Here is a 55,667-nt window from a genome sequence, read left to right on the forward strand (position 1 = left end):
GCAGTGGGCTGGCGGGCAGTGGGCTGGCCGCACGGTGGCCTGGCCGCGCGGAGGGCTGGCCGCGCGGAGGGCTGGCCCGGCGAGGTGGCCTCGCGGCGCGGTGGGCTGGCGGGGTTGGAGATCGGGGAGACGACGTGGCCCGCAAGCGGTCGGATTCGGTTGGCCGATGGACGCTGGGTGAGGCTTGTTGATTGACGCGCCAGATGAAAACCACCGGCGGGCGCGGCTTTGCAACGGGCGTGCCCACGGACGCGGAGGACGAGGCTTGCCAGCGCGTGGGCGGAGCTTGCCCGTGCGCTCCGGGTGGGACTGAGCGGTGGGCGCCGGCTTGGTGTGGGCGGTGGGCGCGCCGGGTGAGAGTGCTAGGCCGAAAGGGTGGTGAGACGATCCTTCTTGCCAGGGCGTGCGTTCGCTGAGCAAAGATGCGCCGATGACCGTGCGGGGTGATCTGCCTGCCCAATCCACGACGTTCATCGGCCGGCCCGCGGTGCTGGCCGAAACCAGGGCGCTGCTCGGCCGGTCGCGCCTGGTGACGCTGGCCGGTGCCGGTGGGGTGGGCAAGACGCGGGTCGCGGTCGAGACGTGCCGTGCGGCGGTACGGGAGAGCGCTTTCCAACACGATGTCCGGGTGGTGCCGCTGGCGGGGATCGAGGACCCGGCGTTGCTGGCGAGGACGGTCGCGGCGGGACTGCGGGTAGTGGACAACGCGCCGGAGCCGGGGGTGAACCGGCTGGTGGAGTCGTTGTACGACAAGCACCTGCTGCTCGTGCTGGACGGCTGCGAGCACCTGCTCGACGCCGTCCGGGACCTGGTGCACCGCCTGTTGCGGGACTGCAAGGGGCTCACGGTCCTCACGACCTCGCGGGAGCCGTTGAACGTCTACGGCGAACACGTGGTGCAGGTGCCGCCGCTCGCGGTGGGCGAGGCGGTGCGGCTGTTCCTCGACCGGGCGGAGGCGGCCGGGGCGGCGCTCAGCGACGTGGACCTGCCCGAGGTCGCGGCGTTGTGCGAGGCGGTGGGCGGGGTGCCGCTGGCGGTCGAGCTGGTGGCGGCGCGGGTGGCGGAGCTGCCGTTGCGGGACGTGCTGGAGCAGTGGGGCGGGGCGGACCAGGCGGCTGTGTTCGAGTGGTCGGCGCGGCACTGTTCGGAGGAGGAACGGGCGCTGTGGGCGGCGTTGACGGTGTTCCCGGCGGACTTCGACCGGGCGGCGGCCGAAGCGGTGGGCGGCGGCGAGGTGCGGGCGTTGGTGCGCAGGGCGCTCGTGGTGGCGGCGACGAGCCCGGTGACGGGACAGCCGCGGTACCGGCTGCCGAACGCCGTGGCGCGGTTCGGGTCGAGCTTGGTGCGGGACAACGACTCCGTGCGGCGCAGGCACGTGCGGCACTACAGCGAGTTCCTGGCGGAGGCGGCGAGGTCGTGGTTCTCGCGGGACGACTCGCTGTGGATGGCGCGCCTGCACGAGGAGTGGCCGAACGTCAGGGCCGCGATCGGGTACGCGCTGCGGACACCGGACCTGGCGGCGACCGGCGCGGCGATGACAATCGATGTCGAACGGACCCGGTTCCCGGCGTTCGCGGGTCTGCTCGGTCAGGTGCGGGACCTGCTGGCCGTCGCGTGCGAGGCCGTCACCGAGCCGTCGTTGCGGACGTCGCTGCTGGCGCACCGGGCGTGGATCGCCCAGGTGCAGGGCGATGTGGCGACGGCGGTCCCGCTGGTCGGCGAGGCACGTGAGGTGGCGCGGCAGGCCGGGTCCGGCGCGGACCTGATGTGGGTCGAGGCGACGCACCTCTTCCTGGCGGAGGGCTCGGCGGACTGCCTGCCGTTGTACGGGCGGCTCGTCGAGCTGCGCCAGGAGCACTCGACGCCGGGTGACACGTACGTCGCCGAGCTGTTCCTCGCGATGGCGTCGTGCTTCCTGCTCGACGCCGAGGCCGCGGACAAGGCCACCACGGCGCTGGCCGCGCAGGCCGAGGACAACGGCGTGGCCTGGTCGAGCGCGTGGGGCCGGTGGCACCGCGGCCTCTACGAGCTGCTGCACGGCGACCCGGCGCAGGCGCACCAGCGGGCCGTGGAGGCGCTGCGCGTCCAGCTGACCCTCGGCGACGCCTGGGGTCCCGCCTTCAGCCTGTGGCTGCTCGCCTGCGCGTGCGCCGAGCTGGGCGCGCACGACCGGGCGGCCCGGCTGCTGGGCGCGCTGCGGTCGCAGGAACGCGGCGCGCGGATCTCGTTCGCCGGCCTGGCGCCGTTCCGCACGCTGCTGGAACGGGCGGACCGCAGCGTCCGGCGGGCGCTGGGCGACGACTACCCGGTGATCGCGACGCTGGGTGCGGACCTGCGCCACGAGCAGGCGATGGAGTTCGCGCTGGAGCCGGTGCCCGACTCCGAGCGACGGCCGCCCAGGCCGACCCTGCCGGGCGGGCTGACCAGGCAGGAGTTCACGATCGCCGGCCTGGTGGCCGACGGCTTCAGCTCGAAGCAGATCGCCACGCGGCTGTTCATCTCGCCGCGGACCGCGGACCGGCAGGTGGTCAACATCCGCACGAAGCTCGGCCTGCCGAACCGGGTGGCGCTCGCGGCCTGGCACCGCTCGGCGACGAACGACGAGAGCGCGGGCCGCTGGTAGCCGTGCCGTCGACCCAGGTGTGGAGCTCGTCCAACGAGCTCAGCAAGCGCGCGTCCTGATCGCCCCCCACCTTTGTCACCCATTCGTGTGATAGAGGTGGGGCTGGCGAGCGGGAGGCGTACTTGGACGACCAGGAGTACCTGCAGCGCACGATGGCGTTGCTGAGCCCTAAGCGCGTGGTCACGCGGAACGAGGCGGTGGGCCGGGACTCGGTCGTTCCGGCGGCGGCCGGTGTCTACGCGTGGTACTTCGACGAGCTTCCACCCGGAGTGCCTGCGGAAGGGTGCCGCACCGGCGAGTTCGGCACCCTGCTCTACGTGGGCATCGCGCCCAGGGAAGCCCCGGCCGGCGGGCGGCCGAGTCGCGAGCACCTGCGGCGGCGGATCAGGTACCACTTCCGCGGCAACGCCGAGGGCTCCACGCTGCGGCTCACGCTGGGGTGTCACCTGGCCGATGTGCTGGGCATCGAGCTCCGCCGGGTGGGCAGCGGAACCAGGCTGACGTTCACGAAACGCGGCGAGGACCTGTTATCGGAATGGATGGCCGCGCACGCACGTGTGGCATACGTTCTCGACGACACACCGGAACTGGTGGAACAGCGGATCATCCAGACGGAAACGTTGCCGCTCAACATCGCCCACAACAAGCACAACCCGTACTACCTACCGCTGAAGGCGTTGCGCGCGGAACACAGGCTGCGGGCGCGCGGACTGCCGGTGGTGTGATTAACCGCTGTTTAACCGCCCTGCGCGAGCGTGGGGACCATGACACGTTTCGCGAAGGTCCTCGCCACGGTGCTCGCGGCGGGCGCCGTCAGCGTGGTGGCTCCGACGGCCGCCCACGCGGCGGAGTACGGGTGTGCCGGCAACCTCATCGACACCTACGCGGTGAAGAGTGAGACCGGCAACGTCACGCTGAGCACCATCCGGCTCTACTACAACGCCGACACGGGGCGGAACTGTGCGGTGAACCTCAAGGCGGCCGCCTACCAGGCGTCGCGGAGCCAGATCGACATCTCCATCTACACCAACGACTTCCGCGAGGACGACAACAACCGTCCGGGCATCAACAACGACTTCGACTCCGGCAACTTCTACGAGTACGCGGGTCCGGCGTCGGTGATCGGCAAGGGCAAGTGCATCTCGTTGCACGCGCGCACGTGGGCGGGTGGCAAGAGGGGGTCCCGCTCGGTCGGCGGCGTGCACTGCGGCTGACGGGGGGTTCGGCTCACCGCGTCTCGGCGGCCAGTTTCAGGCCCAGTGCGATCAGCACGGACGCGGTGAGCCGGTCCAGCAGAAGGCGTTGGCGCAGCAGGAAAGCGCGGGCCCGGCCGGCCAGTGCGATCAGGACCGGGAACCACAGCAGGCCGATGCCGAGGTGGATGGCGACGAGCAGCACGCCCCACGACGGCGCGGACGCGGGCAGGAACTGCGGCAGCAGCGAGAGGTAGAAGACGCCGGGTTTGGGGTTGAGCAGGTTCGTCAGCAGGCCCACCCGCACGGCCGCGCGGATGGACGGGGCCGGCGCCGGTTCGTCCAGGGCGGCGGGTTTGCGCGCTGTCCACAACGCCTTGACACCCAGGTGGACCAGGTAGGCGGCGCCGAGGACGCGGACCAGGTCGTAGGCGAGTTCGGACGCGGTCAGCAGTGCCGTCAGGCCGACCAGGCCCGCCGTGGCCCACACCAGGCAGCCCAGCGTGCTGCCGACCACGACGCCCATCGCCGCGCGCCGGCTGACGAGCAGGGCCGTGCGCAGCACCAGCAGCGTTTCCAGGCCCGGTGTGATGACGGTCAGCAGCGCGACGAGCGTGAAGCTCAGCAGGGCGGCGGTCGACATGAGCCCATCAGAACACGGGAACCAAGCGCCGCCCGAAGTGTTAACACGGTGGTCACGAGTGGACGGTTCCGCGCACGGGTGCCCTCGTCACCGGTACCAGGCGCGCACGCCGACGCGGCCGGTGTTGCCCAGGTCGATGTTGATGTCGCGTGCCGGGGACACCGGGACCAGCGACTGCCAGGCGCCGCCGGGTGCGGCCGCGATGTCGACGTGGCTGCCGACCTGCGGCGGGCCGGTCGTGGTGTGGGTGTTGCGCCACAGGAACGCCGACCGCGCGCGCTCCCCCGGCCGCACGGTGATCGGCTGTGGCGGGTCGTCGAAGCCGCCGACCTGCGCGATGCCGCCGGAGCCGGGCAGGACCGACACGTCCAGCGGCTGCCAGCGCTCGTCGAGCAGGCGCACCTGCGGATGACCGTTGAGCTGCACCGGTTCCGTGCCGCAGTTGACCACCTCGACCGACATCACGCGCAGGCCGGAGGCCGCGTCACCGCCTTCCGTGGTGAAGCGCAGGCCGTCCGCGCAGGCCGGTTCCGGTTGCGTCGGCGCGGACCGCGCCACCGGTGGTGGCAGGACCGGGTCCTGCCGGATCGCCGCGTGCCTTCCGCACGACGTCAGGGTGGCGAGCAACGCCACCACCACGAGAAGTCCGCCCCCAGGTCTCATGCGCGCGATCATGCCCGTTGCCCGTTCCCGATGTCATTGATTTGGCACCAGCCAACCGTGCGCTCCGGCGATACCCTCGATCGCGGGGAGGGAAACGATGAACGCGGCGCATCCCGGGTTCGTCCGGTGGATCAACGAGGAGTGGGGCGGTGACGAGCTCTTCGCGGCCGCCATGTGCCTGGACGAGCTGGCCGAGGCGTGCGGCGGGCCGTACGGCGAGTGGGGCACGCTGTCCGAACAGGACCAGTCGCTGCTGTTGCGGCACTTCAGTTCGCTGCACCCCGGCAAGATCTCGCTGCGCGCGGTGGCGTTCGAGTACCGGGAGTGCGTCGGCGACGGCAACCTGCGCGAGCTCGCCCGGCGGTTGCGCGACGACCCGTCCGTGCCCGCGCACGACTTCGCCCCGGTCTGGTGGCGGCGCAGGCGGGAGAACCGGGTCAGCACCCACCGCTGCACCTACACCGTCGAGCTCCGGCTGGACGACTACGACCGGCTGATCGCCCTGGTGGGCACGCTGGCCGGCACCCTGCGGGCCGAGGCGGACCGCGAGCACGTGCTGGACCTGAAGATGATCCACCGCGAGCTGGAACGGGGGCGCCACCGCGCCGTTCCCGCGATGACAGGGCAGAACCGGTGGGAGTTCTTCGTGATCCTCACCGCCGAGCACATGGACCTCCTGCGCGCACAGGGCGAGGAGTACCGCCGGTCGGGCACGGCACCCGGCGACTTCCGCGCCTACTGGCGGGACGTGGACAAGGCGTTGCGCTCGGCGCGGTCCATCCCGTTCTCCTGACCGGACTTGACTCGGCACCGTGGTGCAGGGTTCAGGGTGGCCGGGTGATCGAGACCACGAACCGCACCGCGGTGGCCGGGTGGGGCCGGGCGGGCGCGTTGTACGACCTGGTGGCGAGTGCCGCCTTCCTCACCCCGTGGACCGCGACGGCGGCACTGGACCTGTTCGGCGTGGCAGACGGCACGCTCGGGCTGCCCGGTGACCCACCGCCCGCACCGACCACCATGACGTTGTTGTTCGCCACGCTGTTCGGCACGGTCGTGGTGATGTGGTCGGTCGTCCGGTGGCTGCGGCCCGAACCGGCGCTGATCGCCGCGGACACCGTGGGCAGGGCGGTGTTCTGCTGCTGGTTCACGTGGGCGCTGTGGCAGGGTGAGACGACGGTGCTGGTGCTGTTCCTGGCGCTGGAGCTGTTCTGGGGCGCGGCACAGCTGCGCGCGCTGCTCGCCGACCGCAGGGCCGGGTAGGTTCCGGTGGTGCGCATCTCCGAACTGGCCAGGTCCGCCGGCGTGGGCATCAGCACGGTGCGGTTCTACGAACGGCGCGGGCTCGTCGTCCCGTCGGCGCGCACCAGCGGCGGCTACCGCGAGTACGAGCCGGAGGCGGTGAAGCGGCTGAAGTTCATCCGCCGCGCGCAGCTGCTGGGGTTCACGCTCACCGAGATCGACCAGATCCTCGCGCTGTCCGCCGGTCCGATCGACGTGGCCGGGCTGGACGGGGTGATCGAGGAGAAGGTCGGCGAGATCGAGGAGCGCATGCGCGACCTCGACCGGGTGCGGCTCGCGTTGCTCGACGTCGCCGCGAACGGGCCGCGGGAGACGTGCCCGGTGGTCGCGGCGTTGAGCTGACGCGCCGGGCCCTTTCTGCCGACAGCAGAATGCCCGTTGGAGCACGTCCGGGTGCTGTCACGATGACCGCATGGCGGACATCTTCGACTTCAAGGGCAAGCGCGAGCCGCAGCCGCTGTGGCGGGAGGCGCTCGGCCGGAAGCTGCGCGAGATCAGGGAGCGCCAGGGTGCCCGCCTGGTCGACGTCGCCGAACGGGCGGGCATCTCGACGCAGTACCTGTCCGAGATCGAACGTGGCCGCAAGGAACCGTCGAGCGAGATGATCGCCGCGGTCACCGGCGCGCTGGGCGTGGACCTGGCCGACCTGCTCGTCGGCATCGCGGGCCAGGTCCGGCACTTCCAGACCGCCAGGACGGTCAACCGCCCCGGCGGCCCGGTGCTGACCAGGCGGCCGGTCAGCCGTCCGGACGGCCCGGTGCTGATGGCCGCCTAACGCTGCTCCAGCACCCGGTCGGCGAGCCCGTACGCCACGGCACCCTCCGCGTCGAACACCCGGTCGCGGTCGGTGTCGTGGCGCAGCTGGGCCACGTCACGCCCGGTGTGCCTGGACAGCACCGCCTCCAGCTGGGACCGCACCCGGACGACCTCGTCCGCCGCGAGGATCAGGTCCGGGATCGTGCCGCGGCCCTGCGCCGCCGGCTGGTGCAGCACGACCCTGGCGTGCGGCAGCAGCGAACGCCGCCCCTCCGCTCCCGCCGCCAGCAGCACCGCGCCCGCCGCGACCGCCTGGCCCACGCACGTCGTGGCCACCGGCGCCTTGATGTAGCGCATGGTGTCGTACAGCGCGAGCATCGCCGACGGGTCGCCGCCCTCACAGTTGATGTAGAGGTTGATTTCCATGTCCGGGTTGTCGGACTCCAGGTGCAGCAACTGCGCGATCAGCGCGTTGGCCACGCCCGAGTCGATGCCGGTGCCGAGGTAGACGATCCGCGAGCTCAGCAGGTGCGAGTAGACGTCCATGATCCGCTCGCCGCGGGCGTCGCGGGTGATGACGTTGGGGATCGTGTAGGTGCTCATGCGACGGCTCCCGCGTGCAGGCCGAGCTGGTGGGTGCGGACGGGGACGACCTGGCCGAGGTCGCTGACGACGTGGTCGATGAACCCGTACTCGCGGGCCTGGTCCGTGGTGAACCACCGGTCGTGCAGCGAGTCCGTGAAGATCCGGTCGAACGGCTGCCCGGTGTCCTCCGCGATCAGCCCGAGCACCGTGTCCCTGGTGTGGCGCAGGTCGTCGGCCTGCACCTCGACCTCCACCGCGGAACCGCCGATGCCCGCGGAACCCTGGTGCATCAGGATCCTGGCGTGCGGCAGGGCGAACCGCTTCCCCTTGGTACCGGCGGAGAGCAGGAACTGGCCCGCGCTGCACGCCAGGCCCAGCGCCAGGGTCGCCACGTCGCACGGCACCAGCCGCATCACGTCGCGGATCGCGAGCATCGCCGGCACCGAACCGCCGGGCGAGTGGATCCACAGCGCGATGTCCTGGCGCGGGTCCTCACTGGCCAGTGACAGCATCTGGGTCGCGAGCACCGTGCCGTTGTCGTCGTCGAGGGCGCCGTCGAGGATCAGCACCCGCTGGGCGAAGAACCGCTCCCGCAGGCCGGGACTGAACATCTTCTCGTTCGTCATGGTCCCGACGATGCCGGTGCCGCCGCCGGACGCGCTTCCGTTGCTGCTGTGGGCAGATCAGCTCACGGCAGGCACGTGCCGGGACGCCGTCCTACCGGCGTGAGGCCTCCACGGTGAGCCGCCAGCGCACGATCCCGTCGGCAGGCACGACCGCGACCCGGTCCTCCCGGTCGGTCCGCTCGAAGCTCGCGCCGACCATGGGCTCCACCCCGACGCTGCGGTACGGCTCCGGTTCCGGCCAGCCCTTCAGGTTCCGCCACAACGCGATCGACACCGGCTGGTCAGCGCACTCGACCCGCAGGTCCAGCCGGTGCTCACCGTCCACGACGCCGATCCGGTCGTGGCGCAGCACCGCGCCCGTCGCCGTGCCGTCGTCCGGTCCCAGTGCGGCGAGCCCGGCGGGCCACTCGCCCAGCACCGGCGCGGGATCGGCGATCAGCACCTCGGCGCCGTCCGGTGCTTCCAGACGGGCGTCCTGACCGACTTCGAGCAACGCGTGTGCCGCCCACACGAACCGGTATCCGGCTTCCGCGGTCAGTTCGTAGTCCGCGACGACCGCGTCACCCTCGGAACCGATGCGCCGGCGTAACGCGAACTCCGGCGTCTCCACGACCCACCAGCCGTCCACCTCGTGCCACGGCCGGCTCCACACGTCACCGTGGTCGGGCAGGCCGCGCAACGTCGGCACGCACTCCTCCAGGCCGCCCGCGTCCACCCACGCGTCGCCGGGCACCACGGTCGCACGGGCCGGATCCTCCCTGTGCCACAACCATTCGCGGTCCCCGGCGCGCAACGACGTCCAGCGCCCGCCGAGCGCGTGGTCCACCTCGACGTGCAACGACATCGCGGTCACCGGTCCTCCCAAGATCGCAGCAAGGTTAATTACTAATTAACCCTCCCACGGTGGGGTCCCAGGGCGCAACGGGGCGTGCTTCGTGCTGATGAGAGGCCGATATCATCGGGTCCTCCGAGTGAGTGCCTGCCTTCGACGGATGGATCCGCACGTGCGTATCGCCATTGCCTACGACTCCCTCTTTCCCTGGTCAAAGGGGGGTGGCGAGCGGCAGTACCGCCGGTTCGCGGAGGAGTTCGTCGCGGCCGGCCACGAGGTGACCTACCTGACCCGGCTGCAGTGGGACGAGCCGCCGGTCGTCGAGGGCGTCGAGATCATCGCGGTGAGCACCGACCGCGAGCTGTACGACGCGAACGGCGTGCGCACGCTCGGACCGGCCCTCCGGTACGCGAAGGGCCTGGCGCAGCACCTGCGCGCGCACCGCGGCCGTTACGACGCGGTGCTGGTGGCCGCGCTGCCCACCACGAACGTCCTGGCCGTGCGAGCGGCGTTGCTCGGTACCAAGACCGCCCTGGGCGTGGACTGGCTGGAGGTCTGGCGCCCCAGCCAGTTCCGCGAGTACTCCGGGTTCGCGATCGGCACCGTGGCGAGCGTGCTGCAGTGGACCGCGGCCAAGCTCAGCCCGGTGGCGTCGTGCCACTCGCAGATGAACGGCCGCCGCCTCAAGCGCTCCGGCCTGCGCAGCGAGCCGGTCGTGAGCCCCGGCCTGATCGACCCGAAGGGCGACATCGAGCCGCAGCTGGCCGTGACCACCCCGCCGAACGTCGTCTACGTCGGCAGGCACATCCAGGACAAGCGGGTCGAGGCGCTGCCCGCCGCCATCGCGCACGCCCGCAAGCAGATCCCGGACCTGACCGCGACCATCTTCGGCGAGGGCCCGTCACGCGCGGCCGTCGAGGCCGAGATCGACCGGCTCGGCCTGCGCGACGTCGTCCGCACGCCGGGGTTCGTGAGCCAGGAGGAGCTCGACCAGGGCATCCGCACCGCGGCGGTGCTGGTGAACCCGTCGCAGCGCGAGGGCTACGGCCTGGTCGTGGTCGAGGCCGCGGCCGTCGGCACGCCGGTCGTGCTGGCCGACGCCGAGGACAACGCGTCGGTGGAGCTCGTCGAGAACGGGGTCAACGGCCAGGTCGCACCGTCGGCCGGTGCCGCCGACCTGGGCGAGGCGATCGTGTCCGTGGTGAGCGCGGGCGAGCCGCTGCGCAAGTCCACGCACGACTGGTACCTGCGCGTCAGCAAGACCAACACGATCCAGGCGGCCGCGCGGCAGGTCCTGGACCGCCTGGTGCAGGCCGCCACCCGATGAGCGCCCCGTTGCGAGTCGCCGTCGACCTGGTCTTCTTCACCGGGAAGAAGGGCGGCACCGAGAGCTACGCCAAGCACCTGTTCGCGCACCTGGCCGGCCACGACGACCTGCGGTTCGTCGGCATCGGCAACCGCGAGCTGGCCGCGCACCCGCCCGCCTGGTTCCCCGGCGAGGTCGTGCCGCTGCCGGTGTCCGGCGAGAACCGCGCCGCGTGGGCGGTGGCGGAGATGCTGGCCGTCGGGCCACGTGCCCGCGGCATCAGGGCGGACGTGCTGCACTGCCCGTCGAACTTCGGCCCGGCCGTGCGCCTGCTGCCGACCGTGGTGACCGTGCACGACCTGCTCGCCGCCCGCCACCCCGAGTGGGTGCCCGGCGGCAGGGCCAAGGGCGTGCAGACGCTGCAGAAGGCCACCGCGCGCGCCGCGAACCGGATCATCACGATCAGCGAGGTCTCGGCGAACGACATCCGCGAGCTGCTGGGGCGCACCGAGGTCGACGTGATCCCGCTCGGCGTCGCGCCGGTCGACCCGCTGGAGCACCACGAGCGCCCGGCCAGGCCGTTCGTGCTGGCCAGCGGCAACCGGATGCCGCACAAGAACTTCGCACGGCTGGTCGAGGCGTGGACGCTGATCCCGCGGGCCGAGCGCCCGAAGCTCGTGATCACCGGCAGCCACGGCGACGACCCGCTGGTCCCGCTGGTCGAGCAGCTGGGCCTGCGCGACGACGTGGAGCTGCTCGGCTGGGTGACCGACGCCGAGCTCGAACGCCTCTACGACACCGCGAGCGCCTACGCGTTCCCGACGCTGTTCGAGGGCTTCGGCCTGCCGGTGCTGGAGGCCATGGCCCGCGGCTGCCCGGTGGCCGGCTCGGACATCCCGATCCTGCGCGAGGTGGGCGGCGACGCCATGCGGTACTTCGACCCGCACGACCCGGCGTCGATCGCCAGGACCGTGCGCGAGGTCGTCACCGACCCCGGCACCCTCGCCGACTCCGGCCGCAAGCGCGCCACGCTGTTCACCTGGCAGCGCACCGCCGACGCCACCGCGGACGTGTACCGCCGGCTCGCGGAGTCCGGCCGATGAGCGACGGACGGCGCGCCGGGCTGCTCGTGCTGATCGCGAGCTTCGCCGGCCACGGCGGCAACTACCTGTTCTACGTGGTCGCCGCGCGGATGGTGACTCCCCCGGAGTTCGCCGCGATCTCCGCGTTGATCGCGTTCGGCACGATCATGTGGACGCCGGTCAACGGCGTGCAGCTCGCGATCACGCGCAACGTGGCCGTGCTGCGGACCTCCGGCACCCCCGGCGAGGTGTCCGCCTACCTGCGGCAGCAGGGCCGCCGCATGGGTCTGGCGGCACTGCTGGTCGCGGCGGCGATCGTCGCGCTGAGCCCGGTGCTGTCGGACCGGCTGAACATCGGCTCGGTGCAGGCGGTGGTGCTCGCCGGGCTGTGGATCGGCACGACGTACCTGCTGCTGGCCATCACCGGTGTCGCGCAGGGCATGGAGAAGTTCGGCTATGTCGCGTTCTCGCTGGCCGGGCCGCTGGGCCTGCTGCGGCTGGTGCTGCTGCCGCTGTGCCTGCTCGCGGCGGGCATGACCGGCAGCATGTGGGCGATGATCATCGCCAGCCTGCTCGGCCTGGCGGTGCTGGCGCGGCCGCTGGTGGACGTCGTGAAGGTGGCACCGACGACGGCGCCGTCCTCGACGAACACGCTGTCCGCGATGGCCGGCCTGCTGGCGTTCTCGTCGCTGACGAACGTGGACCTGCTGGTCGCCCAGGCGATGCTGGCCGAGGCCGACCGCGGGCTCTACGCGAGCGCGGTGCTGCTGGGCAAGGTGGCGCTGTTCGCCCCCGCCGCACTGGCGATGGTCCTGCTGCCGCGAGCGTCGGCGGCGCTGGAGCGGGGCGAGTCGGCCGACACGGCGGTGCTGAAGACGCACGCGCTGACCGCGGCCGCCGGTCTGGCCGTGGCGGGTGGCCTGTGGGCCATGCCGACGTGGGTGCTGAGCGTGACGTTCGGTCCCCAGTACGCCGCGTCCAAGCCGTTGCTGCCGCTGCTCGCGCTGGTCATGACGGGGGCGGCGGTGCTGTGGGTGCACCTGACGTTCTCGATCGCGCGCAAGAGCAAGCGGATGGTGACCGGGATGATCGGCATCGCCGTGACCCACTGGGGGCTGCTGGCGGTGCTGCACGACACCCCGCACCACGTCATCCTGGCCTCGGGCACCGCCGTCACCCTCGCGCTGCTGGGTGTGGAGCTCGGTTCCCGGTCGGGCATCGCCCGGCTGCTGCTGAGGTCTGCCCGGACCGGGGAGGAGAACCGGAGCTCAGATCAGAGCACCATGCCGACGTAGAGGCCGTTCGCGCCCGTGTACGGGTGGCCGTACCGCTTGGTCAGCGCCTCGTCGGCGGTCGTCTCGCGCCACTCGTTGCGGCGGTTGTCGCGCACCAGGTAGCTCTCGGCCGGGAACTTGACCTCGCCGGTGCGCAGCCCCTCGTCGAGGGCGTCGTTGTGGCCGAGCGGGACGGTCACCAGCACGCGGCCGCCCGGCTTGGCGCAGGCGCGGACGTTCGCGACGGCCTTGAACACCTTCTCCGGCTCGCGCGGCGACTCGTCCCAGCCCACGTGCTCCAGGGTCGAGATGGCCACCACCGAGTCGAACGGCTCCGCGGGGCGGTAGTCGATGATGTCGTCGTTCAGGACGCCCGGGATGACCTCGTACTTGTCCACCACGGTGTCGGCCTGGAAGCCGTAGTGCACGAGGACGTTGCCGACCTCGAGCACCCGCCCGCGCTTCTGCGACAGGAACCAGTGGGCGATCGCGACCTCGACGGTCCGCTCGTTGAGGAACGCGTTGTTGTACCGCGCGAACCAGTACGGCAGGCGCTCGCCGTGGAAGTCGAACGTCTCGTTCTGCCGCATCGCCTTGGTCACGGGGAACGCCGCCTGCCCGGCAGCCACCGCGGCGACCCTGCCGACGGTCGTGCCCAGGCCCTTCTCCCGTACGGAGTCCTTCAGGGCGCTGATCGTCCGGTCGAGCTCGGTGCGCAGGACGTGGATGTTGGGCACGCATTCCTCCGTGGGGTGCCTTGGGTGGTGTGGCCGAGCAGGGGTGGGCCGAGCAGGAGTGCGATCAGTCCTCGCCGATCCTGGTGAGGCTGAGCGTGAAGCTGACGCTGATCATCTGGAAGCCGGACACGATCGACACCATGCCGAGGATCGGGATGCGCATCGTCTCGACCACGTCCAGCGCGCCGAAGCCGGTCGCTCCCCAGGTGAGCACCGCCCCGACGAAACAACCGATGCCGAGCAGGATGAGCAGTGCGCCGATCCACACGCCGCGCTCCAGTGAAGCGCGCGCGATGCGCAGGATCAGCCGGCCGGTCGGGGGCGGCAGCAGCCCGAGGTGGGCGGCGTAGGAACGTGCCACCACCGCCAGGCCGACGCCCTGCAGGCCGAGGATGAACATCGTGGCGAAGGCCAGCATGGACTGCAGGCCGAAGCCGATGCCGCCGACCTCCGCCGGGCCGAACGACAGCCACAGCAGGCCGAGCAGACCGAGCGTGCCGAACACGGCCGACGGGTAGTACAGCAGCCAGCGCGGGCTGAACGCGAGCAGGAAGCGCAGGTGGCGCCAGCCGTCGCGCCACGTGCGCAGGTGCGGTGCGCGGCTGCGGCCGTCGGGGCGCAGCGTGGTGGGCACCTCGACGATGCTGCGGTGGTTGAGCGCCGAGCGCACGACCATCTCGCTCGCGAACTCCATGCCCGACGTGCGCAGGCCCAGCTCCAGCATGCGGTCGCGGCGGAACGCGCGGATGCCGCAGTGGAAGTCGCCCACCGGGATGCGGAAGAACACCTTGCCGACCTTGGACAGCACCGGGTTGCCCAGGTAGCGGTGCAGGAACGGCATGGCGCCCGGCGCGATGCCGCCCTGGAAGCGGTTTCCCATGACCAGGTCGGCGCCCTTGCGCAGCTCGACCAGGAAGCCCTCGATGTCGTCCAGGGCGTAGCTGTCGTCCGCGTCGGCCATCAGCACGTACTTGCCCCCGGCGGCCTCGATGCCGGCCATGAGCGCGGCGCCGTAGCCTCGGCGGGGCACGTCCACCACGCGGGCACCGTTGGCGCGGGCGATGTCCTGCGAGCCGTCCGTGGAGCCGTTGTCGGCCACGACGACCTCGCCCTTCACCCCCAGCCGCTCGATGGACTGCTTGGCCTTGCGGACACAGGTTTCGAGGGTCTCCGCCTCGTTGAGACAGGGCAGGACGATCGTCAGCTCGAGAACGTCGGCCTCCGTCTGAGACGAGTCCTGCGCGATCTGGTTCGACAAGGTCATAGTGCAGATGCTCCGTCAACGCGGGTGAGGTGGGACTCGCTTGTCATGGAGGAGGCGACCATAGCGGACCCCCGGCTTCCCCCTGATGACCGATCCGCCGCAGGCGACTCAGGCATCCCCCCATAAAATACGCGGCCATGACGGAGCAACGTTCGGGAGTACGGCTCTGGCTGGTCGCCTTCCTGGGTTTCCTGCTTGTCAACGCAGGCTGGGCGTTCGCGGCACCGTACGACGGACCACCGGACGAAGAGCAGCACGTCCTGCGCGCGGCAGGGATCATGCAGGGCGACATCGTCCCCGATGGACGGACACAGCTCGTCCCCCAGAGCCTGGACAAGAACAACGCGGTCGGCCCGGACGGCTCGGTGGAGCACCGCAACTGCTTCCCGATGCACGTGACCGTCGCGGCCGACTGCGCCGAGGAGCCGGGTGGTGACACCTCGCTCACCGAGCGTTACGTGTCCGAGGCCCGGTTCAACCCGATCTACTACTCCCTGGTGGGCTGGCCGCTGGGCTTCTGGCCCGAGTGGAAGGGCATCATGGCCGCCCGGCTGCTCAACGGTGCCCTGATGGCCGCCATGCTGGCGTGCGCGGTGGTCGCCGCGGTGCGCTGGACCAGGTACAAGGCGGCGCTCGTGGGCGTGGTCGCCGCCGTGACGCCGATGACCGCGCACCTGGGTGGGGCGGTCAACCCGAACGGCGTGGAGATCACCGCGGGCCTGACGCTCGCGATCTCGCTCCTCGCGCTCCTGCACGAGAAACGCGACGACCTGAACAAACCGGCGCTGTGGCTGGCGGTGGTGTCGGGAGCCGTGCTCGTGACGCCCCGGTTCAGCGGGGTGATGTGGCTCTTCGTGATCCTCGGCGTGATGGTGCTGCCGGTGTCCTGGCAGCGCGTCAGGTTCCTGTTCCGGCAACGGCTGGTCATGGTGGGTATCGGCGTGGTCGTGCTGGCGACGGTCCTGTCGGCGGCGTGGACGCTGTACACGAAGACCGCCGAGCTCACGGAGCGCAACCTCGGCTACGGCTTCAAGGACGTGCTCCGGTCCGCCTTCATGGACATGTGGCCGAACGTGGCCAACCAGATGGTCGGCGTGATGGGCTGGGCCGAGACGCTGATGCCGCGCCTGGTGTACGTGGTGTGGTTCGCGGCGCTCGGTTTCCTGGTGCTGGCGGCGCTGGTCGTCGGCAAGCGGGTCGACCGCTGGCGGATGGTGCTCTACTTCGTCGGCAGCTTCGTGCCGTACGCCGCCATGGAGATCATCCTGATCAACCAGACGAACTGGTTCAACCAGGGCCGGTACTTCCTGCCCGGTGCGGTCGGCATCCCGTTGCTGGCGGCGCACGTCATGGCGCACCGGCTGTTCACCCCGGACCACTTCCGGACGATGACGCGGCTGCTGGCGACGTTGCTGCTGCCGATCCACTTCGTGTGCCTGGCCTTCACCATGACCCGCTGGCAGTCCGGCACGGCCATCTTCAACCCGCTCAAGGGCAGCTGGCACCCGCCGTACGGATCGGTGCTGCCGCTCGTGCTGGGCCTCGCGGGCGTGCTGGTGCTGTGGGCGATGTACTGGGCGGCCTCACGCCTGCCGAAGACGCCGCTGGCGGCCGAACCGGGACAGCTCGACGACGCCGAGGACCGGGTGCCCGCGGTCGCCGGCCACCGGTGAACACCTGAGGAATTTACGAAGAAGTGAAAACGCTCGGCCGGAAGTTACCCGGCCGAGCGTTTTTTACGTTCTGGTGAAGAAGCTCAGCCCTGGCGGGCCTGCTTCACCCAGTGCCCCGCGGCGCGCTTGAGGTTGCGGGCCGCCGACGTCAGGTCCGGCACCGGCATCGCGGACACCGGGTCACGCAGCCGGTCGTTCTCCCGGCGCAGCTCGTCCGCCTCGTGCGTGACGCGGTCCAGCTCGGCGCGCAGCCGGTCGATCTCGTAGCGCTGCGCGTTGATCGACTCGGCCAGCCGGTCGGCGTCGTCGGCGTGCGCGACCGCCTCGTACTGCATCTGCAGGACCCGGGAGTAGAGCGCGATCCGGTTCGCCTCCAGCGTGGCGATCAGCTTGGAGTGCGTGTACGGCCGCAACCCCGCCATGATCTTGTCGGCGCCCGGCGCGGTCTTGCGCATCAGGATGCCGAACCCGAACACGGCGGGCACGACCTCCAGGTACCAGTCGTCCGCACCGGCCGCCTCGACCGCGTCCTCGACGGCGGTCAGCACGCCGTTGCGTTCGCCGCCGGCCTCGACCGCCCACGTGAACGCGCCGAGACCGACCAGGCCGGCCGGGGTCAGCTCGTCGTGGAAGACGGTGGGGCCCTGGTCGGACGACTCGTGCCGGTCGGACTCCGGCAGCGGGGACGGCTGGTAGTACATGTCGCGGCGCGCGCACGGCCACAGCAGGTCGTTGAACACGACCACGGCGTTCGGTGCGTTCGCCGTGATCCAGGAGACCTCGGCGTTCACGACGGCGTAGTTGTGGTCGCCATCGATCACGTACAGGTCCGCGACCGGCAGCTCGGCCAGCACCTCCGGCGAGGCCCGCTCGACCAGGTGCAGCCGCGGGTGCTCGGCGAGCGCGGCGCGCAGCTCGTCGCTCGGGAACGGGTCGACGCAGTACACCTCGTCCGCGCCCAGCTCCGTGTAGATGGAGCTGACCTGGCCGGACTCGACGCCGACCTCCACCACCTTCTTGATCTTCCGGTGGGCGAAGACGATCTCGAACTGCTCGCGCAGCACCGAGAGCGAGTGCAGCATCAACGGCAGTCCGCGCGCGGCGCGGATCGAGGCGTGCGGGTCCTCCCGGCTGCCGATGACGTCAACACCGTGGTTCACTGAGCGCCTCCCAACTTGCGCACCGCCACACGTGCGGCGGTCGCGGCAACACCCTTGGCACCGCGCGCACGATACTCGGCACGCAGCCGGCCACTGATCCGCTGGGCGCGGGACGCCGACGAGGGCGGGGTCGCGGACAGGTTGGACAGCGACTGCGGCAGCATCGCGAACGCCACGGTGACGTAGCCCGACGACATCGGCGCACCGACCCGGTCGCTGACCTTCAGCACGACCGCCGACTCGGGGCCGTTGAACTCGACCAGGTTCGCGCCGAGCCAGCGGGCGCCGTGGTAGCCCATCGCCGTGAAGTCGTCGGGCGTCTCCCACCGCAGCGGCTCGGGCAGCGGGCGGCGGCCGCCGTTGCCGCTGACCTCGATCCAGTCGATCCGCACGATCGCGGGCCGACCGGGGATGATCAGCGACAGGTCCAGGGTGTCGTGGTGCTCGAAGTACAGGCGGGCGAACGACAGGCCGTTGCGGTTGATCCGCACGCGGCGGCTGCCCGCCTTGGTCCACTTGTTCGCGCCGGTGCGGTAGTACAGCGTCGTCTCGGACGGCTCGCCGGACGCCTCGAACACGTCGGGGGCGATCGCGCCGGTGGACAGCGCGGTGCCCGCCGCGGCGAGACCGGTGTCGGAGGCGGAGAGCAGCGAGGGCCAGAACGAGTCGCGCATGCCCAGGTCGGCGAGGTCCAGCGGCGACAGGTACGGCAGCGCGGCGACCAGGTCGTCCGGGACGACCTTGGTGACCAGGGTCGAGCCGAAGTTGTCCTCGTGCACCCAGTTGCCGAACACCGCGGCCTCGCCGGGGGTGGGCGCCTTGATCGCGGCCACCAGGATGTTGGCCAGCCGGTCCCGCGCCGTCTGGCGGGTGAGCGTGGCCCAGGTGCCGCCGGACGCGCGCACGTAGTCGTGCCACATCCGCTGGAACGCCAGCATGCCCTGCTGGGCGGCACTGCGTTCGGCGTTCTGCGTGGCGGACTCGCTGACGCGGCCCAGCACGGGGTTGCCGTCCTCGGTGAACCCGACCAGGGAGCCGCACAGCGCGTTGACGCACTGCTCCAGCACCTCGGGGCTGCGCACGATCGCGCCGCACACGTCGGCGGGGTGCCCGGCCTGCGCCAGGTAGCCCTCCAGCCGCAGGCCGGCGCCGTACGCGAGGGCGGAGCGGTTGTCGGTGGCCAGGTAGAGGCCGGCGGGCTTCACGGGGATGCCGGCGATCTTCAGCGCGGCGGCGAGCTGGCGCTGGATGGTGCCGCCCCAGCCCAGGTCGACCATGACCATCTCGGGCTCGTCGAGCGCGCCGACGGAGCGCAGGTGGCGGACCATGCGCTCGCGGTTGGCGGTGATGGTGGCCTTGAGCCGGTTCTGCAGGTGCGGCGACTCGGTCAGGGCGATGGCGACGCGTTCGGCGATGTCACCGTTGTCGACGATGGTGTCGAGCTCGTTGACCAGCGCGGGCACCTCGCCGGTGCGCAGGTGCAGCACCGACAGCAGCTCGCGGACGTTGAGGTTGTGGCTGCGGCGGATGAACTCGTGCACCGAGTCGACGTCGAAGCTGTCCAGCGCGGCGATCGAGGTGACGTGCCGCGACAGCCACACGGGCTTGGCCCGCACGTCCCAGCCACGGGCCTGCGCGGCCTCGTTGATCAGCTCCGAGAGCAGCTCACCCTCGCGCATGGGGCACCACAGCACCTTGGTGCCGTCCTCGTGCGCCCGCATGGCGACCCACTCGGCGAAACCGGTCAGCACGGGGCCGAGCACGGCGGCGCCGTAGCGCCACGCGACGTCGTTGCCCGACTCGCCGTCGTGGCCGTAGGCCTGCAACGTCTTCGCACGCAGGCTGGTGATGCCGTAGTCGCCGTGCACCTCGTCGAGAATCGGCGCGTAGTCGCCGAAGTGGTCCTCCGGCTCACCCTCGCGGTCGAGCACGACGGCGAGCGGCTGGTCGATGCGGCGGTAGTGCACGACCCGCATGCCCAGCTCGGCGCCGGTCTCGATGTCGGCCACCTCGTTGTCGCCGACGTGCACGACCTGCTCGGCGGACAGCCCCAGGTCGCCGAGCACGATCTCGAACAACCCGTTGGTCTTGTCGAGGCCGTGCTGGTGGGAGCGGTAGACCTTGGCGTCCTTCAACGCGGCCAGCTCGGGCCGGTCGAGCAGGTAGGCCAGCTGCTCCTCGGTGAAGTAGGTGTCGGAGACCAGCACCAGCGGCACGCCGTTGCGGTGGGCGGCGTCGATCAGCGCGGCCATGTCGAGGTCGACGACGGTGAACTCGCGTTCGACCTCGATCTCCTGCGCGACCAGCTTCTCCAGCAGCGCCAGGTCGAACGTGCCCTGCGGCATCGCGCGCCAGATGTCGAACAGCGACACCTCGGGCCCGAGGTCGCCGTGGTCGCGGCGGGCCTTGCGCTCGGCCTCGATGCGCATGCGCCGGAACGTGGCGTCCGTCAGCCACGCCGGTGCGAGTCCGGCCGCCCGCAGCCGCGAGCCGATGATCCCGAACACGTCCGCGGGCCGCGGCACCCGCCGCCACAGGATCGTGTCGAAGATGTCGAACGACAGCGCTGCGCAGGACTTGTCCGCCACCGTCCTGTGCACATCCGCCAGCAGCGCGTTCGTCCTATTGCCCGCAGCACCGTTCATCGCGGCAACCCCTCCGTTGTTTTTGCTGTGCAGGTCCCCAGCGCGGCCCACGTCGCGAGCGCCACGGCTTTTCCCGCCAACTTCGCGGACACCTTACCGGTCCGCCTCACGACCCCCACGCCCCAGCGGCCGAGCCGGTTGCCCCCGCCCCCGCCCGCAACCCCCGGAAACACAACGGAAAGACCTCGTGAACACGCGTCTGCGGCGTGCCGCCCCGCCAGGCCGGGGGTGCCGGGTAATCCAGTGGCGCCGGCCCGGCCCGCACGGCTTTGCTTGGCGATCATCGTCGAGCGGAGGAGGGCACTTGATCGTCGTCACGGCCGCGTCCGGAGCACTGGGACGCCTTGTCGTCGAGCGGTTGTCGGCGCACACCGAGGTGGTCGCGGCGGTCCGCGACCCGTCCCGCGCGCCGGAGGGCGTCGCGGTGCGGCACGGGGACTACGACGACCCGGCCGGTCTGCGGGCGGCGTTCGACGGCGCCGACCGGCTGCTGCTGATCTCGTCACCCGAGCTGGACGCGGCCAAGCGCGTGGCCCAGCACCGCAATGCCATCTCCGCCGCCCGTGACGCCGGGGTGGGCGCCATCGCCTACACCAGCTTCCTGGGCGCCGACACCACGGCGACGGGGCTCACCGAGGCACACCACGCGACGGAACAGGCCCTCCGCGACAGCGGGGTGCCGCACACGCTGCTGCGGCACCCGTTCTACAGCGACGCGTTCGTGCCCAGGATCGTCGACGGCGAGCTGACGGCCAGCACGGGCGGCCGCGGCCTGAACACCGCGTTCCGCGCCGACCTGGCCGACGCCGCCGCCGCGGTGCTCCTCGACGACGCGCACCTCGGGAAGGCCTACGACCTCACGGGTCCGCTGTGGACCCACCCGGAGGTCGCCGAGGCACTGGGCGTGACCTACCGCGAGGTGCCCGACGACGGGCCCGGCCCGATGCGGTGGCTCACCGCGCAGGTCCGCGCCGGCGCCCTGGAACGGCAGACGCCCGACCTGGCACGGGTGCTGGGCCGGGCCCCGCGGACCATGGCCGGGCACCTGCGCGCCACCGGGTTCTGACGGCGGTGGGTGGGCTGCTGCGGCCCGCCCACCGCGACGACGCAGTGCTCGGGGTTTTCTCGAAAAAGCCGCGGAATACCTGCTCGTGTTGAACATCCGCGTTGTGACCGTGAGCCGCCACGCGACCTTCACCGAACGCCAGTACGCCAACAGGACCGCCACCCACCGGGTGACGGTCCTGTTGGCTTCCTCGTGGTGCCCCCGGTGCGACTCGAACGCACACTGGACGGATTTTGAGTCCGCTGCCTCTGCCGATTGGGCTACGGGGGCGTGGCGGGGTGAACTCTAGCGGATCTGTGCCACGGGTTTGTTGTGGGGACCCTCAGGACTTCACCAATCGGCTGATGGCGGCGGTGGCCTCGGCGAGCTTCTCGTCGGCCACGGGGCCGCCTTCGGCGACGGCCTGGGCGACACAATGCTTGAGGTGCTCGTCGAGCAACCCGAGCGAGACGGCTTGGAGTGCCTTCGTGGCGGCGGCGATCTGGGTGAGGACGTCGATGCAGTATTCGTCGTTCTCGACCATGCGCTGCAGGCCGCGGATCTGTCCTTCGATGCGGCGCAGTCGCTTGAGGTAAGCGTCCTTGTCGGCGGTGTACCCGTGCATCGCTCCTGACCTTCCCTCCCCTGGCGGGTATGTGCAGGATACCCGGACCGGGTGGGGGCGCGTTATGTGTGACGCTGCTCCGTCAGCGGGAATGGTGAAGCGTCCGGCAAGCCCAGCAACGGCGCCGTGATGAGACGACTAGCTGCACATTTTGGACCCATAACACCCCTGCGGTTTCGGCCGCAAAATGCCCCGACCGGGCGGTTGGGTCACATTTTAGCGGCGAAAGGTTCGCCGTTTTTCCTCGTGTGGACTATGGTGTTGTCGGAGCACGTGGTTACGTCGAGGATCCGCGTGCTATGTGAGTACCCAACGGAGGAACAGTGGCACAGCAGACCGTCGTCCAACTCATCGACGACCTCGACGGCGGAGAAGCCGACGAGACCGTGACCTTCGCACTTGACGGTGTCGAGTACGCCATCGACCTGTCGAAGGGAAATGCGGAGCGGCTTCGTGAGTCGCTGGCGGACTTCGTCGCCAAGGCTCGTCGTGCGGGTGGCCGCAAGCAGCGCAAGGGCACCGGCAAGTCGACGGTGAAGGCCACCGACAAGGCTGAGGCGCAGCGCATTCGTGACTGGGCTCGCGCGCAGGGGCACCAGATCTCGGACCGCGGCCGCATTCCGCAGAACCTGGTCGTGCAGTTCCAGGAAGCGCACGCCTCCTGACCTGCTGGAACAAGCATGGTTTCCACACGTCGGCCGGACCGCCGGCCGACGTGTTAACCAAGTGCAGATGTTGTGCCGCCCGGCCGTGGCCGGGCCGGTCGAGTTCCTTCCGCACAACGCGTGGGATCAGCGACCGGGAAAGTCCGCTCCGAACAGCCGCAACACCGCTGTCGCCTTGACCGCCGTCTCCTCGAATTCCGCGTCGGGCTCGGACAGCGAGATGACTGCTCCGCCGACACCGAAACTGACCTGGTCGCCGTTGCGCACCAGGGTTCGGATGACGATGCTGAAGTCCGCGGCGCCGTTGAGCGAGAAGTATCCGAGGGCTCCCGAGTACACCCCGCGTGGACCGGCTTCCACCCCGTCGAGGATCTGCATGGTCCGGATCTTCGGTGCACCGGTCATGGATCCGCCGGGAAACGCCGCCCGAACACAGCGGACGGCGGAACTGTCCGGTCGAAGTCGTGCGCGCACGGTGCTCACCAATTGGTGGACGGTCGAGTAGGTCTCGACGTCGAACAACCTCGTCACCTCGACCGAACCGACTTCCGCGCAGGTGCCGAGATCGTTGCGGACGAGGTCCACGATCATCAGGTTCTCGGCGCGGTCCTTGACCGATCGGGCCAAGCCGGTGCGCATCATCTCGTCTTCGGCGGCGTCTTCACCGCGGGGACGGGTGCCCTTGATCGGCGAAGACTCCACCACACCATCTCGGTCAACCCGGATAAATCGTTCGGGTGACGCGCTGAGCACGGACAGTTCACCGAAACGCAGCAGTGCGCCGAACGGAACGGGATTTGCGGCGCGGAGCAGCCGATAGGTGTCCCATGGATCCAGTGCGGCCTGCCAGGACATCATGTTCGTCAGGCAGACCTCGTACGTCTCCCCCGCGGTGATCGCCTCCTGACAGGCGCCGATCAGCTTCAGGTAGTGCGCGCGTGGGTGCCGCAGCCGCACAGACGACACAACAGGTGCCGTAGCGGGTGGCAGCGGGCGAAGTGAGTGCAGAACACCGGCCACCCGATCGAACCAGTCGTCGTCGGTCAGCGAGAGCAAGTGGACGGTGTGCTCGTGGTGGTCGATCACGAGTGCCCGGTCCGCGAAGACGAACGACGCGTCCGGTTGTTCGGCGCGGTGGGCGAAGTCACCGCCGCATTCCGATTTCAGCTCGTAGCCGAGGTAGCCGACCCAGCCCAGGGCGAAGTCGAAGGGCACGTCGGGCTGGTGCACGCCCCACGCCGCCAGGTCCTCGTCGAGCCACGAGAAGAACGACGGGCAGTGCTCGGCTATCCCGTCGACGACGAGCTCCTGGTCCGGCACCGAGTAGCGGGCCACCCGCGCGAGCGGCCCGGAGGCGTCGCCGAAGAACGAGAACCGGCCACCGGAACCGCTGTCCAGCCAGAACGCGGTCTCAGCGGCCCCGTAGAGCGCCGCGAACACTTCTTCGGCGTCCACGACCAGGTCGAGACGGCGGACGTGTACAGGGCGCTGCTGAGCCGCTTTACGAACCACCACGGGTTCCGGCACGGCGGCGGAGCGCGTCGGCGTGAGGGCGGCGAAGTTGGCGAGCAAGTCGCGCCCGGACTCGGTGCAGATCGACTCGGGGTGGAACTGCACACCCCACGCGGGACGGTCGAGAGCGCGCACACCCATCAGCACGCCGTCATCGCTCCACGCGACGGCCTCCAAAGAAGAAGGCAGGTCGGTGACGGCCAGGGAGTGATAACGGACCACGTCGAGAGGCGACGGCAGGCCCGCGAACACGTCCACACCCGTGTGCCTCACCGGCGAGACGATGCCGTGACGCGGCACGGGTGCAGGACCGACCGTGGCGCCGTAAGACAGGCACAGCCCCTGATGGCCCAGGCACACCCCGAGCAACGGGATCTCCGCGTGCTCGATCACCGCCCGGCAGACGCCGAAGTCGGCGGGGTTCCCCGGCCTGCCGGGTCCCGGTGAGATCACCACGTTGTCGAACGACCGCAGTGCGGCCAGCCGGAAGCGCGGGTCGTCGTTGTGGACGACCACGGGTTCGGCCCCGTTCACCTGGGCGAGGTGCTGGAAGAGGTTGAACGTGAACGAGTCGTAGTTGTCGATGAGCAGAGTTCGCATTTCGCGCGGCACTCTACCTGGCAAAACACCCGTTCGGACGCACGAGAGAGGGCGGCCACGGAACGTGACCGCCCTCCTTGTCGCGCGGGTCAGCCCAAGTTGGCGAACTTCGGGTCGACCGCCATGGCCGCGAGCTCCGACCCCTCGAACGGCTCGACGTCGAGCGCCGGGTAGCCGCCCCCGTCGAAGCCCGCGCTCTGGGCCACGGTCACGACCCAGCCGTTCGGGTGCTTGTAGGACATCCAGCCCAGCACGCCGCCCGGTTCCTGGCTGGCCGCGTCACCGACCTGCAGCCCGTTGACGTTGCGCACCTTGCACATCGCCTTGCTCTTGCCCCAGAACTGCTTGGCCAGCGCACACGGTTCCGAGGCGTGCCGCGGACCGGGCGTGGACACCTCGATGACCAGCTTGCCGACCTTGCCGTTCTTGCGCACCGGCACGTACGCCGTGAACTGCCAGAGCTCCGGCTGCTCGCCGGGGTCGGACGCGAGCACCGCCTGGGCGTGCATCATCTCGCCGTTACCGGACTGCGTGTTCTGGTACTTCAGCGCGGGCGTCTCGTACCCGTACGACCACGCGGACCGTTTGACAGCGTCCAGCAGCTGCTCGGCGCGAACGGCCTGCGGCCCCTGGCTCGCGGACCGGTCGGGCTGCTCGGACGCCCACGCCATGGTCGAGCCGCTCGGCCTGGAGCTGCTGCTGCTGGGTCCCGCTCCGGTCAGGTAGTCCCGCGTGCCCGCCGGGTTGAGCGCGAACGCCGACCCGAGGCCGATGCCCACCACGAGCACCGCGACCACCGCACCGACCAGCGACGACCGCCTGGCTGACCGGGCCTTGCGCGCCACGTGGAGCGCGCGGTTAGGGTCCATGGCCGGCGGGGGGCTGCTGGTCACCACCACGTCCTGGAACGCCGTTCTGAGGTCCTGTTCGTTCATCGAACCCTCTCCTGCTGTTCGAGCAGACCGCGCAGCGTCTGCAGCCCCCGCGCGGCCTGGCTCTTCACGGTTCCTTCCGAACACTTGAGGACAGCGGCCGTCTGCTCGACGGACATGTCCTCCCAGTACCGCAGGACGAGGCACGCACGCTGTCTGGGAGGCACCTTCGCCAGCGCCTCCAGCAACACCATCCGCTCCTCCGGGTAACGCCCTGGCGGAGCCGCCGAGTCGGCGACGTCGTCGCTCACCGACTCGAACCGGAACCACCCGCGCCGGCGCTCGGACAGGAACGTCCGCACCAGCACCTGCCTGGTGTAGGCGTCCAGCGCCTCGTGCCGCTCGATCCGCCGCCACGCCAGGTAGAGCTTCGTGAAGGCTTGCTGCACGAGGTCTTCCGCGCGATGCCAGTCGCCGCACAGCAGATAGGCCGTGCCGCGCATGGCGTCGGAACGGGCCGCGAAGTACTCCTGGAACGCGGCGTCCCGATCTCTCATCAGGTCTCCCCCTGTCTGCGGTACCGGGTTACTCACGCCACGGGGAACCTGGCGGGTTGCACGGCGTTCACGAATCGCATACTGATGTCGTGATTTTCCTTTTGCTCCTCGGCGTCCCGGCCGGACTGGGCCACTTCTACCTGTGGCGCCGGTTGGTCGTGGACACCACGCGACCGGGCACGCTCGGGCGCCGCATCGGCACGTTCGCCGTCGCCGGGGCGTTCGTGCTGCTGATGAGCGCGCTGGTCGTGACGCGCCGGGTGCCGCCGGAGTACGGGAAGTTCTTCGCGTGGCCCGGGTTCGTGTGGCTCGCCCTGCTGTTCTACCTGGCGATCGCCCTAGGCGTCGCCGAGGTCCCGCGGCGCCTCCTGCTGCGGCGGGCCACCACCGCACCGGTGGCCGTCGGTACCGGTGCCGAACCGGTCGAGCCGGTCGAGGTCGTGCCGGATCCCGGCCGCCGGCTGTTCATCTCGCGGTCGGTCGCGATCGGCTCCGGCATCGCCGCGGGCAGCGTCGTCGGCTACGGCATGACGCAGGCGCTGGGCGCTCCTCAGCTGCTGACCGTGCCGGTGGCGCTGGACAAGCTCCAGCCTTCGCTGTCGGGCTTCCGGATCGCCGTGGTGAGCGACATCCACCTGGGACCGCTGCTCGGCCGGTCGCACACCGAGCGGATCGTGCGGATGATCAACGAGCAGGAGGCCGACCTCGTCGCGATCGTCGGCGACCTGGTCGACGGCACCGTGGCCGAGCTGGGCGAGGCGGCGGCACCGTTGCGGGACCTGGTGTCCAGGCACGGCAGCTTCTTCGTGACCGGCAACCACGAGTACTTCTCCGGACACGAACAGTGGATCTCGGAGCTCGACCGGCTCGGCGTGAACCCGTTGCGCAACGAGGGGTTGACCGTGGCCGGTGGGATCGAGCTCGTCGGCGTGAACGACGTGACCGGCAGGTCCTACGGCGACGGCCCCGACTTCGGCCGCGCCTTCGCCGGGCGCGACCGGGCCAACCCCGTCGTGCTGCTGGCGCACCAGCCCGTGCAGGTCGCCGACGCGTCTTCACACGGGGTGGACCTGCAGTTGTCCGGTCATACACACGGTGGGCAGATGGTGCCGTTCAACTTCGTCGTGCCGGTGCAGCAACCCAGTGTCGCGGGGCTGTCGAAGGTGGACGACACGTGGCTGTACGTCAGTCGTGGCGCGGGTTTCTGGGGGCCGCCGGTGCGCGTGGGCGCACCTCCGGACATCACGCTGATCGAGCTGAAGTCTGCCGGGTAAGTCACACTCGGCTTCCCGGGATTGCGCACTTGCGGTGTCCAGGCCGTAGAGTGGTCGGCCGTGCCCGCGTACGGACCGCGAGGCGGATGAAGGGGGAACCCTGGGGAAATGACCGAGAGCTTCGCCGTTGACCGGCGTTACGAGGCAGAGGCTCGTATTCGGCGTTTCCTGGACCAGGAGCACCCGTCGACACCGTGTCTGGTGATCGACCTCGAGACGATCCGCGCGCGCTACCAGGCAATTCGGGCGGCCATGCCGTCCGTCGACATCTTCTACGCCGTCAAGTCGAACCCCGAGTCCGACGTCGTGGCCACCCTGGTCGCCCAGGGTTCCCGCTTCGACGTCGCGTCGCCCGCGGAGATCGACCTGTGCCTGGCGCGCGGCGCGGAACCGTCGGCGATCTCCTACAGCAACCCCATCAAGAAGGCCGCGGACATCGCGTACGCCTACTCGCGCGGGGTGCGACTGTTCGTGTCGGACAGCGAGCAGGACGTGCGGTTCGTCGCCGAGCACGCGCCCGGTTCGTCCGTCCTGGTGCGGATCCTCGTCCACAGCAAGGGTTCCACCTACCCGTTCGGCAACAAGTTCGGTTGCGATCCGGAGATGGCGACGGATCTCTTGCGGCTGGCGCACCAGCTGGGACTCGTTCCTTCCGGCGTCGCTTTCCACGCGGGCTCGCAACAGCTGTCCGTGACCGGCTGGGACTCCGGCATCGCCGACGCCGCCCTGATCGCGGCGAAGCTGCGCGCGGAAGGCATCGAGACGACCACGGTGAACCTGGGCGGCGGTCTTCCCGCCGTGTACCAGGAGGACACGCCCGATCTGGAGGCCTTCGCCGCCGGCATCGAGGAGTCGCTCGCGCGGCACTTCGGGGCGGCGCGGCCGCGGGTGATGATCGAACCCGGCCGGGCGGTCTCCGCGGAGGCCGGGATGATCCGCTCGTCGGTGGTGCTCGTGTCGCGGAAGTCCTATTCGGACGAACGCCGCTGGGTGTACCTCGACATCGGCCGCTACCAGGGCCTGGCCGAAACCGAGGGCGAGGCGATCGCGTACCGGTTGCGCACCTCGCGCGACGGCGGCGCCGTGGGACCGGTCGTGCTGGCCGGTCCGACGTGCGACGCGGACGACGTGATCTACCAGCACACCCGCTACGACCTGCCGCTCGACCTGCGGGCCGGCGACCACGTGGACATCCTCCACGCCGGCGCCTACACCTCCTCCTATTCGTCCGTGTGCTTCAACGGCTTCCCGCCGCTGGCCACGTACTGCGTCTGAGTCCGTTGTTCTTCACATAGTTTGGAGTGATTGATGTCCGAAGCGCCCTGTCAGACCGAGGAAACCGTCGGTTTGTTCGCGGGACAGCACGTACTTGCAGAGCTTTCGGGTGTGAGTGCCGATCTGCTCGACGACGAGCAGTTCCTGCGGCACGCCCTTGGTGAGGTTCTCACGCAGGCCGACGCAACCGTGCTGGAGGTGATCTCCAAGAAGTTCGATCCCCAAGGAGTCACCGTGCTGGCCCTGCTGTCGGAGTCCCACGCGTCCATCCACACCTACCCCGAGGTGGGTTCGGTGTTCGTCGACGTCTTCACCTGCGGTACTCGTGCGAAACCCGCGCTCGCCGTGCAGCTACTCGCTGACGCACTGGGCGCTGCTCACGTGAGCACGGATCTCGTCACTCGTGGCATCAAGGAGCACGCCGCGTGAACACGATCAACGAGCCGCTCGCCGACGGCATGACCCGCCACTGGCGCGTGGACGAGGTGCTGGTCGACACCAAGACCGACTTCCAGCACCTGGTGATCGCCCGCACCGCCCAGGGCGTGTCGCTGTTCTGCGACGACGACCGCCAGTCCACCGAGTTCAGCCAGCTGACCTACCACGAGGCCCTGATGGTGCCGGCGCTGCTGCTGGCCGACCAGGTTGAGCGGGTGCTGGTCATCGGCTCCTCCGAGGGCGTCGTGTGCCAGATGGCGGTGCAGCACGGTGCGTCGGTCGTCGACCACATCGACATCGACGAGCAGGCCGTGAAGCTGTGCGCGGAGCACCTGCCGTACGGCTACACCCTGGAGGAGCTGGCTCTCGCCGAGAAGGGCGAGGGCCCGATCCGAGTGCAGTACATCGACGGGTTCGAGTACATCCGCACGACGTCGGAGAAGTACGACATCGTGCTGGTGGACCTGCCCGACGAGCGTGAGGAGGAGGCGCAGCACAACCGCTTGTACGGCGCCGACTTCCTGCGCATGTGCAAGGCGCTGCTGCGTCCCGGCGGCGTCGTGGTCAACCAGTCCGGTTGCCAGACGATGTGGCGCAACACCACGCTGATCCGCTCCTGGCAGCGGTTCAACGAGGTGTTCGACACGGTCGCGTACTACGGCTCGGACGAGCACGAGTGGGCGTACCTGTTCGGCCGCGCGGACGTCGTCGACGACCCGACGGCGCTGATGGTCGAGCGGCTGGCCACGGCCGGGTACCAGCCCGAGTCGATCGACGACCTGGCGCTGGTGGGCAACAGCATTCCGCCGTACCGGGTGCGGCAGTCGTTGGCCTGAGGCCGGTTTCTGTGCGAGAGGGGCGCTTCCCGGTTCGGGAGGCGCCCCTTTCGCTTGAGTCTAGGGCGTGTCCTGCGGATCTTTTGCATGATCGTGTGCAGATGATGGTGTGTGGTCGGACGTGGTGAGCTGACGGGACAAGGCCTGGGCAAAGATCGCGCCGTTGCTGCCCGCACAGAGCGGGCAGCGCAGTAGCCGGTGGCGCAGCCACCGGCAGGTGATCAACGCGATCCTGTGGAAGGAACGCACCGGCGCCCCGTGGCGTGACCTGCCCAAACGGTACGGGCCGTGGAAGACCGCGCACGAGCGGCTGCGCAAGTGGACCGCGGACGGGACGTGGGACCGGATCCTCGATCACGTCATCGTCAAAGACGACTCACTCGGAACGCTCGAGGACAACGTCGCGTTCGTGGTCAGCGTCGACTCCACCAGCGTCCGGGCCCACCAGCACGCCGCGGGCGCCCGGAAAAAGGGGCTGCGCGGACTGGATCGGAGACCTCGCCGTCGACGGCGAATGCCTCGGACGATCCCGCGGAGGCCTGACCATCAAGCTCCACCTGGCAGTCAACACCGCAACTGCTGCCACTACTCGACGACATCCGCGACATCGACGTGGACGGGCGGCGAGTGCGGGTCGGGTGGGTGATCGCCGACAAGGCCCACACCCACCCGAGCACCCGCACCGCGTTACGACAGCGGCGGATCAAGGCCACCATTCCTGAGCGCACAGACCAGATCGCCCGCCGCAAGGCCAAGGGCTCGGCCGGTGGCAGGCCACCGGCCTTCGACCCCGACCTCTACAAGCTGCGCAACGTGGTCGAGCGCTGCTTCATCCGGCTCAAGCAGTTCCGCGGCCTGGCCACCAGGTTCGCGAAACGAGCCGCCTACCACTGCGCCGAGATCATCCTGGCCTGCATCGTCCTTCACCTCCGGTGAAGATCCACAGGACAGGCCCTAGTCGGAAGCCGGTGGTTGCCTGACGTACTCGACCGGCTCGGTGGAGAAGTCCTTGCTCCACCAGACCCACAGGCGGCCGCACCCAGGACAGTCCACGACCTGCCTGCAGCAGCCGATCAGGTCCGGCAGCTCGACGACGTGGTCGGCCTCGAACTCAGCTGAGGTGAACATCATCAGGCCGTGGTCGTGGTCGTCGTCCCGCGTGATGGTGCCGCATCGGCACCTGAACTTCGACATACCGTGTCCCTCAGGCCAGCGACTGCTTCAGGAAGTCCACCTGGAGCAGCAGCAGGTTCTCGGCGACCTGTTCCTGCGGGGTCATGTGCGTGACACCCGACAGCGGCAGCACGGTGTGGGGACGGCCCGCCGCCAGCAGGGCGTTGGACAGGCGGAGGGTGTGGGCGGCCACGACGTTGTCGTCGGCGAGGCCGTGGATGATCATCAACGGGCGGGAGAGCTTGTCCGCGTCGGCGATGAGCGAGTTGGTGTCGTAGACCTCAGGCTTGTCGTCGGGGTGGCCGAGGTAGCGCTCGGTGTAGTGGGTGTCGTAGAGGCGCCAGTCGGTGACCGGGGCGCCGGCGATGCCCGCGTGGAAGACGTCCGGGCGGCGCAGGACGGCGAGCGCCGACAGGTAACCGCCGTAGGACCAGCCGCGGATGGCGACGCGGGTGAGGTCGAGGTCGGGTTCCACGGCCGCGGCGGCGTGCAGGGCGTCGACCTGGTCCTCCAGGGTGGCGCCGGCGAAGTCGTACGCGATGGCGCGTTCCCAGGCCAGGCCTCGGCCGGGGGTGCCGCGGCCGTCGGCGACGAGCACCGCGAAGCCCTGGTCGGCGAGCCACTGCGAGGCGAGGAAGGCGTTCTGGGCCGTCAGGACGCGCTGGGCGTGCGGGCCGCCGTAGGGGTCCAGCAGCACCGGGAGCTTGGTGCCGGGGACGTGGCCGGTGGGCAGCAGCAGGGCGGCGCGCAGGTCGCGTTCGCCGAGGGTCAGCATGCGCGGGGACGCCTTGATGACCGGCGTCTCGGCCCACGACTCGATCTCGTGACCGCCGACGGTGACCTTCGAGCCGTACCAGTCCAAAGAGGACGAGGCGAGCACAACCGTGTCACCGCCTCGGATCGCGGTGTGCACACCATCCACTGTGGACAACCGCTCGACCGTCGTGCCGACCGAGTAGACGTGCACCTGGGTGGGGTCGTCGGCGGAGGCCGCGATCAGCACGGAGTCGTCGGTGATGTCGAGGACGCGGCGCACCTGCAGGCCCTCGGTCACGACGTCGTCACCGACGCGCAGCGCGTACTCGTCGCCGGAGCCCACGATCCGGACCAGGCGGCCGTCCGGCGTCCAGGCCGGTGCGCCGTCGGTGACCTCCAGCCACGCCGGGTCGGTCTCGACGGCGAGCTCGGTGACCGCACCGGTCTCGGGGGCCAGCGCGTGGATCGTGCGGGTGCGCTGGTCGCGGGTCTGCGTGGTGATCAACGGTGCGCCGCCGGCCGACCAGTGCACGTCGTTGAGGTAGTCGAACTCCAACAGCACCGGGACGAAGGTGCTGTCCAGCGACACCACGTGCAGCGACACCGTGGCGTTGTCCGTGCCCGCGGCCGGGTAGGCGATCTCGGTGGCCGGCGTGGCGGGGTTCGCGGGGTCGGCGATGTACCAGCGCCGCACCGGGGCGTTGTTCACGCGCGCGACGAGGAGGCGGGTGCCGTCCGGCTCCCACCAGTAGCCGCGGTAGCGCGACATCTCCTCCGCGGCGATGAACTCGGCCAGGCCGAACGTCACGTCCTCGCCGTCGGGTTCGGCGACGGCGTAGTCCTCACCGGAGGCCAGGTCGACCACGCGCAGGGTCCCGTGCGTCACGTACGCCACGCGCTGCCCGGTCGGGTCGACGCGCGGGTCGATGACGCCGCCGCGGGTCGGCAGCTCGCGCACGTCCCCGCTCACCAGGTCGGCCACGAACAGGCGGCCGGACAGGGCGAACGAGGCGGTGTTGGCGTCGTTCGACAACGCGTAGGCGACGATGCCCGCACCGGACTCGCGCGTGCGCTCGCGGCGCGCCTTCTCCTCCGCGGGCAGGTCCTCCTGCTCGCTCAGCAGCCGCGCTGGGTCGGCCAGCAACCGTTCGGTGCCGGTGGCGGTGTTCAGCTCCCACAACCCGTTCGCACGGCTCGTGGCCGTGGCCGGGCGCAGGAAGAACACACGCGAACCGTCCAGCGACACCGCGAAGGTGCGGGGTGCGCCGACGGTGAACCGCTGGGAGCGCGCCTGTTGGCGCGGGAAGGAGATGTCGTTGCCCACCCGCCCACACTAACCCGCGCGTGAACGCGGCGGCATGGGAACGAAACCGCTGGTCCGGCGTACGTACTCGGCGTATCCGGGCCGGCGCGCCACGATGTCGCGCTCCAGCAACGGCTTGCCGGTGCCCTTCGCGAGCAGCCACGTCATGACCACCGGGCTGGTGATCGTGAGCACCGCCACCCACGAGTGCGCCGCGAACAGGAACAGGCCCCACCACACCACGGCGTCGCCGAAGTAGTTCGGATGCCTGGTGTAGCGCCACAACCCGCGATCCATCACGGCACCCTCGTTCGCCGGGTCCGCACGGAACCGCGAGAGCTGCCAGTCGCCGACTGATTCGATTGTGAAGCCGACCACCCACAAGGTCGTTCCGGCCCAATCTACCACTCCGAGCGGAGCGTCCAAGTGCTGCGCGACCTGGACCGGCAACGACACGATCCACATGAGAACGGCCTGCAACAGGTACACCCGGTACATGTGCAGCCGGGGATTTCCCTTGGCGCGCTTGAGGATGTCGCGGTAGCGCGGATCTTCGTCCTTGCCCCGGTTGCGGAGGAGGATGTGCAGACCGAGGCGGACGCCCCAGATCACCGTCAGTGCCGTGACCAGCAGGTTCCGGGCGGGTTCGCCGTCCGCGAACGCGAACGTGACCAGCGCGATCACCGCGAAGCCGGGCCCCCACGCCGAGTCGATCAGGTCGTAGCGCCCGCGCCGGTCGGCGTACCCGAACAACGCCGTCAGCGACACCAGCACGGTGACGAGGCTGACCAGGTAGCTCATCGGGCAACCAGCTCACGGCGCACGCGGGGCATGCCGCTGCGGCCGCTCTCGCTGCTGCGCACCGCGAGGACCTGGTCCACGCCCATCCGCCCCTCCTCGAACGTCAGCGCGCCACCGGCGAGGTAGAGCCGCCACACCCGCGCCTGCCCCTCGCCGACCAGCGCGACGACCTCGTCCCACCGCTCCTCCAGCGTCCGCGCCCACGCGCGGACGGTCCACACGTAGTGCTCGCGCAGCGCGTGCACGTCCCGGATCTCCAGCCCGGCGGACTCCAGGAACGCGGTGGTCTGGCTGACCGGCCGCATGTGCATGTCCGGCGCGACGTACGACTCGATGAACGCGCCACCGCCGGGCGCGTTCCTGCCGCGGGACATCTGCTGCAGCAGCAGCCGTCCCTCGGGCTTGAGGAGCCGGTGCAACGTGGCGGCGTACTCGGGGTAGTTCCGCTCACCGACGTGCTCGCCCATCTCGATCGTGGAGATCGCGTCGAACGGCTCGTCGCGCACCTCGCGGTAGTCCTGCAGCCGCACCTCGACGCGTCCCTCCAGCCCTTCTTCGGCGATGCGGCGCAGGACGTGGTCGCGCTGCTGGGCGGAGATCGTGACACCGGTCGCGTGCACGCCGTAGTGCTGCGCGGCGTGGATGATCATGGAGCCCCACCCGCAGCCGACATCGAGCAGCCGCTGTCCCGGCCGCAGGTCCAGCTTGCGGCACACCAGGTCGAGCTTGTTGTGCTGCGCCTGCGCCAGCTCCTCGTCCTCGGCGGTGAAGTACGCGCACGAGTACGCCATGCTCGGGTCGAGCACGAGCCGGTAGAACGCGTTGCTCAGGTCGTAGTGGTGCGAGATCGCGTCCCGGTCGCGGATCTTGCTGTGCAACGCGCCCTTGAGCCGCGCCTCCTCCTCCGGTGCGTTCGGGTTGCGGCCCAGCACCTTGAGGCCGAAGGCGAGCCGCACCACCTCCGCCAGCTTCGGCCGGCGGGTCACGCCGCGCCGCACGAGCCCCCAGATCTGCGACAGCCCGGTCGCGAGATCTCCCTCCACGTCGAGCTCCCCGCTCACGTACGCCCGTGCGAGCCCCAGCTCGTTCGGGCTCCACACGAGCCTGCGCAACGCGTCACGAGACCGGATCACGAGCACGGTCCCGTCCTGCGGCCCGGCCACGCTCCCGTCCCACGCCCGGATTCCGATCGGCAGCGGCGCGCCCAGCACCCGTTCCGCCACGCCTGCGAGCTGACCTGCGACGACCACCCTGTACCTCCTGCGCACCCGGTTCCCCCGGACGTTCGGGACAGCAACGGGTTCGGTTCGTTTCTGAACCGAGACGCAACCGCGCCCGTATGGCCTCGATAGAGCGAACGACGCACAAGGAGGACATGAGTGTGATCCGACGTAACCGCATTGCCATCGGGCTCGCCGCGGGACTGGCAGTTGTGCTGGGTCTTGGTGTCTGGAGCGCCACGGGTAGTGGCACGAGCTCGAAGCCGGTGGCACAGACCGAAACCGACCTGGGCGTCCTCGGTGACTACGGCGACGTGGGTCAGCCCCCCGTACTCCAGGAACCCGCTCAGGCGCCAGAGACCCCGGTCCAGCAGCAGGCGCCGGAGCCCCAGGCCGCGCAGCCTCCCGCCGCGCAGCCCCCGGCGGCCGCTCCGGTCAGCTCGTTGAAGCTGGTCGGCAAGTCGGTCGACAAGATGGGCCTGGTCGTCCAGGACGGCGACGGCCGCACGATGTACCGCTTCGACAAGGACACCCCGAAGCCGGAAGGCAAGTCGAACTGCAACGGCCAGTGCGCGGTCACGTGGCCGCCGCTGCTGTCGGACTCCCTGCCGCAGGTCGAGGGCGTCGACGCGAAGCTGGTCTCCCTGATCACGCGGGCCGACGGCAAGAAGCAGGTCGCGATCGACGGCTGGCCGATCTACGCCTACTCGCAGGACCCGAAGCCGGGTGCCTGGAAGGGCCAGGGCGTCGGCAACACCTGGTTCGTGATCCAGCCCGACGGCAAGCGCAACGTCGAGTGCCTTCCCCCCGGCGTGACGGTGCCCGCGGCCTAGGACTCCCCCGACCGACCATCCCGTTAGGACGGTCCAACTGACACACACGACACCCTGACACGGTGCGACCCCGGCCCTGGGGAAGGGGCCGGGGTTCCCGTCGTTCCGCTCTCACCCGTTCAGGTGGTCGTCACAGTCACGCGGGGCCTTCCGTTTCCTGGTGGGAAACGAAAGGCCCCCGCGTGGCGTCGGGAACGTCAGAGCGTGGAGTACAGCGGGTGCTTGGCCGCCAGCACCTCGACGCGCGCACGCAGCTCGTCGATCGCCGCGCCCGGCTTCAACGCCTCCGCGATCACGTCGGCGACCTCGGTGAAGTCCGCCTCGCCGAACCCGCGGGTGGCGAGCGCCGGCGTGCCGATGCGCAGGCCGGAGGTGACCATCGGCGGACGCGGGTCGTTGGGGACGGCGTTGCGGTTGACCGTGATGCCGATCTGGTGCAGCACGTCCTCGGCCTGCTTGCCGTCCAGCTCGGAGCTCACCAGGTCGACCAGCACCAGGTGCACGTCCGTGCCACCGGTCAGCACCTTCACGCCCGCGGCGGCCACGTCGGGCTGCGACAGGCGGTCGGCGAGGATGCGGGCGCCGTCCAGCGTGCGGCGCTGGCGGTCGGCGAACTCGGGCGAGGCGGCGTGCTTGAACGCGACGGCCTTGGCGGCGATCACGTGCTCCAGCGGACCGCCCTGCTGGCCGGGGAACACCGCCGAGTTGATCTTCTTGGCGATGTCGGCGTCGTTCGACAGGATCACGCCGCCGCGCGGACCGCCGAGGGTCTTGTGCGTCGTCGTGGTCGTGACGTGGGCGTGCGGCACGGGCGACGGGTGCAGGCCCGCGGCCACGAGGCCCGCGAAGTGCGCCATGTCGACCATCAGGTAGGCCTCGACCGAGTCCGCGATGCGGCGGAACTCGGCGAAGTCGAGCTGGCGCGGGTAGGCCGACCAGCCGGCGACGATCAGCTTCGGGCGGTGCTCGGTGGCCAGGCGCTCGACCTCGGCCATGTCGACGCGGCCGTCACCGTCGGAGACGTGGTACGGCACGACGTTGTAGAGCTTGCCGGAGAAGTTGATGCGCATGCCGTGCGTGAGGTGGCCGCCGTGCGCGAGGTCCAGGCCGAGGATCGTGTCGCCGGGCTGCAGCAGCGCGAACATCGCGGCGGCGTTGGCCTGGGCGCCGGAGTGCGGCTGGACGTTGGCGAAACCGGCGCCGAAGAGCGCCTTGATCCGCTCGATGGCCAGGCGCTCCACGACGTCGACGTGCTCGCAGCCGCCGTAGTAGCGGCGGCCGGGGTAGCCCTCGGCGTACTTGTTGGTGAGCACCGAGCCCTGGGCCTGCAGCACCGAGACGGGCGTGAAGTTCTCCGAGGCGATCATCTCGAGTGTGCCCTGCTGGCGCGCCAGCTCGGCGGCAACGGCCTGCGCGACCTCGGGGTCGTACTCCGCGAGGGAGGCGTTGAACTGGTCGGACATCTGGAAGAACTCCCTACTTGGCGCGCTTGTAGAACGGAAGTGCGACGACCTCGACCGGCTGCTTCTTGCCGCGGACGTCCACCAGCAGAGGGGTGCCCGGCTCGGCGCTCGCCCGGTTCACGTAGGCCATCGCCACCGAGTGACCGAGCGTCGGCGACAGCGCGCCGGAGGTCACCTCGCCGACGACCTCGTCACCGTTCAGCACCGCGTAGCCGTGCCGGGGGGCGCGGCGCTCGGGCGTCGTGAGACCGACGAGGACCGAGTCCACATCGGACTCGGAGACCTTGGTCAGCGCCTCGCGGCCCACGAAGTCACCCGGCTTGTCGAGCTTCACGACCCGGCCGAGACCGGCGTGGTACGGGGTGAGCGAGGTGGTCAGCTCGTTGCCGTACAACGGCATTCCGGCTTCGAGGCGCAACGTGTCGCGGCAGCCGAGACCGCACGGCTTGAGCTCGTGCGGCTGACCGGCCTCCAACAGCGCGTTCCACACGGTGGCGGCGTCGCCGGGCGCGACGAACAGCTCGAAGCCCTCCTCGCCGGTGTACCCGGTGCGCGCGAGCAGCGCGTCCACACCGGCCACCGTCGAGGGGTAGGACGCGTAGTACTTGACCGCCGACAGGTCGGTGCCGGTGAGACCGGCGAGGATCTCGACGGACTTCGGGCCCTGGATCGCGATCAGCGCGTAGTCCGTCGACCGGTCGGTGACGACCGTGTCGAAGTCCTCCGCCCGCTCGACCAGCGCGTCGGCGACGACGGCGGCGTTGGAGGCGTTGGCGACGACCATGAACTCCTCGTCGCCCAGCCGGTAGACGATCAGGTCGTCGATCACGCCGCCGTCGGCCTGCGTGATCATCGTGTAGCGGGCCTTGCCGACCGCGAGGGCGGAGATGTGGCCGACCAGCGCGTAGTCGAGCGCCGCACCGGCCTGCGGGCCGGTCAGCACGATCTCACCCATGTGCGTGAGGTCGAACAGGCCGGCGGTGGTGCGCACGGCGTGGTGCTCGGCGAGCTCGCTGGAGTAGCGCAGCGGCATCTTCCAGCCCGCGAAGTCGGTGAACATCGCGCCGAGCGACTCGTGCTCAGCGTTCAGTGGCGTGAGGCGGGACATCAGAACGCTCCTCCAGGGTGCGCCGAAGAGCCGGACCAGGCCGGCTGAGGCAACAGAAGAATGACACGGTCCATCGGAGACTCCTCACCAGAGCGAGCCTCCCCCTCTGTCATGAGCCTGAGAGCTTCGCCGCGCGGAACGCGACTTGCACCGTGGGCGAGGCTGCTGATGAGCCTGCTTTCCAGAGTTGCCTTCGTCGTGCGGTACCTGTACCTGAGAGATTCCGGGGAGGAGTTGCTCCTTCGGCGTCCCCGCTCAAGGGGACTCTCCCGCGCGACATCGACGGCCGTGTTCAGTTGGTTGCCCCAGACGCTAGCAGGCGCAACGTCACAGCGGCACGCCCTGAGCAGTCTTCTCCACCACCTTGCGCTCGGCCCAGAACGACAGGAACGGGATCGTCCCCGCGATCAGCACGAGCGCGGTGCCCTTGATCGACCAGCGCAGCTTCAGCGCCAGGTCGACGGAAATCACCAGGTAGATGGCGTACAGGAAGCCGTGGATCGGGCCGACGACCTTCATCGCCTGGCCCATGTCGGCGGCGTACTTCAGCACCATGGCGACGACCAGGAGCAGCAGGAAGACACCGACCACGTAAGCCATGACCCTGAACCGGGTCAACGCACCCTTCATCTGCCCGCCTCCGCTCAACGACCGTCCCGCGCGTTGAGGTCCGCGAGCATGCGGTTGTAGGCCGCGAGCTCCGCGTCTTCTTCGTCGTCGAAGTGCTCGACAGGCGCGGGTTTGACGGCGTCAACGGTAGTCACCGGCCTGACGGCGGGTGCAACCGGCTCCGGTGCGGAGAGACCCTCGTCACGACGCTGCCGCGCCAGACGGCGGAAACGCCACACCATGAAGAGGGGGAAGAGGCCGAAGAGCGGCCACTGGAGCACGTACCCGAGGTTCTGGAACGTGCCGCTGGCGGACTCGAAGCGCTGCCACTGCCACCACGCGAGCCCGCAACACAGGACCAGCGCCGCCAGGCAGGCGAGCGCGATCAGCACACGCTGGGGAGTAAGGAGGCCGCGCACGACCTCCACACTACTTGGGTTGGGCCTCCACGCAGGAGGCCGCCCGTGAGAGCGGTGAACACGGGGCTGTCGATCCCTCGACAGCCCTTTCACCCGTTACGCCACACCATCCCGGCGCTGCCTCTGCAGACGTGCGACGCACCAGGCCGCGGCGGAGCCACGGCGGAGGTGCTGGAGAACCGTCATCGGTCCCAGGCGCCGTCCGAGGTCGGCGGGCGTGAGGCCGGCGGCGCGGTAGTCGAGCGCGCGCTGGTCCAGCGGGCTGATGCCCGCGTCCCACCACTGCTCGGCCTCGGCGACGTCGCCCACCAGCTGCCAGTAGCTCGCCGCGGCGGCGAGCAGTGCCTCGGGTGCCTCCGGCGCCCGCTTGCGCATCGCGGCCACGTAGGCCGGATCCGCCGACTCGACCTTGACCAAGCCACGCGGCCCGCCCTTGTTGCCGCCCCGCTGCACGGGGATGCCGGGCGCCGAGGGGGGAGCCTCAGCGAGCCACGCGTTCTTGATCCGGTTCACCTCCTGCATCTCTGCGTCATCAGACCGTTCAGCCGCCCACTGCTTCAAGAGCTCGTGGACCCCGGAGTCCTCGACCATCCATGCCTCCTCGTCGGTCGGGGATCGGCCATTGCAGCGGAAGGTATTCGGTAGGTCTGACAATCGCCAGACCCTGAATCGCCAGAACACCCGTTACCAGTGCGTGATTGGCCTCATTCCACCCGTCCGGCTCAACGCGAATGGCCGAGGATCACCGACTGTCACTAGGCGACGGGGGTGGCCGTCCCGAAGAGGCTCCGGATGAAGGTGATGATCGACTCTGCGCCCTCACGCAGCCAGCCAAGAGCCGTCTGGACCGCCGAAGCGGACTCCTCGGGCCGGGTGATCAGGAGGAACAGCACCAGCGCGACGCCCGCCAGCACTAGCACCTTCTTGAGGTTCACAGGTCCCTCTCCGTCCATGTCGCTCAGAGGTCGGGCGGCGGACCGCCCGTGTCACCCGCCATGCTCCCTCATTCACCCTTGCGATGAACAACCACCACGCCAGACAGGTCCTGGGATCAACCGCCTCAACACGCCTGCACCGGGGCACATGTCACCCGAATGGCGGCTAAAGAGGTCCCTGTCCAGCGCCGATGTCCTGGGCACGAGGTGAACGCGGAGACCCTCGCATCCCACAGCTTGGACCACACACTGTTGCACCGGGGCTCACCCGGATGCCGAACTCCCGGCATCACGCTACGTCACATCGTGGTGTCTTAATTAATATGCACCCCAGCGTTCACCCAATTACTCCTGCCCGCCGCAGTTCCGCAATTTCGGCATCCGCCACACCCATGTCGGCAAGCACCTCCCCGGTGTTCATTCCGACCTCCACGCCGGGTGCCGGAACCGTCGCCGGGGTCCGGTCGAACCGGGGTGCGGGTGCCGGCTGCGGCACGCCGGAGACGTCCACGAACGTGGCCCGCGCCGCGTTGTGGGGGTGGCGGGCCGCCTCCTCCGGCGTCAGCACCGGTGCCAGGCAGGCGTCCGTGCCGCGCGCCAGCTCCGCCCACTCGTCCCTGGTCCTGGTCTTCACCGCCGCGGCGATGCGGTCGCGCAGCTCCGGCCAGTTCGCCGGGTCGTTGCGCGACGGTGCGTCCGCCAGCCCCAGCACGCGCACCAGGTCGGCGTAGAACTTCTCCTCCAGCGCGCCGATGGCCACGTACCGCCCGTCCGCGGCCTCGTAGACGTCGTAGAACGGCACGCCGCCGTCGAGCATGTTCTCGCCGCGCCCGCCGGACCACATGCCCGCGTTCTTCATGCCGTGCAGGAACGTCGTCAGCAACGCGGCACCGTCGACCATGGCGGCGTCCACGACCTGGCCACGTCCTGACCGCTCGCGTTCGTACAGGGCCGCCAGCACGCCGAGGGCCAGCAGCAGCCCTCCCCCGCCGAAGTCGCCGAGCAGGTTGATCGGGAACGACGGCGGCCCGCCCGCGCGGCCGAGCGGTTCCAGCGCGCCCGCGACGGCGATGTAGTTGATGTCGTGCCCGGCCCGGTCGGCGAGCGGCCCGTCCTGGCCCCAGCCGGTCATGCGCCCGTAGACGAGGCGCGGGTTGCGGGCGAGGCACTGCGCGGGCCCGATGCCGAGCCGTTCGGTCACGCCCGGCCGGAAGCCCTCGACCAGGACGTCGGAGCGTTCGACCAGCCGGAGGACCAGCTCCGCGCCCTCGGGCCTGCGGGTGTCGATCGCGACGGAGCGCCGGCCGCGGCCCAGGAAGTCGCCGGGGACCGCCGGACGGCTGCCCGGCTTGTGCACCTGGACCACGTCGGCACCGAGGTCGGCGAGCACCATGCAGCCGAACGGCGCGGGCGCGAGACCGGCGAGCTCCACGACCCGCAGGCCAGCCAGGGGGCCGCTCACAGGGACCTCGCGATGATTTCCTTCATGATCTCGTTCGTGCCGCCGTAGATCCGCTGCACGCGGGCGTCGGTCCAGGCGCGGGCGATCGGGTACTCGTTCATGTAGCCGTAGCCGCCGAAGAGCTGCAGGCACTCGTCCACGACCCGGCTCAACCGGTCGCTCGCCCAGTACTTCGCCATCGCCGCGGTCGGCACGTCGAGCTCGCCGGTCAGGTGCTTCTCGATGCACTCGTCGATGAACGCCCTGGTCACGGCCGCCTCGGTGGCGCACTCGGCGAGCTTGAAGCGGGTGTTCTGGAACTTGATCAGCTCCTTGCCGAACGCCGTGCGCTCCTTCACGTACTTCAGCGTCACGTCGACGGCGGCCTCGATGCCGGCGATCGAGGCGACGCCGATGATCAGCCGTTCCTGCGGCAGCTGCTGCATGAGCTGGACGAACCCGAGGCCCTCCTGGCCGCCCAGCAGGTTCTCCGCCGGCACCCGCACGCCGTCGAAGAACAGCTCGGCGGTGTCCTGGCCCTTCATGCCGATCTTGTCGAGCACCCGGCCGCGCCGGATGTCGTGCTCGACCACGAGCAGCGAGATGCCCTGCGCGCCCTGACCCGGATCGGTCTTGGCGACCACGATGACGAGGTCGGCGTGCACGCCGTTGGTGATGAAGGTCTTGGAGCCGTCGATGACGTACTCGTCGCCGTCGCGGATCGCCTTGGTGCGGATGGCCTGCAGGTCAGAGCCCGCGCCCGGTTCCGACATGGCGATCGCGCCGACGTACTCGCCGGAGGCGAGCTTGGGCAGCCAGCGCCGCTTCTGCTCCTCGGTGCCGTAGGAGTTGAGGTAGTGGGCCACGATCCCGCTGTGCACGCTGTTGCCCCACGAGCTGTCGCCGGCCCGTGCCTGTTCTTCGAGCAGCACGGCCTCGTGCGCGAACGTGCCGCCACCGCCGCCGTACTCCTCGGGAATGCTCAGGCACAGCAGCCCGAGCTCGCCGGCCTTGCGCCACAGGTCGCGGTCGACCTGCTTCTGCTCGGCGAAGCGCTCCTGGTGCGGCACGACCTCCTTCTCCATGAACGTGCGCGCGAGCTGGCGCAACTGGTCCAGGTCGCTGTCCATCCACCGCGATCGACGCTCTCCCATGTGGTCAACGAAACCACCGGCGGGGGGTCCACGCCATGACCGCCGCGCCTGCCCGTCACCCGAAAATCTGAGCGAAAAAACCACCTCGGTTCGACAGACTGCCCGGTATGCGGATCCACCAGGCCACGCCGGACGACTGGCGGCTGTGGCGCGACGCCCGGCTCGAAGCACTCGCGAGCGACCCCGGCGGGTTCGGGTCGACGCTGGCCCGTGAGCAGGGCCGCACCGAGGACGACTGGCGGGACTCGGTCGGGCGCGGGCTCAAGCTCGTCGCGCTCGACCCCGGTCCGGTCGGGCTGGTCGGTGCGGCGGACCAGCCGGCGGGCCTGCTCCTCTACTCGATGTGGGTCCGCGACTCGCACCGCGGCAAGGGGGTCGGCGAGGCACTGGTCAAGGCCGTGCTGGCGTGGGCGGGGCAGGAAGGCTGGAAGGTCGTGCGGCTGCGCGTGTACGACGACAACCTGCCCGCGCGCCGCCTGTACGGGCGGCTCGGCTTCGTCGACGCGGACGAGCCGGAGCACATGGAGTTCCTGATGAGCTAATCGGTCACCCTTCACGGTCATGGCCAGCTCCACCCGGCCGTCCTAGCGTGAGGGGCATGAGCGAAGCCTTGATCTTCGACGCGGTGCGCACGCCGCGCGGCAGGGGGAAGCGCGGGTCGCTGCACAGCGTCCGGCCCGTCGCGCTGGCCGCCGGGGTGCTGCGCGCGCTGTCCGAGCGCAACTCCCTCGACACCTCTGCGGTGGACGACGTCGTGTTCGGCGTCGTGTCCCCGATCGGCGAGCAGGGCGGCGACATCGCCCGTGCCGCGGTGCTGGCCGCCGGCTGGGACCAGCGGCCGGCCGGTGTGCAGCTCAACCGGTTCTGCGCGTCCGGCCTGGAGTCGGTGAACCTCGCGGCCGCGAAGGTCGCCTCCGGGTTCGAGGACCTGGTCGTGGCCGGTGGCGTCGAGTCGATGTCCCGCGTGCCGATGGGGTCCGACGGCGGTGCGTGGGCGATCGACCCGGCCACCAACTTCGACCTGTCCTTCGTGCCGCAGGGCGTGTCGGCCGACCTGATCGCGACGCTGGAGGGCTTCTCCCGCACCGACGTCGACGCGTGGGCCGCCCGGTCGCACGCGCGGGCGTTCGAGGCGCAGAAGAACGGGTTCTTCGAGCGGTCCGTGGTGCCGGTGGTCGACCAGAACGGCACCGTGGTGCTCAAGGAGGACGAGACCATCCGTCCCGAGTCGACCGTGGAGTCGCTGGGGCGGTTGAAGCCGAGCTTCCAGTTCCACGGCGACCTCGGCTACGACACCGTGGCGATCGACCGCTACCCCGCCGTCGAGCGCATCAGCCACGTGCACACGCCGGGCAACTCCTCGCAGATCGTCGACGGCGCCGCGGCCATGCTGATCGGGTCCGCCGCCGCCGGGCAGGCGCTGGGGCTGACGCCGCGGGCGCGGATCGTGTCCGTCGCGGTCGTCGGCACCGAGCCGACGATCATGCTGACCGGACCCGCGCCGTCCGCGCGCAAGGCACTGGACCGGGCCGGGCTCTCGGTGGAGGACATCGACCTGTTCGAGGTCAACGAGGCGTTCTCGTCGGTGGTGCTGAAGTTCCTGCGCGACATGGACATCCCCGAGGACAAGGTCAACGTCAACGGCGGCGCGATCGCGCTGGGCCACCCGCTGGGCGCGACCGGCTGCATGATCCTGGGCACGCTGCTGGACGAGCTGGAGCGGCGGGACCTGCGCCGCGGCCTGGCCACGCTGTGCGTGGGCGGCGGCATGGGCATCGCGACGATCATCGAGAGGATCTGAGGTGCCTTTCCACTACGACAAGGACTCCGACGGCATCGTCACCCTGACGATGGACATGTCCGGCTCCGCCAACGTGATGAACGACGAGTACCGCGAGCTGATGGGCGACGCCGTCGCGAAGCTCGAAGGTGACGACATCACCGGCGTCATCATCACGTCCGCCAAGAAGACCTTCTTCGCCGGCGGCGACCTGAACGTGCTCATCGCGGTCACCCCGGAGAACGCCTCCCAGGCGCTGAAGGGCGTGGAGGAGCTCAAGGCGCAGCTGCGGCGGCTGGAGAAGCTCGGCAAGCCGGTCGTGGCCGCGATCAACGGCACCGCGCTCGGCGGCGGGTTCGAGATCGCACTCGCCGCGCACCGCCGGATCGTGCTGAACGACAACGGCATCCGCGTCGGGCTGCCCGAGGCGACGCTGGGCCTGCTGCCCGGTGGCGGCGGCGTGACGCGCATGGTGCGGCTGCTGGGCGTGCAGAAGGCGTTGCCGTTGCTCATGGAGGGCAAGCAGCTGCGGCCGGAGCGGGCGTTGCAGGCCGGGATCGTGCACCAGCTCGTGGACACGCGCGAGGAGCTGCTCTCCGAGGCCCGCGCGTGGATCAAGGCGAACCCGGCGCCCGTGCAGCCGTGGGACGTGCAGGGTGCCGGTGTGCCGGACCTGAAGTTCGGCGACCCCAACAGCTACGGCCTGCTGGGCGCGGCACCGGCCGTGCTGCGCAAGAAGTCGCACGGCGCGTACCCGGCGCCGGAGAAGATCATGGCGACGGCGGTCGAGGGCGCGTACGTCGACTTCGACACGGCGCTGAAGATCGAGGGCCGCTACTTCGTGGAGCTGGCCTCCGGTCAGGTCTCCAAGAACATGATCACGGCGTTCTGGTTCAACCTCAACGAGGTCAACGGCCGTGCGTCGGCGTCGGGCAAGCGCGTGGCCAAGCTCGGTGTGCTGGGCGCGGGCATGATGGGCGCCGGGATCGCCGAGGTGTCCGCGAAGGCCGGCATCGAGGTGGTCCTGAAGGACGTGACGCTGGAGTCGGCGCAGAAGGGCGCTCAGGGGCTGGAGGGCATCACGCCGACCGACTCCGACGCCGACCTCGCGGGCTGCGACCTGGTCATCGAGGCCGTGTTCGAGAACCGCGAGCTGAAGAACGAGGTGCTGCCCGCGGCGGAGTCCGCCGCCCTGCCGGACGCGGTGATCGCGTCCAACACCTCGACGCTGCCGATCACCGGGCTCGCGTCGGCGGTGTCCGCGCCGGAGCGGTTCATCGGCCTGCACTTCTTCTCGCCGGTGCCGAAGATGCGGCTCGTGGAGATCATCCGCGGCGAGAAGACGTCGGAGGAGACGCTGCAGCGGGCACTGGACTACGTGCGGCAGATCGGGAAGACGCCGATCGTGGTGAACGACTCGCGTGGCTTCTACACCTCGCGGACGTTCGGCACGTACGTGATCGAGGCGATCACGATGCTGGCCGAGGGCGTGGCACCGGCGCTGATCGAGAACGTGGCGAAGAAGTCCGGCATGGCGGTCGGCCCGCTGGCGGTGTCGGACGAGGTGACGCTGTCGTTGCAGCTCAAGATCCACGATCAGACGCTGGCCGACGACCCGTCGCTGGTGTCCGACAGCCCCGCCTACGACCTGATCCGCGAGATGGTCTCGCTGGGCCGCACCGGGAAGCCGGGCGGCGCGGGCTTCTACGAGTACCCCGAGGGCGGCCGCAAGTTCCTGTGGCCGGAGCTGACCACCCGGTACGCGAGGGCCGACGCCGGGGTGTCCGAACAGGACGTTCGCGACCGGCTGCTGTTCGTGCAGGCGCTGGAGACCGTGCGGTGCCTGGACGAGGGCGTGCTGACCTCCGTGGCGGACGCGAACATCGGCTCGATCTTCGGGTTCGGCTTCGCGCCGTGGAGCGGTGGCACGCTGCAGTTCATCAACTCCTACGGCGTGCAGGCGTTCGTGGAGCGGGCGGACTACCTCGCGGACACCTACGGCGAGCGGTTCCGGCCGCCGGCCTCGCTGCGGGAACGCGACAGGTTCTAGGCGCGGTAGGAGCCGGGTGAGGACCCGGTCCACCGCTTGAAGGCCCGGTGGAAGGCGCTCGCCTCGGAGAACCCGAGGCGCAGCGCCAGCTCCTCCACCGACTCGCCGCCGCGCACCAGCGACGCCACCGCCTGGTCGCGCAGCAGCTGTTCGCGCACCTCGCGGAACGACGTGCCCTCCGCGGCCAGCCGGCGGCGCAGCGTCGGCGCGGAGATGCCGAGCCGGGCCGCGACCGCCTCCAGGCCCGTGACGCCGCTGCCCAGCAGCCTGCGGACGTGCCCGGCCGTGTCGGCGCCGTAGTCCCTGCGCGACAACAGGTCCGCGGGCGAGTGCCGCAGGAACCGCTTCAGCGCCGCCTCGTCCTGGACCACCGGCATGCGCAGGAACCGCGGGTCGAACGCGATGGTCGTCTCCGGCGCGCCGAACGCCATCGGGCAGCTGAAGATCAGGTGGTACTCGCCGGCGTGCGCGGGTTCGGGGTAGGCGAAGGTGGCCTGCCGCAACGGGATGCGCCGGCCGATCAGCCACGACGAGAAGCGGTGCCACAGCACGAGCAGCGACTCGGTGAGGAAGTGGTCGGGGTCGCCGGGGACGTGCAGCCGGAAGGTGCCGTCCGTGAGCGCCAGGTCCAGCGGCTCGTCGAAGAGCGCGTAGAACGCGAGGCCGCGCCGGAGCGCGGACTCCAGGTCGGGGCAGTGCACGGCCAGCAGGCACATCATCGCGAAGGTGCCGCGTTTGGACGGGCGCGGGCCGAACCCCATGAACTCGTCGTCGAGGACCTCCCACAGCGTCTGGATCAGCCGCGTGTACTGGGCGGGCGTGACGCGGGCCCGGTCGTCGGCGAGCAGCGCGGCGGGGATGCCGGCACCGGCCAGCACCTCGGACGGCGACGGGCACGCGCGCAGTGCCGCGCGCACGTAGTGGATCGCCACGGTCCGGGTGTGCACGAACAACAGTAAACGCGGACACGCCACCGGCGGTGGCACGACCCCGGGGAGAGTGGGGGTCGTGCCACCGCCGGTGAAGGCCCACCCAGTGAGCCGTGCTCCTCGCCAATGGGGCATCCGCCCGCCCATCGGCAAGGGACGGTGTTGCGTCCTCCCAATAACGTTATGTGGTCTAGACCAGGAAAGTCAATAGCGCGAAAAGAGCAGGCGCGGCGCCGATGTTTCAGGCCTGTTCCAGCGGTGCTACGGCAAAACCCGCGGAGAAGCGCTGGCACCAGATCACGACACTGCGAATGGTGGACACGTCCACACCGGCCGGGATTTCGTACACCTGGTCGCCACGGTTTCCCTTCAGCTTGCCGAGGCTCGTGAACCCCTCACCGAACTTCTTCTCGGGCTGGGTCGAGGCGTGCGGCGAGAGGTAGACGTACAGGTCAGGGCCGTCGCTGGTGTTCAGCGCCGCGAACTGCACGGAGTGCCCGCCGCCGGGGAGCCGCACGAGGCTCGCCTTGCCGGTGGTGGCGTGTTCGAGCGAGCGCCACTGCCCGGCCGCGATCTCACGCGGCGTTTCCACGGGCGCGGAGGCGGAAACCGCGGGCGCGGTGGTCTGCGACGAAGAGCCGGACACGGGAGCGGTCGGCACGAGGAGTGCGTCGTTCGTTTCGCGGACCGTGAGCAGGCGCCACGGCTGGAACAGGTACAACCCGACGCCGAGAGCGACCACGAGGACGAGTGCGGCGGGGATCAGGAATCGACGGTGACGCATACCGAAAATACTGGCGCAAACCGGACCGGAAAGACCTTACTGAGTTGTTAAGGCCCCTGACGTGACGGCGCGGGCGACGATCGCGTGTCCGGCTCTCGCGATGTTCACCTGCACGGGTGACGCTCTGGCGTGGCGCCTGACCGGAACCGCGCTGGTGGGGCCGGTTCGGCGCCCGCCAGGATCACAGTTCAGTGACAGCGATCACTCAACCACTGGCAAAAAGGCGCCGATAAGGCAGAGGAGTGAGCGTTCTCAGGTACCCGGACCACCGGGTAACCTGCCCTGAGCGTGATCACCTGACTTCCACCCGTGAGCAATTGAGGAGGACTGCTGTGCGCGCACTGTGGGCCGCTGGTGGCTCCGCTGTGCTCGGCTCCGCGTTGCTCGGTGTACTGGTGGGGATGGCGATCCACGGCGTCTCGAACGACCCGGCCGCCAGAACCCCCGCGTCCAGCTGGATCACCACCACCCCGAGCACGGCCGTGAGCAGCACCGAGAGCACCCCGTCGGCGAGCAACGCCCCGGCGAGCACGACCAGCTCCACGCCGAGCCCGCAGCAGACGCCGAAGAGGACGACGCCACCGCCGGCGGCCACGAACCCGGCACCGCCACCCCCGGTGAGCACGACCACGACGACCACGACGACGCCGTCCGGCTGGCCGTGCAGCCCGTTGAACCCGCTGCCGCCACCCACGTGCAAGAACCTGGGCTGACGCGACTCAGCCCAGGTCGCTGCCGACCGGACTCAGGCCGACTCGCGGCGCACCAGCACCGTGGGCAGCATCTGCTTCTTGGTCTTGACCGTCTCGTCGCGCAGCAGCTTCACCAGGTGCTCGACCATGTGCTTGACCTGCTCGTCCGAGTCCTGCCGCACGGAGGTCAGCGGCGGCGAGGTGTGCTCGGCGATGGCCACGTGGTCGTCGAACCCGACCACCGCGACGTCCTGCGGCACCCGCTTGCCCGCCTCGTGCAGGGCCTCCAGCGCACCGGCGGCCATCAGGTCGGACGCCACGAACACGGCGTCCAGCCCCGGCACCTTCGCGAGCAGCGCGGTCATCGCCTTGCGGCCGCCCTCCCGCGTGAAGCCACCGTCCTCGGTGAGCCGGGCGGCACCCTTGTCGTCCAGGCCGAGCGCGGACCTGAACCCGTTCAGCCGGTCGATGGCCGACAGCTCGTCCAACGGCCCGGAGACGTGCACGATCTTCTTGCGCCCCAGCGACTTCAGGTGCTCGGTGGCCAGCACGGCGCCACCCTCGTTGTCGTTGTCGACGAGGTGCATGCCCCGCAACGACCCCCAGGGCTTGCCGGCGTACACCACCGGCAGCGGCAGCTTCTTCACGATCGAGACGAGCTCGTCGTTGCGGTGCGGTGCGAAGACGAGGGCACCGTCGACGTGCCCGCCGGCCAGGAACCGGTGGGCCCGCGCCTGGTCGTCCAGCGAGTGCACCAGCATGAGCACCATCTGCACGTCGACGTCCGCGAGCGCCCGTGCGCCGGCGCGGATCAGGCGCGCGAAGTGCGGGTCGTCGAAGATCTTGGGTTCCGGCTCGGAGAACACCACCGCGACGGCGCCGGTGCGGCGGGTCACGAGGGCGCGCGCGGCACGGTTCGGCTGGTAGCCCAGGGCGTGGACGGCGGCGTTCACGGCCTCCAGTGCCTCGGGGCTGACGCGCGGCGACGCGTTCAGCACTCGTGACGCCGTGGCGCGGGAGACCCCAGCCCTCGCGGCAACGTCTTCCAACGTCGGACGCGCGTGGATGGACACGAGCACCACCACTCCTCGATGAAAACCCTTTGAGTCGCAGGTCAGCTTAGCCGCAAGCGATCTCCGAGGAGGGGCTCCGCGCAGTTCACCGTGTTTTTTCCGCCGCGACCTGGGCAACGGCGGACTTCAGGGCACGCCCGCGGGGTGCGATCGACACCCGCAGCAGGCCGTCCTCCCGGCGTGTCGTGGCGTCGAGACCCGCCCTCGCCGCCGCCCGCACGAGGGCCTTCTCCGACGGCAGGCACCACGCCACGAGCTCGGTGAACCCGGCGGCGCGGGCGTCGCAGGCCAGTGCCGCGAGCAGCGCCGTGCCCACGCCCCTGCGCTGCCAGGCGTCCTCCACGAGCAGCGAGACCTCGGCGCAGTCCGGTGTGCCGGTGCGGATGAGCTGGCCCAGCGCGACCACCTGGTCCCCGCACTGGGCGAGGACGGTGGTGCCGCGCGGCGGGTTGAGCAGGCGGTGCAGCCAGCGGCGGGGCACCGTGCGCATGCCGGAGTGGTAGCGGTTGAACAACGTCTTCATCGAGCAGCGGGAGTGCAGGTCGCCCACGACGTCCTCGTCGGCGGACGTGCCGGGGCGCAGCACCAGGGCCACGCCGTCGTCGCTGAGCATTCCGCGCAAGGCGGGCGCCGGGGCGTCCACGAGGTCGAGCAGGGCCTGTGCCCGCGCGAGCTCGACCTGGGTGAACCGCGCCCACCCGCGCCGCGCCGCCAGTTCGCCGAGCTGCACCTGCCCCTCGCCGGCCTCGCCGTGCACCACCGAGTCGGCGGACAGCACCTGCCGCAGCGCCTCCGCGGTCCGGCCGGGATCGGCCAGTGCCATCCTGGCCGCCCGCAGCACCGCCGTCGGCTCGTCCACGAGGTCCCGCAGGTCGGCGCTGGTGATGCCGACGCACCTGGCGCCCTCGCTGCGCACGGCCTCGACGAGGTCGGCGGGCAGCACGCCCTCCCCCGCGCGCACGACGATCTCGTCGAGCACCCCGCCGGGAACGGGCATCACGTGCAGGGCGAGCACGTTGCAGTCGGCCGCCGCCAGCCGGACGGTGACGCGGGCGAGCGCGCCGGGACTGTCGCTGAGTTCGAAGCGCACGCGCCAGGTCGTCGTCATGGCGACCAGCCTTCCCGGGGCCTGTTGCGGTGACGCGACACCTCGGTAAAACCGGTCCGGCAGATCGTGTCCTCGACGCCGGACCCCGTTCACCTCGCGGCCGTAGCGTGCCGCGCCATGAGGAGAACCCTGGCCGTGGGCCTGACGATCGTGACCGTCACCGCACTGGCCACGCCCACCACCGCCGCCCCCGATCCGGCTCGTCACCCGGCCCGCGGGCAGGCCGTCCTGACGAACTTCGCCGCGCTGCCCGCCGAGACCTTCGTCCCCGGCAGCGAGCCCAGCGGCGCCGCGCTCGGCACGGCTCCGGTCAACGGCGTCACGCCGCCGTTCGCCGACCAGCCGGTCCAGGGCTTCAGCGGCCTGCTGCGCAACAGCGACGGCACGTTCGACGTCATCTCGGACAACGGCTTCGGCACCAGGGCCAACAGCGCCGACTTCCTGCTGCGCATCCACCGGATCGCCCCGGAGTTCCGGTCGGGGAACGTCGACGTGCTCGGCGGCATCACGCTCACCGACCCCGGCAACAGGATGCCGTTCCCGCTCGTGCGCGCGGACCGGGTGCTGACCGGCCAGGACCTCGACATCGAGTCGATCACCCGCACCGCCGACGGCACCTACTGGATCGGTGACGAGTTCGGCCCGTACCTGCTGCACTTCGACCGCGCCGGCCGGCTCCTCTCGGCCCCGGTCCCGCTGCCTGGCGTGCGTGCGCCGGAGAACCCGGCCGGTAGCCCCAACCTGGGCAGCAGCAAGGGTTTCGAGGCGATCACCCTCTCCCCCGACGGCAAGACGATCAACGCGCTGCTGGAGGGCACCGTCGCCGGTGACGAGCCGGGCACGCTGCGGCTGAACGAGCTCGACGTCGAGCGCAACCGGTTCACCGGAACGAGGTGGGTCTACCAGCTGGAGAACCCGGATCTCGCCATCGGTGACGCCATCGCGGTCGACCGGAACCGGCTGCTGGTCATCGAGCGCGACGGCGGCCAGGGCGCCGCCGCGCTGGTCAAGCGGATCTACCTCGCCGACAAGCGCGACCGCGACCGGGACGGCAAGCTCGACAAGACGCTGGTCGCGGACCTGCTCGACCTCGCGAACCCGAAGCACGTGGGCGGCCAGGCCGACCCGTTCCGCTTCCCGTTCACCACGATCGAGGACGTCACGATCCTCGACGACCGGACGCTGCTGGTCGCCAACGACAACAACTTCCCGTCGTCGTCGGGCCGCACGCCGGGCAAGCCGGACGACAACGAGCTCATCACCATCAGGCTGGCCGACACCCTGCACGCCGACCCGCGGGTGCTGCGCCGACGCTGAACCGGCGGGCCGAAACGAGAGAGCGCTCTCACCTGTGGACAGGCCTGTCCGCGGGTGAGAGCGCCGAAGCCCCCGGTACTAGACGGTGTAGCCGTGCGCGGGCAGGCCGTTGTTCCCGATGATCCGGGCGAACGTGGCCGCGCTCTCCTTGACGGTGCGCTGCTGCGTCTCGAAGTCGACGTGCACGATGCCGAACCGCTGCGAGTACCCGGCCGCCCACTCGAAGTTGTCGAGCAGCGACCACGCGAGGTAGCCGCGGACGTCCGCACCCGCCGAGATCGCCCGGTGCACCGCGCGCACGTGGTCCACCAGGTACCTGGTCCGCTGCACGTCCACGACGCGGCCCAGCTCGTCGACCTCGTCCGGGAACGCGGAGCCGTTCTCCGTGACCACCAGCGGGATCCCGTCGACGTGCCGCGACAGGCGCACCAGCAGCTCGGTGAACGCGTCGGCGTTCTGCTCCCACCCGAACCCGGTGAGCTCACCGCGCGGCGGCTGCATCGCGACACCGCGCAGACCGGCGTGCGGGCCCTCCGGCACGAAGTCCGGGTCGGCCGCCGCCACGCGGGTCGGGTTGTAGTAGTTGACGCCGATCCAGTCGACCGGGGTGGCGATGGTCTCCATGTCGCCGTCGCGGACCACGTTCGTCCAGTCGCCCAGCCAGCTCGTGTCCTGCAGGACGTCGAGCGGGTAGCCGCGGCCGAGCACCGGGTCGAGCAGGATGCGGTTCTGCAGCCCGTCGACCTTGCGCACGGCCTCCAGCGAGGCCTCCGACTCGTCGTCCGCCCAGATCGTGCTGAAGTTGAGCACGAGCGAGAGCCGGTGCGACTCGGGTGCCTGCGCGCGCAACGCCTGCGTGGCCAGCCCGTGGGCGAGCAACAGGTGGTGCGCCGCCTCCAGGGAGGCCACCGGGTCGGCCACGCCCGGCGCGTGGATGCCGTTGCCGTAACCCAGGAACGCCGACACCCACGGCTCGTTCAACGTCGTCCACGCCTGCACCCGGTCCCCGAGCCGCTCGTGCACGATCGCCGCGTAGTCGGCGAAGCGGTAGGCGGTGTCGCGGTTGCGCCAGCCGCCGAAGTCCTCCAGCACCTGCGGGAGGTCCCAGTGGTACAGCGTCACGAGCGGCTGAATGCCCTTGTCCAGCAGCGCGTCCACCAGCCGGTCGTAGAACGCGAGACCGCGCTCCTCGACCGCGCCGCTGCCGCCCGGCTGGATGCGCGGCCACGCCACCGAGAACCGGTAGGCGGCCAGCCCCAGCGACGCCATCAGGTCCACATCGGACTCATACCTGCGGTAGTGGTCGCAGGCGGGGTCACCGGTGTCGCCGGCGAGCACCTTGCCGGGTGTCGCGGCGAAGGTGTCCCAGATCGAGGGCCCTCGACCGTCCACTGTGGTCGATCCCTCGATCTGGAACGCCGCGGTCGCCGCTCCCCACAGGAAGTCCGGTGGGAAGCTCAGCACCTCCCGCTCGACCTCGACGTCCGAGTCGGTCGTCATTCACTCACATCCCTCTGCGGCGTTCAGCCCTTGACAGCGCCCTGCATGATGCCCCCGACGATCTGGCGGGACAGCAGGACGAAGATCGCGATCACCGGCAGCACGGCGAGCGTCGCGCCGGCCAGCATCAGCGAGTAGTCGGTGTAGTACCCGCTGGCCAGTGTCGACAGCGCGACCTGGACGGTCGGGCTGTCGTTGGGGTCGAGCACGATCAGCGGCCAGAAGAAGTCGTTCCACGACGTCATGAACGTGAACATGCCGAGCACCGCCGCCTGTGGCCGCACCGCGGGGAACCCGACGTGCCAGAACGTCCGCAGCACCGAGCACCCGTCGACCCGCGCGGCCTCGATCAGCTCGTACGGCACGGTCTCCTCGCACGCCTGGCGCATCCAGAACACCGCGAACGAGCCGATCAGCACCGGGACGATGACGGCCTGCAGCGTGCCGTACCAGTCCAGGTCCGACATCAGCATGTACAGCGGGATCACGCCCAGCTGCGTGGGCACCATGGCGGTGCCGAGCACGACCAGGAACAGCGAGTCGCGTCCCTTGAACCGCAGCCGGGCGAACGCGAAGCCCGCGAGCGTGCCGAGCACGACGTTCGAGATCGCCACGGTCGAGGCGACGATGAACGAGTTCTGCATCGCCAGCCAGAAGTCGACCGTGTCGAAGACGCGGGTGACGTTCTCGACCAGGTTGCCGCCGGGGATCAGCGGCGGCACCCGCTCGCCGAGCACCGAGTTGTCCTTCGACGCCACGATGAACGAGTAGTACAGCGGGAACACCGAGGCCACGAGCACCGCGACCAGGAACCCGTAGAGCAGCGGTCCCGCCTTCGCGCGAGTCATGATCACCCCTTCGACGCGATGCGCCGCGTCAGCGAGAAGTTGATGACCGCGACCAGCAGCACGACGATGAACAGCATCCACGCCACGGTCGCCGCGTAGCCCGCGTCGAACAGCCGGAAGCCCTTCTCGTACATGTAGAGCACGAGCGTCTGGAACTGCCGGTCCGAGCCGCCGGTGCTGTTGTTGGCGGCGAAACCGGGGTCGAACAGCGCCGGTTCCGCGAACAGCTGCAGGCCACCGATGGTCGAGGTGACGACGGTGAACAGGATGGTCGGCCGGATCGAGGGCACGGTGATGGCCCAGAACATCCG

The 55,667-nt window shown here is 70.2% G+C and carries 55 protein-coding genes, 1 tRNA gene, 1 pseudogene and 2 riboswitches (1 of these 59 running past the window's edge); of the genes and pseudogenes, 23 read left to right on the top strand and 34 right to left on the bottom strand.

The genetic code is table 11. The features are described 5' to 3' along the window. Positions 1-430: 430 nt before the first annotated feature. From ADL03_RS34870 to ADL03_RS34880, 3 genes are all read left to right on the top strand, one after another. Positions 431-2,623 (top strand): LuxR C-terminal-related transcriptional regulator, encoded by a 2,193-nt coding sequence (locus ADL03_RS34870; RefSeq protein WP_053737875.1) that lies wholly within the window; start codon positions 431-433, stop codon positions 2,621-2,623. Between the two features lie 122 nt (positions 2,624-2,745). Further along, positions 2,746-3,348 carry a GIY-YIG nuclease family protein gene (locus ADL03_RS34875; RefSeq protein ID WP_231642641.1) on the top strand — a complete coding sequence of 201 codons (603 nt, stop codon included), beginning with the start codon at positions 2,746-2,748 and terminating at the stop codon, positions 3,346-3,348. A 39-nt stretch (positions 3,349-3,387) separates the two neighbouring features. Next, the gene (locus ADL03_RS34880) at positions 3,388-3,837 is read left to right on the top strand and encodes a hypothetical protein (RefSeq protein ID WP_053737876.1); all 450 of its coding nucleotides are present in this window, start codon (positions 3,388-3,390) and stop codon (positions 3,835-3,837) included. A 13-nt stretch (positions 3,838-3,850) separates the two neighbouring features. Here the strand turns inward: ADL03_RS34880 and ADL03_RS34885 are convergent, their stop codons facing one another. Together ADL03_RS34885 and ADL03_RS34890 are read right to left on the bottom strand one after the other, a co-directional pair. Beyond that, positions 3,851-4,459 carry a LysE family translocator gene (locus ADL03_RS34885; protein ID WP_053737877.1) on the bottom strand — a complete coding sequence of 203 codons (609 nt, stop codon included), beginning with the start codon at positions 4,457-4,459 and terminating at the stop codon, positions 3,851-3,853. A gap of 87 nt (positions 4,460-4,546) precedes the next feature. Next, a complete protein-coding gene (locus ADL03_RS34890; protein ID WP_063798816.1) occupies positions 4,547-5,122 on the bottom strand; it encodes a DUF4232 domain-containing protein in 576 nt (191 codons plus the stop codon). A 97-nt stretch (positions 5,123-5,219) separates the two neighbouring features. On the opposite strand from ADL03_RS34890, the gene ADL03_RS34895 reads away from it, so the two are divergent. The 4 genes from ADL03_RS34895 to ADL03_RS34910 all read left to right on the top strand — a co-directional run bounded on the left by ADL03_RS34895 (position 5,220) and on the right by ADL03_RS34910 (position 7,196). Continuing rightward, positions 5,220-5,915, top strand: coding sequence for a hypothetical protein (locus ADL03_RS34895; protein ID WP_053737879.1), 696 nt, complete (start codon positions 5,220-5,222; stop codon positions 5,913-5,915). 44 nt (positions 5,916-5,959) lie between these two features. Then, positions 5,960-6,382: a hypothetical protein gene (locus ADL03_RS34900; protein WP_082373729.1), complete on the top strand. Its 423-nt coding sequence runs from the start codon at positions 5,960-5,962 to the stop codon at positions 6,380-6,382. Positions 6,383-6,391: 9 nt separating this feature from the next. Beyond that, a complete protein-coding gene (locus ADL03_RS34905) occupies positions 6,392-6,763 on the top strand; it encodes a MerR family transcriptional regulator (protein WP_197288914.1) in 372 nt (123 codons plus the stop codon). A gap of 70 nt (positions 6,764-6,833) precedes the next feature. Then, positions 6,834-7,196: a helix-turn-helix domain-containing protein gene (locus ADL03_RS34910; protein WP_053737881.1), complete on the top strand. Its 363-nt coding sequence runs from the start codon at positions 6,834-6,836 to the stop codon at positions 7,194-7,196. Here ADL03_RS34910 and ADL03_RS34915 read toward each other — a convergent pair. From ADL03_RS34915 to ADL03_RS34925, 3 genes are all read right to left on the bottom strand, one after another. Then, positions 7,193-7,780 carry a ClpP family protease gene (locus tag ADL03_RS34915; RefSeq protein WP_053737882.1) on the bottom strand — a complete coding sequence of 196 codons (588 nt, stop codon included), beginning with the start codon at positions 7,778-7,780 and terminating at the stop codon, positions 7,193-7,195. The genes ADL03_RS34910 and ADL03_RS34915 overlap by 4 nt on opposite strands. After that, positions 7,777-8,388, bottom strand: a complete 612-nt coding sequence (locus tag ADL03_RS34920) for a ClpP family protease (protein ID WP_053737883.1) — start codon at positions 8,386-8,388, stop codon at positions 7,777-7,779. Before ADL03_RS34920 ends, ADL03_RS34915 begins: the two co-directional genes overlap by 4 nt. A gap of 91 nt (positions 8,389-8,479) precedes the next feature. After that, positions 8,480-9,241: a hypothetical protein gene (locus ADL03_RS34925; RefSeq protein WP_197288915.1), complete on the bottom strand. Its 762-nt coding sequence runs from the start codon at positions 9,239-9,241 to the stop codon at positions 8,480-8,482. A gap of 151 nt (positions 9,242-9,392) precedes the next feature. Between ADL03_RS34925 and ADL03_RS34930 the strand changes: the two genes are divergently transcribed. From ADL03_RS34930 to ADL03_RS50575, 3 genes are read left to right on the top strand one after another with little or no spacing between them, the layout of a single operon-like run. Beyond that, positions 9,393-10,547: a glycosyltransferase family 4 protein gene (locus tag ADL03_RS34930; RefSeq protein ID WP_197288916.1), complete on the top strand. Its 1,155-nt coding sequence runs from the start codon at positions 9,393-9,395 to the stop codon at positions 10,545-10,547. Next, positions 10,544-11,629 (top strand): glycosyltransferase family 1 protein, encoded by a 1,086-nt coding sequence (locus ADL03_RS34935; protein ID WP_082373732.1) that lies wholly within the window; start codon positions 10,544-10,546, stop codon positions 11,627-11,629. The genes ADL03_RS34930 and ADL03_RS34935 overlap by 4 nt, the downstream gene beginning before the upstream one ends. Next, entirely contained in the window at positions 11,626-12,903 is a 1,278-nt protein-coding gene (locus tag ADL03_RS50575) for a lipopolysaccharide biosynthesis protein (protein ID WP_053737886.1), read from the top strand. The genes ADL03_RS34935 and ADL03_RS50575 overlap by 4 nt, the downstream gene beginning before the upstream one ends. Here the strand turns inward: ADL03_RS50575 and ADL03_RS34945 are convergent. Together ADL03_RS34945 and ADL03_RS34950 are read right to left on the bottom strand one after the other, a co-directional pair. After that, positions 12,882-13,619 (bottom strand): cyclopropane-fatty-acyl-phospholipid synthase family protein, encoded by a 738-nt coding sequence (locus ADL03_RS34945; RefSeq protein ID WP_053737887.1) that lies wholly within the window; start codon positions 13,617-13,619, stop codon positions 12,882-12,884. The genes ADL03_RS50575 and ADL03_RS34945 overlap by 22 nt on opposite strands. Positions 13,620-13,683: 64 nt before the next feature. Further along, positions 13,684-14,883, bottom strand: a complete 1,200-nt coding sequence (locus ADL03_RS34950) for a glycosyltransferase family 2 protein (RefSeq protein WP_053737888.1) — start codon at positions 14,881-14,883, stop codon at positions 13,684-13,686. Between the two features lie 137 nt (positions 14,884-15,020). Between ADL03_RS34950 and ADL03_RS34955 the strand changes: the two genes are divergently transcribed. Continuing rightward, positions 15,021-16,556: a DUF2142 domain-containing protein gene (locus tag ADL03_RS34955; protein ID WP_053737889.1), complete on the top strand. Its 1,536-nt coding sequence runs from the start codon at positions 15,021-15,023 to the stop codon at positions 16,554-16,556. A gap of 83 nt (positions 16,557-16,639) precedes the next feature. Here ADL03_RS34955 and ADL03_RS34960 read toward each other — a convergent pair whose 3' ends face one another. Together ADL03_RS34960 and ADL03_RS34965 are read right to left on the bottom strand one after the other, a co-directional pair. After that, positions 16,640-17,716 (bottom strand): class I SAM-dependent methyltransferase, encoded by a 1,077-nt coding sequence (locus ADL03_RS34960; protein ID WP_053737890.1) that lies wholly within the window; start codon positions 17,714-17,716, stop codon positions 16,640-16,642. Beyond that, on the bottom strand, positions 17,713-20,361 hold the full coding sequence (locus ADL03_RS34965; RefSeq protein ID WP_053737891.1) for an HAD family hydrolase: 2,649 nt from the start codon (positions 20,359-20,361) through the stop codon (positions 17,713-17,715). Before ADL03_RS34965 ends, ADL03_RS34960 begins: the two co-directional genes overlap by 4 nt. A gap of 304 nt (positions 20,362-20,665) precedes the next feature. Between ADL03_RS34965 and ADL03_RS34970 the strand changes: the two genes are divergently transcribed. Then, positions 20,666-21,427, top strand: a complete 762-nt coding sequence (locus ADL03_RS34970; protein WP_053737892.1) for an NAD(P)H-binding protein — start codon at positions 20,666-20,668, stop codon at positions 21,425-21,427. A 193-nt stretch (positions 21,428-21,620) separates the two neighbouring features. Here ADL03_RS34970 and ADL03_RS34975 read toward each other — a convergent pair. Next, positions 21,621-21,697 (bottom strand) — tRNA-Leu (locus ADL03_RS34975). Between the two features lie 52 nt (positions 21,698-21,749). After that, positions 21,750-22,031: a metal-sensitive transcriptional regulator gene (locus ADL03_RS34980; RefSeq protein ID WP_053737893.1), complete on the bottom strand. Its 282-nt coding sequence runs from the start codon at positions 22,029-22,031 to the stop codon at positions 21,750-21,752. 323 nt (positions 22,032-22,354) lie between these two features. Between ADL03_RS34980 and ADL03_RS34985 the strand changes: the two genes are divergently transcribed. Beyond that, on the top strand, positions 22,355-22,696 hold the full coding sequence (locus ADL03_RS34985) for an Lsr2 family protein (protein WP_053737894.1): 342 nt from the start codon (positions 22,355-22,357) through the stop codon (positions 22,694-22,696). A gap of 126 nt (positions 22,697-22,822) precedes the next feature. Here ADL03_RS34985 and pabB read toward each other — a convergent pair whose 3' ends face one another. The 3 genes from pabB to ADL03_RS35000 form a co-directional block, all read right to left on the bottom strand. Further along, the gene (gene pabB, locus ADL03_RS34990) at positions 22,823-24,808 is read right to left on the bottom strand and encodes an aminodeoxychorismate synthase component I (RefSeq protein ID WP_053737895.1); all 1,986 of its coding nucleotides are present in this window, start codon (positions 24,806-24,808) and stop codon (positions 22,823-22,825) included. An 89-nt stretch (positions 24,809-24,897) separates the two neighbouring features. Continuing rightward, complete coding sequence (locus ADL03_RS34995) at positions 24,898-25,743, bottom strand: hypothetical protein (RefSeq protein WP_053737896.1); 846 nt, start codon at positions 25,741-25,743, stop codon at positions 24,898-24,900. Beyond that, a complete protein-coding gene (locus tag ADL03_RS35000) occupies positions 25,740-26,237 on the bottom strand; it encodes a SigE family RNA polymerase sigma factor (RefSeq protein WP_053737897.1) in 498 nt (165 codons plus the stop codon). Before ADL03_RS35000 ends, ADL03_RS34995 begins: the two co-directional genes overlap by 4 nt. 89 nt (positions 26,238-26,326) lie before the next feature. Between ADL03_RS35000 and ADL03_RS35005 the strand changes: the two genes are divergently transcribed. From ADL03_RS35005 to ADL03_RS50925, 5 genes and pseudogenes are all read left to right on the top strand, one after another. Next, a complete protein-coding gene (locus ADL03_RS35005) occupies positions 26,327-27,511 on the top strand; it encodes a metallophosphoesterase (RefSeq protein WP_369809051.1) in 1,185 nt (394 codons plus the stop codon). Positions 27,512-27,712: 201 nt separating this feature from the next. Next, positions 27,713-28,786 carry a type III PLP-dependent enzyme gene (locus ADL03_RS35010; protein WP_231642643.1) on the top strand — a complete coding sequence of 358 codons (1,074 nt, stop codon included), beginning with the start codon at positions 27,713-27,715 and terminating at the stop codon, positions 28,784-28,786. 33 nt (positions 28,787-28,819) lie between these two features. After that, the gene (speD, locus tag ADL03_RS35015; RefSeq protein ID WP_030466682.1) at positions 28,820-29,215 is read left to right on the top strand and encodes an adenosylmethionine decarboxylase; all 396 of its coding nucleotides are present in this window, start codon (positions 28,820-28,822) and stop codon (positions 29,213-29,215) included. After that, a complete protein-coding gene (locus ADL03_RS35020; RefSeq protein ID WP_231642651.1) occupies positions 29,212-30,060 on the top strand; it encodes a spermidine synthase in 849 nt (282 codons plus the stop codon). The genes speD and ADL03_RS35020 overlap by 4 nt, the downstream gene beginning before the upstream one ends. Before the next feature lie 154 nt (positions 30,061-30,214). Further along, positions 30,215-30,996 (top strand): annotated as a pseudogene (locus ADL03_RS50925) (IS5 family transposase). Positions 30,997-31,014: 18 nt separating this feature from the next. On the opposite strand, the gene ADL03_RS35030 reads toward ADL03_RS50925, so the two are convergent. Genes ADL03_RS35030 through ADL03_RS35045 form a run of 4 tightly spaced genes read right to left on the bottom strand, consistent with a single transcriptional unit; the run spans position 31,015 to position 35,343 of the window. Next, the gene (locus ADL03_RS35030; RefSeq protein WP_053737900.1) at positions 31,015-31,254 is read right to left on the bottom strand and encodes a hypothetical protein; all 240 of its coding nucleotides are present in this window, start codon (positions 31,252-31,254) and stop codon (positions 31,015-31,017) included. A 10-nt stretch (positions 31,255-31,264) separates the two neighbouring features. After that, a complete protein-coding gene (locus ADL03_RS35035) occupies positions 31,265-33,313 on the bottom strand; it encodes a S9 family peptidase (RefSeq protein WP_053737901.1) in 2,049 nt (682 codons plus the stop codon). Positions 33,314-33,322: 9 nt separating this feature from the next. Beyond that, entirely contained in the window at positions 33,323-34,093 is a 771-nt protein-coding gene (locus ADL03_RS35040; RefSeq protein WP_053737902.1) for a DUF1295 domain-containing protein, read from the bottom strand. Next, positions 34,090-35,343: a cyclopropane-fatty-acyl-phospholipid synthase family protein gene (locus ADL03_RS35045; protein WP_053737903.1), complete on the bottom strand. Its 1,254-nt coding sequence runs from the start codon at positions 35,341-35,343 to the stop codon at positions 34,090-34,092. Before ADL03_RS35045 ends, ADL03_RS35040 begins: the two co-directional genes overlap by 4 nt. A 236-nt stretch (positions 35,344-35,579) precedes the next feature. Here ADL03_RS35045 and ADL03_RS35050 point away from each other — a divergent pair, with 236 nt between their 5' ends. Beyond that, positions 35,580-36,146, top strand: coding sequence for a hypothetical protein (locus ADL03_RS35050; protein ID WP_197288917.1), 567 nt, complete (start codon positions 35,580-35,582; stop codon positions 36,144-36,146). A gap of 197 nt (positions 36,147-36,343) precedes the next feature. On the opposite strand, the gene glyA is transcribed toward ADL03_RS35050, so the two are convergent. The 8 genes from glyA to ADL03_RS35090 all read right to left on the bottom strand — a co-directional run bounded on the left by glyA (position 36,344) and on the right by ADL03_RS35090 (position 43,275). Then, entirely contained in the window at positions 36,344-37,609 is a 1,266-nt protein-coding gene (gene glyA, locus ADL03_RS35055) for a serine hydroxymethyltransferase (protein WP_053737904.1), read from the bottom strand. Positions 37,610-37,622: 13 nt separating this feature from the next. Further along, the gene (gcvT, locus tag ADL03_RS35060; RefSeq protein ID WP_053737905.1) at positions 37,623-38,717 is read right to left on the bottom strand and encodes a glycine cleavage system aminomethyltransferase GcvT; all 1,095 of its coding nucleotides are present in this window, start codon (positions 38,715-38,717) and stop codon (positions 37,623-37,625) included. A gap of 96 nt (positions 38,718-38,813) precedes the next feature. Further along, positions 38,814-38,908, bottom strand: a riboswitch (glycine riboswitch). Beyond that, positions 38,909-38,999: riboswitch (glycine riboswitch) on the bottom strand. Between the two features lie 45 nt (positions 39,000-39,044). Next, positions 39,045-39,347, bottom strand: coding sequence for a DUF3817 domain-containing protein (locus ADL03_RS35065; RefSeq protein ID WP_053737906.1), 303 nt, complete (start codon positions 39,345-39,347; stop codon positions 39,045-39,047). Between the two features lie 14 nt (positions 39,348-39,361). Beyond that, complete coding sequence (locus ADL03_RS35070; protein ID WP_231642652.1) at positions 39,362-39,718, bottom strand: hypothetical protein; 357 nt, start codon at positions 39,716-39,718, stop codon at positions 39,362-39,364. A 123-nt stretch (positions 39,719-39,841) separates the two neighbouring features. Continuing rightward, positions 39,842-40,336 carry a hypothetical protein gene (locus ADL03_RS35075; RefSeq protein WP_053737907.1) on the bottom strand — a complete coding sequence of 165 codons (495 nt, stop codon included), beginning with the start codon at positions 40,334-40,336 and terminating at the stop codon, positions 39,842-39,844. Between the two features lie 164 nt (positions 40,337-40,500). Further along, positions 40,501-40,680, bottom strand: coding sequence for a hypothetical protein (locus ADL03_RS35080; protein ID WP_231642660.1), 180 nt, complete (start codon positions 40,678-40,680; stop codon positions 40,501-40,503). A 337-nt stretch (positions 40,681-41,017) separates the two neighbouring features. Further along, complete coding sequence (locus ADL03_RS35085; RefSeq protein ID WP_053737909.1) at positions 41,018-42,142, bottom strand: CaiB/BaiF CoA-transferase family protein; 1,125 nt, start codon at positions 42,140-42,142, stop codon at positions 41,018-41,020. Further along, positions 42,139-43,275 carry an acyl-CoA dehydrogenase family protein gene (locus ADL03_RS35090; protein WP_053737910.1) on the bottom strand — a complete coding sequence of 379 codons (1,137 nt, stop codon included), beginning with the start codon at positions 43,273-43,275 and terminating at the stop codon, positions 42,139-42,141. The genes ADL03_RS35085 and ADL03_RS35090 overlap by 4 nt, the downstream gene beginning before the upstream one ends. A 107-nt stretch (positions 43,276-43,382) precedes the next feature. On the opposite strand from ADL03_RS35090, the gene ADL03_RS35095 reads away from it, so the two are divergent. Genes ADL03_RS35095 through ADL03_RS35105 form a run of 3 tightly spaced genes read left to right on the top strand, consistent with a single transcriptional unit; the run spans position 43,383 to position 47,105 of the window. Then, entirely contained in the window at positions 43,383-43,817 is a 435-nt protein-coding gene (locus tag ADL03_RS35095) for a GNAT family N-acetyltransferase (RefSeq protein ID WP_053737911.1), read from the top strand. Between the two features lie 56 nt (positions 43,818-43,873). Further along, the gene (locus ADL03_RS35100; RefSeq protein WP_053737912.1) at positions 43,874-45,076 is read left to right on the top strand and encodes an acetyl-CoA C-acetyltransferase; all 1,203 of its coding nucleotides are present in this window, start codon (positions 43,874-43,876) and stop codon (positions 45,074-45,076) included. Position 45,077: 1 nt separating this feature from the next. After that, positions 45,078-47,105, top strand: coding sequence for a 3-hydroxyacyl-CoA dehydrogenase NAD-binding domain-containing protein (locus ADL03_RS35105; protein ID WP_157529577.1), 2,028 nt, complete (start codon positions 45,078-45,080; stop codon positions 47,103-47,105). Here ADL03_RS35105 and ADL03_RS35110 read toward each other — a convergent pair. The 5 genes from ADL03_RS35110 to ADL03_RS35130 all read right to left on the bottom strand — a co-directional run bounded on the left by ADL03_RS35110 (position 47,102) and on the right by ADL03_RS35130 (position 51,691). Next, complete coding sequence (locus ADL03_RS35110; RefSeq protein WP_053737930.1) at positions 47,102-48,052, bottom strand: AraC family transcriptional regulator; 951 nt, start codon at positions 48,050-48,052, stop codon at positions 47,102-47,104. The genes ADL03_RS35105 and ADL03_RS35110 overlap by 4 nt on opposite strands. 223 nt (positions 48,053-48,275) lie before the next feature. Further along, complete coding sequence (locus ADL03_RS35115; protein WP_053737913.1) at positions 48,276-48,818, bottom strand: DM13 domain-containing protein; 543 nt, start codon at positions 48,816-48,818, stop codon at positions 48,276-48,278. 292 nt (positions 48,819-49,110) lie between these two features. Further along, the gene (locus ADL03_RS35120; RefSeq protein ID WP_053737914.1) at positions 49,111-49,512 is read right to left on the bottom strand and encodes a hypothetical protein; all 402 of its coding nucleotides are present in this window, start codon (positions 49,510-49,512) and stop codon (positions 49,111-49,113) included. A 51-nt stretch (positions 49,513-49,563) separates the two neighbouring features. Then, the gene (locus ADL03_RS35125; protein WP_082373733.1) at positions 49,564-50,595 is read right to left on the bottom strand and encodes a LacI family DNA-binding transcriptional regulator; all 1,032 of its coding nucleotides are present in this window, start codon (positions 50,593-50,595) and stop codon (positions 49,564-49,566) included. 73 nt (positions 50,596-50,668) lie between these two features. Continuing rightward, positions 50,669-51,691: a GNAT family N-acetyltransferase gene (locus tag ADL03_RS35130; RefSeq protein WP_053737915.1), complete on the bottom strand. Its 1,023-nt coding sequence runs from the start codon at positions 51,689-51,691 to the stop codon at positions 50,669-50,671. A 117-nt stretch (positions 51,692-51,808) separates the two neighbouring features. On the opposite strand from ADL03_RS35130, the gene ADL03_RS35135 reads away from it, so the two are divergent. After that, positions 51,809-53,008 carry an esterase-like activity of phytase family protein gene (locus ADL03_RS35135; RefSeq protein ID WP_053737916.1) on the top strand — a complete coding sequence of 400 codons (1,200 nt, stop codon included), beginning with the start codon at positions 51,809-51,811 and terminating at the stop codon, positions 53,006-53,008. 78 nt (positions 53,009-53,086) lie between these two features. On the opposite strand, the gene ADL03_RS35140 is transcribed toward ADL03_RS35135, so the two are convergent. The 3 genes in view from ADL03_RS35140 to ADL03_RS35150 are tightly spaced (at most 23 nt apart) and all read right to left on the bottom strand, a layout consistent with a single transcriptional unit that may run on beyond the window. Continuing rightward, positions 53,087-54,508, bottom strand: coding sequence for a GH1 family beta-glucosidase (locus ADL03_RS35140; RefSeq protein WP_053737917.1), 1,422 nt, complete (start codon positions 54,506-54,508; stop codon positions 53,087-53,089). Between the two features lie 23 nt (positions 54,509-54,531). Beyond that, a complete protein-coding gene (locus ADL03_RS35145) occupies positions 54,532-55,356 on the bottom strand; it encodes a carbohydrate ABC transporter permease (RefSeq protein WP_053737932.1) in 825 nt (274 codons plus the stop codon). Between the two features lie 2 nt (positions 55,357-55,358). After that, positions 55,359-55,667, bottom strand: the 3' end of a protein-coding gene (locus ADL03_RS35150) for a carbohydrate ABC transporter permease (protein WP_231642664.1). It continues 672 nt past the right edge of the window; the window shows 309 of its 981 coding nt (coding positions 673-981); the start codon falls outside the window, past its right edge — the gene reads right to left on this strand; its stop codon occupies positions 55,359-55,361.

This window comes from Nocardia sp. NRRL S-836, from assembly GCF_001279525.1.
GTDB lineage: Bacteria > Actinomycetota > Actinomycetes > Mycobacteriales > Pseudonocardiaceae > Lentzea.

What these genes read in the sequence shown, in the direction of transcription:
- ADL03_RS34890 (WP_063798816.1), bottom strand. Translation starts at nt 5,122, where the DNA reads ATGAGACCTGGGGGCGGACTTCTCGTGGTGGTGGCGTTGCTCGCCACC.
- ADL03_RS35065 (WP_053737906.1), bottom strand. Translation starts at nt 39,347, where the DNA reads ATGAAGGGTGCGTTGACCCGGTTCAGGGTCATGGCTTACGTGGTCGGT.
- ADL03_RS35095 (WP_053737911.1), top strand. Translation starts at nt 43,383, where the DNA reads ATGCGGATCCACCAGGCCACGCCGGACGACTGGCGGCTGTGGCGCGAC.
- ADL03_RS34870 (WP_053737875.1), top strand. Translation starts at nt 431, where the DNA reads ATGACCGTGCGGGGTGATCTGCCTGCCCAATCCACGACGTTCATCGGC.
- ADL03_RS34965 (WP_053737891.1), bottom strand. Translation starts at nt 20,361, where the DNA reads ATGAACGGTGCTGCGGGCAATAGGACGAACGCGCTGCTGGCGGATGTG.
- ADL03_RS34910 (WP_053737881.1), top strand. Translation starts at nt 6,834, where the DNA reads ATGGCGGACATCTTCGACTTCAAGGGCAAGCGCGAGCCGCAGCCGCTG.
- ADL03_RS35135 (WP_053737916.1), top strand. Translation starts at nt 51,809, where the DNA reads ATGAGGAGAACCCTGGCCGTGGGCCTGACGATCGTGACCGTCACCGCA.
- ADL03_RS34995 (WP_053737896.1), bottom strand. Translation starts at nt 25,743, where the DNA reads ATGAACGAACAGGACCTCAGAACGGCGTTCCAGGACGTGGTGGTGACC.
- glyA (WP_053737904.1), bottom strand. Translation starts at nt 37,609, where the DNA reads ATGTCCGACCAGTTCAACGCCTCCCTCGCGGAGTACGACCCCGAGGTC.
- ADL03_RS35000 (WP_053737897.1), bottom strand. Translation starts at nt 26,237, where the DNA reads ATGAGAGATCGGGACGCCGCGTTCCAGGAGTACTTCGCGGCCCGTTCC.
- pabB (WP_053737895.1), bottom strand. Translation starts at nt 24,808, where the DNA reads ATGCGAACTCTGCTCATCGACAACTACGACTCGTTCACGTTCAACCTC.
- ADL03_RS35140 (WP_053737917.1), bottom strand. Translation starts at nt 54,508, where the DNA reads ATGACGACCGACTCGGACGTCGAGGTCGAGCGGGAGGTGCTGAGCTTC.
- ADL03_RS34895 (WP_053737879.1), top strand. Translation starts at nt 5,220, where the DNA reads ATGAACGCGGCGCATCCCGGGTTCGTCCGGTGGATCAACGAGGAGTGG.
- ADL03_RS50575 (WP_053737886.1), top strand. Translation starts at nt 11,626, where the DNA reads ATGAGCGACGGACGGCGCGCCGGGCTGCTCGTGCTGATCGCGAGCTTC.
- ADL03_RS34980 (WP_053737893.1), bottom strand. Translation starts at nt 22,031, where the DNA reads ATGCACGGGTACACCGCCGACAAGGACGCTTACCTCAAGCGACTGCGC.
- ADL03_RS34880 (WP_053737876.1), top strand. Translation starts at nt 3,388, where the DNA reads ATGACACGTTTCGCGAAGGTCCTCGCCACGGTGCTCGCGGCGGGCGCC.
- ADL03_RS35145 (WP_053737932.1), bottom strand. Translation starts at nt 55,356, where the DNA reads ATGACTCGCGCGAAGGCGGGACCGCTGCTCTACGGGTTCCTGGTCGCG.
- ADL03_RS34885 (WP_053737877.1), bottom strand. Translation starts at nt 4,459, where the DNA reads ATGTCGACCGCCGCCCTGCTGAGCTTCACGCTCGTCGCGCTGCTGACC.
- ADL03_RS35040 (WP_053737902.1), bottom strand. Translation starts at nt 34,093, where the DNA reads ATGAGCTACCTGGTCAGCCTCGTCACCGTGCTGGTGTCGCTGACGGCG.
- ADL03_RS35090 (WP_053737910.1), bottom strand. Translation starts at nt 43,275, where the DNA reads ATGGGAGAGCGTCGATCGCGGTGGATGGACAGCGACCTGGACCAGTTG.
- ADL03_RS35030 (WP_053737900.1), bottom strand. Translation starts at nt 31,254, where the DNA reads ATGTCGAAGTTCAGGTGCCGATGCGGCACCATCACGCGGGACGACGAC.
- ADL03_RS35130 (WP_053737915.1), bottom strand. Translation starts at nt 51,691, where the DNA reads ATGACGACGACCTGGCGCGTGCGCTTCGAACTCAGCGACAGTCCCGGC.
- ADL03_RS34955 (WP_053737889.1), top strand. Translation starts at nt 15,021, where the DNA reads ATGACGGAGCAACGTTCGGGAGTACGGCTCTGGCTGGTCGCCTTCCTG.
- speD (WP_030466682.1), top strand. Translation starts at nt 28,820, where the DNA reads ATGTCCGAAGCGCCCTGTCAGACCGAGGAAACCGTCGGTTTGTTCGCG.
- ADL03_RS34915 (WP_053737882.1), bottom strand. Translation starts at nt 7,780, where the DNA reads ATGAGCACCTACACGATCCCCAACGTCATCACCCGCGACGCCCGCGGC.
- gcvT (WP_053737905.1), bottom strand. Translation starts at nt 38,717, where the DNA reads ATGTCCCGCCTCACGCCACTGAACGCTGAGCACGAGTCGCTCGGCGCG.
- ADL03_RS35115 (WP_053737913.1), bottom strand. Translation starts at nt 48,818, where the DNA reads ATGCGTCACCGTCGATTCCTGATCCCCGCCGCACTCGTCCTCGTGGTC.
- ADL03_RS35100 (WP_053737912.1), top strand. Translation starts at nt 43,874, where the DNA reads ATGAGCGAAGCCTTGATCTTCGACGCGGTGCGCACGCCGCGCGGCAGG.
- ADL03_RS35075 (WP_053737907.1), bottom strand. Translation starts at nt 40,336, where the DNA reads ATGGTCGAGGACTCCGGGGTCCACGAGCTCTTGAAGCAGTGGGCGGCT.
- ADL03_RS34950 (WP_053737888.1), bottom strand. Translation starts at nt 14,883, where the DNA reads ATGACCTTGTCGAACCAGATCGCGCAGGACTCGTCTCAGACGGAGGCC.
- ADL03_RS34935 (WP_082373732.1), top strand. Translation starts at nt 10,544, where the DNA reads ATGAGCGCCCCGTTGCGAGTCGCCGTCGACCTGGTCTTCTTCACCGGG.
- ADL03_RS34920 (WP_053737883.1), bottom strand. Translation starts at nt 8,388, where the DNA reads ATGACGAACGAGAAGATGTTCAGTCCCGGCCTGCGGGAGCGGTTCTTC.